Source organism: Vibrio sp. 2096 (assembly GCF_033339595.1).
Lineage (GTDB): Bacteria > Pseudomonadota > Gammaproteobacteria > Enterobacterales > Vibrionaceae > Vibrio > Vibrio alginolyticus.
The window spans coordinates 519,045-559,463 of sequence record NZ_JAWOUX010000003.1 but is presented as its reverse complement, the minus strand read 5'-3'; the positions used below and the strand labels follow the sequence as shown (position 1 = coordinate 559,463).

Below are 40,419 nucleotides of genomic sequence, written 5' to 3'. Positions count from 1 at the left end.
GAAGAACACGCCAGTAAGTCGAGGACTAAGCGCACATTCATTTTCGATAAGGGATTTGATTTGTTCCGTAAGCATAACCACACCAAGCTAATTTAAGTGAGTAACCAAATTTGGTTATTAGCGTAATCACCAAAATTGGTTAGCGCAAGACACCAAAAATGGTGATTGATAAGCTAAACTGACGGAAACGGAGGAAGCGGTATGTATCAGAACAAACTATTAGATGCCTACAAAAAGGCTCAAAGTTACGTACAAGACAAACAAATTGCAGCGGATATGAATGTGCCGCCGCAGAGAATCAGTGATTTTCGCAAAGGAAAGCGTTATATGACTGATACACAAGCAATTTTTCTTGCAGAGCAATCAGGTTTAGACCCTGAGATTGCATTGTTGGGGTGTCACGCTGATCGCAATGATAATCCGCAGATAAAAGCAGTATGGGAAGGAATTGCAAAAAAGTTTAACGGGCTTGGATTATCAGGAATCTCAATGGCTTGCACTGGATTAGCTGTCGTGATTGCAAGTCCTAAAGAATCACTATATCAGTGCGCATTATGTATAGCTTGGTAAAACGTCGATTAGGCGGCTGAGATTTGATGTAAAGCGTTGATTAGGCGGGGGTTTTTGTATTTGTCGTCAATTAAACCACTGACGACACATTGATCTTCTAAATTTAACATATCGGCAATTTTAAAGGCGACTTCCCAATCCATTGAGTTTTTGCCTTTTCGCCAACAGTACAAACGACTGTGGTTAACGTCTAGTTTTTGAGCCAGTTTGTACTCTGATGTCAATTCGTACTTAGCTTTAACCGCATCCAACAGTTCATTTGTGTAGTTCATTTTGTTCACTCTCCTGTGCTCTCAAACACCATAATAGAGGATCATTTTGTCGATTTCACTATGCATAGTGACTATGAATACATAATCGGTTTGTATATCGTCATCCCAAGTTCAAAAATGATACAAGCTTGCGGAGGCTACAAACATGGAACGTATTGTTACTAATCCTATTCACTTACCTTGCCCTGATATGGCAGGGTGCACCAATCCAGACCCAGCTAAAACGGCGAACTCTATCAACAAGATAGCTCAACTACGTGAGAAGTTCGCCGAGCAATTCCCTAAGAAGAAACAGACGTACATTCCTACACGTTTTCGTCAGGGGGTTGTAGCATGAATCTTAGTATCTGGAAATCGCGCCGCAATCAGCGCCAACTTGTTGCATCACAAGACAACGGAACTCATATCTACTTCGATAGTTTTGAGCTTGAAGCCGTTGAAGCCTCGCTTTGGCTCTACCAAGGAATGACGCTTGTCGCTTGCATCAAAGCACAAAATGACACGTTAGCCGATATTACGACTACCGCTAATCGCATGGCGACACTTGGCGCGCAAAACAATGGCCAACCACTACACGAAATCCGCAAGCAAGATGAAGCGCCCCAAGTGGGCGCGGATTCTTCCCTTTAATCAGGGGGATGCATGGACTTCGACACCAAAGCCATAGAAATCAAAATGGCGGGCAAGACGTTCGCCAATGATGCCATTCATCAAAGTGCCTTTTCACGCCGATTCTTCCCACGCTTACCCGCGATAGTTCGCAACGATGTGCGCCGTAAAGTAGAGGCGCGCACACAGCGTAAAAACGCCACACGTGAAAACGTGATTAAAACCGCCAAAGACGCGGTGAAATTTGGCCTGAAGTGCGCACACCATATCGAGAATCGTTACTCGTTTGTTGACAGTCGAAAGGGTGCGCATAGCGAGCCATTGACGCACAATATCTTGATGCGTGACGACGCGCTGACGAAGTTCGCGGAGAAGTACGCCGACCAATGCGCCGAGATTTTATCAAGCCTAAATGCCGAGGGTTACGCCTCTTTTGTTGAAGCGTTGGCCGCGGTTTATTCTGAGCAAAGAGCGTTACTTAAGACCATTCACATCAAGCCGCCTTACGTGAATTTCAAAGTGAAAGACGTTGAAGTGTTAGAGCAAATGCTAACAGCGGCGGTACTCAAAATGCAGTCGGAAAAGTGGGTCGAACGTCGTTTGCTGCGTCTGCGTGGTGACTACATCGAGTACGCCCAAATCACCATGAGCCGTGTGGGTGACAAAGGCCATCAAAGTAAATACGTGTCAGAGATTTCCTTTAGTAACTGGAAGCGCAAGCAACGCGATTCCGAGAAATACATGAAGTCGATGAGCGTGTACAACGAGGAAACAGGCGAGCACTTTCCATTAGAGGAAGTGGCAAAGCGCACCATTGCTAACCCTGAGAACCGCCGCATTGAAATGATGGTTCGCTCTCGTGGCTTTGAAGAACTGGCCGACGAACTGGAATACACCGCGCTGTTCATTACGTGGACACTGCCGAGCCGTTATCACCGCAATTCTCCAAAGTGGGATGGCTCAAGCGTCAAAGACGGACACGCCGAGTTAATGCGCCAATGGTCACTTGCCCGCGCTAAGTTGGCCAAGTTAGAGATTGAATACTTTGGCTTTCGTGTGGCCGAGCCACACAAAGACGCAACCAGTCATGCGCACTATTTCTTGTTTTGCTCTCACAAAGACAAAGCCAACATCATTCGTATTCTACGCGGTGAGGCGATTGCACCAGACCGTGAGGAATTGGGCGACGACATCACGCCACGCTTTGACGTAAAAGAGGCCGACCCAAGCAAGGGCGGCGCAACGGCGTACATTGCCAAGTACGTCTCGAAGAACATCAACGGTAAGCACATGCCAGACACCGAAGCCGAAGAAAGCGCATTTAAAGTGCGCGCTTGGGCGTCGGTGCATCGTATTCGCCAGTTTCAGCAATTTGGTGGTGAGCCTGTGTCTTTGTGGCGCAGTTTACGCCGTGCGACAGCCGAACAAACCCAAAAAGATGATCAGCTAGAAGAACTGAGACAAGCGGCAGACTCATCAAAATGGGCGCTGTTTTGTCAGTTAGCTAAGGGGGCGAAGTTGGCTTACAAAGAAAACAAAAACGACTACGGCGAACCAATCAAAAAAATCATTGGTTTTGAGTGGTGCGGTCAAGTCATCGAAACCGCTAGCGAGTGCTATTCGCTCGTGCAAACGAAAGACGTAAAGCGTCTTTTAAAAAGTCGCGGAGCGACGTCTTGGAGCACTGAAAATAACTGTAACTCCCCACTCATTACGGAGTTGAAGAAGCTCACCGGATGGAGCTTTGAGGGAGTGAAATGCCTATTAGAGCCGTTGGCGAATGGGGCGACGGTTTCCATCGACCAATATTGTTCAATCAAATTACAAAACAACACATTACGACTGATTTAACCCGTTTGGGATATTGCTTGCGACAACGATTTCAGCAACTAGGTAAGGACAACCCAATGAGCAACATCGACAAAATCACCCAAGAAATGGAAGCCGAAGTGAAGCGCGCTAAAGGCGGCGTGTTTTGGCGTCTCATGTTGGTCTGGATGAAGGAAGTCAATAAACAGATTCAGAACAAACCGAACACCGATGAAGAACTAGCCGAGGCTTAAAAAATGGAAATGCTATCTCTTAAAGAATGTCAGCAAGCAATGGCCGCGCTTGATGCGGCCGACAAGCTCAACGCCAGTGTGGAAAAGGAGTTGAGCCAGTTCAAAAACATGGACACCAACGCGATTATCAAACGCGCAAGCAAGATGCTCATGACGGGTAATTTCTCGCTTGAAGCGTTTGGTTTGAATCCGACGTTGTTCGACCAAATTGAGCAACTTACCAAGCTCAACAACAAGGTGCGTGAAAAGTATCGTGGTTGTGTCAAAGGCAACATGCAGCAATTGGAAACAGTCGAGGCGGCCGCCGATGAGTAAACACCCAAACCCAATTCGCGGGCACGTATCGTGCCCCGTTTGCCAAAGTCCCTCAACCGTGCATCGCGTCGGTGAGGGCAAGCTGATTGCCGAGGGCGAGCCCACCAAAAACGGACGCAATTTAGGACTGCTTTATTACAAGTGTCCGAGCTGTGGCAACAGCCCAATGAGCAAGAGCATTAACGCCTTTGTAGAAACCAACATGGTTGACTCGGTTGAACAACTAGAAGTGAGTGACGCCGTCACAATTGAGGCTGAATCGCCAACGGTTGAACCAGCGCCCGAAATCGTTGCAAGCACTGATACGCCTAGCGTTGAAGTAATTGAACAAGTGGAAGCGCCAAGCGTTGAAACCGAGCAAGTAACCGAACCGGAACCCGTTCCAACGCCCGTTAAAAAGCCGCCGTTTCCGGTTAAAAAAGTCTTAGCGGGGATAGCCTTTGTCGCCTTGTTGATTTGGGCGATTCGTCAACTGATGCCAACCAAACAACCAACCGAACAGGGAGAGCCAATCAATGCAGGATGAAATGGAAAACCAACCAGAGCTAGATGATTGGGGTGACTTTTCCGCGGTTATCAGTGGACTGGAGCAAACCGAAGTCAGTGAGTTAACCGACTTACCAACCGAAGCGGCCAACGAGGACAACTACCAACCCGCGGGTGAAATGTTCGAGGGCGCATTGTCGGTACTGTTCACCATTGCCGAACAAGCGACGTCGATTATTTCCGGTGTCGATTTTGAGTTTGATGAAAAAGGCAAAGCGGCGGTGATTGATGCGGCGTTGCCTGTGTTGGAAAAACACAGTGACAGCGTGTCGTCGCTGTTTGGTGATTACATGCAAGAGGCCGTTCTCGGCTTGGCGGTGTTGTCGCTGGTCTACAGTGCCAAGAAAACCATGGCATACCAAAAAGAGCTGTTAGCGATAGAGGAGGAAAAACAGCGTGAGCAAAAAGAAAAAGACGCCGCTTAAATTCCCCAATCCGGTCAACTCCAACCCGTCACACGATGCCGAGCATGTCATCTATGTGGCGGGCACGGGCGGGGGTAAAACCTCCGCCGTTAAGCACTTAGGTTTAGTGCCAAAAGCCGCGCAAGCGGTTTTTTTTGACCCTTACCGCAACTATGCGGGGGCGAAATTCCGCGGCCAACAATGCCTTGAAACCAGTTCTCGCGTGGCGTTCGTCAAGGCTTTGGTGATGGCACGTAAACGCGGCAAGTCGTTCAAGTTGGCGTATATCCCCAAAGATGGGGCTTGCTCGGAAGAATTGGAGTTCTTCAGTGCCGCGGTATGGGCGGTGGGTAATGGCGACGCTAAACAACTGCATGTGATCATCGAAGAGCTAGCAAGCTGCGTGGAAACGTCCGGTAAACTCAAAGGCAAAGCGGGCGAATTATGGCGAGGTGGGCGTCAATATGGGCTTGTGCTGCATTCGATTTTCCAACGCGGGCAGGAAGTGCCCAAGACCGTGACCGAGCAATCGCCTGTTTGGTGGATTGGTGCGGTGAACTCGATGGCCGATGCACGATGGCTCGCAGATAAAAAGGGCTTGTGCGTCGATACCTTGGCGGGATTGAAGTCAGCCAAGAACAACAAAGCCGCAATTGGCAAGCCGATTGCCGAATATTTGTTGGTTCGGGATGGTATCGGCAACGTCGAAAAAGGCGCATTCAACTGTCTAACCGGAGCACTTCAACGCTAAATCCAACCTATAGGTTAACCACTTAACCTATAGGTTTCTCCAACTTCCAAGCCCGCCCGTTTCCCTGTTTCATGAAATCACTTTTTAACCGTGTACAACCGAAAGGGACAACATGAAACAGCAACACAAAAACCTACTGATGGCACTGATTATCACGTTAATCGTGATTGCCGCTATCAACAACATCAGCGTGCTCAATCCAGTGCGTGAAACTCTTAACGGCGAAAATGGGTGGTTCTAATGGAAGCACTAAAACAACCTTTTAACCCGCGTCCACGTGAGCTTGACCCTGTTGAGGGTGTGAACTGGGGCAACCAAGCCACCTTGCGCTTGGTATCGGGTCCTACTTACCAAAACATTGAACTGGTCACGGACATTCTCGACGCGGCAGACATTGAGCGCATCACGGTGAAAGTGAACGGCCGTGAAATCGTCAACGTGACGGGTCAAGACCTTATCGACTTGCAAGAGCACAAGAAAGAATACGTGCAAGCGGGTCGCTACGTGCTGAACTTCTCGGATTTGTCGATGCGTACCAAACTGGGTATCCGTACAGGTGAGCTAGTCACGCTGCAAGGCGAAATCTGGTTTATGTACATCCAGCTAAAAGCCAAAACGGGTGCCGCGGCACCAATGATTCGCGCTCGTGCTCATACCACGGCGGCGCAAAGCCAACGCATCTACATGCCGCGCATCTATTCCCAAACGTGGTACGCCGCATCAAGTGGTCGCACACCGTTTGACTTTGCCGAGCGTAGCGCGGCGCTGTCTATCAAGCGTTTGCACCTCAAAGACAACACAATTGAACGCGTTCGCGTCCTGCGTGATGAACGTGAAGAGCTCAACGTCAACAAGGCCGATAACGCCTACGACTTAGCCGCGGCAGGTCGTGAGCAGAATGCGGGCTTCTTCTCGATGGACTTCACGCGTTGCGGTTTTGGTAGCGAAGCACGTTTACCAACGGCGGCCATGAAACAACTGGCGTTTGAAGTGGAAAAAACGGCGGCGGGTAGCATTCCGGTACTGATTGAAGCCATCGAACAAGTGGCGGTGCCTACCGCGCAGTAAGGGGGCGTTATGGCGCAAGAGCAAAGCATGTGGGGTTCCATTTGGGATGGCGTCTTAGAAACGGGCGGCGAACTGATGACCGACGTCACCGACTTGGGCAAGGACTGGCTCGGCGTAAAGATTGAGAACGAAGCTCAACGCGTCGAATCCAGCAATCCAGATGAACAGCGAAAGCACAATAACGACTACCAACAACCCACGGGTGAGCCTGTGTACACCTCCGCGTTTGCGGGGGTGACCACCACGCACCTGATGATGGGAATGCTGTTCGTACTGTTGTTATTGGCGATGTTCTACGTCGCTAAGGGGAAGAAGTAATGCCGTTTATTCCATACCTGATTGTAGGTGCGGTGGGCGTATGGGCGGGCATCAAAGTCTCGGGCGGTTTTGACCGCATCGGATGGGTGCTCGGTCTGCTTCTGGTGTGTTATGTCCTGTACAAGAAAGGATTCAAATTATGATTGGTGGGCTTTTAGGCAATTCCGGCTCGATGCCAATTAGCGCCAACGGTGGTCCCGCGGTCAGCGGTGCCGATGGTGAATCAAGTGGCAGCCTCTCGGTGGGCAATATCAATATGGGCGGGGGCAATTCCACCACGTTGATGATTCTTGTAGTGATTGTGATTGCGGCGGTGTTGCTATGGAAAAAGAAGTAATTGAAGTCGTGACGCAATCGAAACGTGCGCTTGGGGAGCTCAAGCCCGCGTTTCGCGCTTGCCCTGATGCGTATATCGAATTGTGCAAAGCGGTCAAGGATGGCCGCGTGAGTTTGTATCGCCTAATCAGCAATGAAAATGATCTCATCATTGCGGGTGAGCGAGACGGGGATAACTACTTTTTGTGGGGCGTCGCGGGTCACGGTCTGCGTTCGGGAATTATCCAGTTATGCAAAGTGGTGAAAGCGGCGGGCATGTCATCCATGACCGCCGACACCGCCTTTGATGGCGTTGCCCGTTTGGTGCGTTCAATTGGCGTGACCGCCAAGCAAGACGGCGACTTTATTCGTTTGGATTTGGGAGTGCAGTAGATGGGTAGTTCTAAATCTAAATCGAGTAATACCAGTAACACCACTAACGTCAGCGGTCAGAATGCCATTAGTGGCGATAACCTTGGTGTGGCGATTTCGGGTGTGAACAACTCGACCATCAACACCACCATGACCGACCACGGCGCAGTCAATGCCGCCATGGAGCTTGGCGAACAAGCCTTTGAGTTTGGCGGGGAAATGCTCAACAGCAATGAGCGTATTTCGCTTGAAGCGATGGACACCACGCACGACATAGCCGAAACCGCCATTGATGAAGTGGCCGATTTCGCGGGCGATTCCTTGGCAACGTACGCCTCAACCAACAGCGAAAACCTCGATATGTTGGCGGGATTGGCGGGCAGCCAAGCGGCACAAAACTCGAAGAATCTGCAAGCCATGATGGACTTGGCGAAATTCAAACAAGACGGCGGGCAAGTCGAAACAAGCAAGATGATGGTCGTTCTGGCAATCGTGCTTGTGTTGGTGCTTGGCTACGTAATGGTGAAGAAACGATGAACACGCAACTAATCGCGGGTCAAGCCATCCCGCTGACGCCAGATGGTAATTGGCTGTATTTGAAAGCGGCGCAAGCTGAAATCGAAATCTATCGTGAATCGTCCGGTGAACGCGTCACGCTTGGCAAGTCGTCGGTGTTTAACGTGGGCGAGGGTAAGCACCTTGGGCGTTTGCTTATCTCAAGTCGCACCGACAACCAGATTGAAATTCAATTTGGTTTTGGAACGTTTACGCCGCCTGTTGAGGGTCAAAGCGTCGTGGTTCAAGCCTTGCCGAACGTGGTAATTGAACAGCAACCCGCGGTAGAAATCGCGCCCAATCAACAACTGGCAGTAAGCCAATTACCTGCTGTACACATTGCAGCAAATCAACAACTGGCAGTGTCTGCGCTGCCTGCTGTTGAACTGGCAGCCAATCAGAAATTGGCGGTGACGTCATTACCATCGGTGGAAGTGTCCGCATTGCCCGCGGTCACGCTCGAAGCCGCGCAAGTGGTCAAAGTGGATGAACAAGTCAGTGGAAACCTCATCACCGAAGCGGTGAGCGTGTTCCCGCACAACATTGCACACAACGCCACGCGCAAAGCCATCACGATTAAGGCGGCGAAAGCCAATAGCGCCTCGGTGTTTATTGATGCGTTTGAACTGGAAGCGGGCGAGCGCATCACCATTGAAAGCACGGCCGACATGACCTTAACAGGTACGGCGGGTGACACCGTCACGACTATGGAGATTTAACGCATGGGACAAGTACGAGAAAATCTACCGAACGGCGACCCGCGCAACAAAATTGAATACTTGGCCGATTGCATCGACGACGCCAAGGCCGCGAGTGCAGAGAGTGCAAGCGACGCACCGCAAAACCTATTGGTAAACCCTGAACTATCACATTCCGGTGTTGATTTGGCGATGGGCTCACCGCATCAACTGCGTTGGCTCACCAATGCCTACACCTACAAAGACCAAGCTGCAAACCAAATGCACCTTGGGCGCAGCTTTGGCCGTCCGGCTCCCGTGGGTTGGGGTGTGGAAGTCGTGCCGATTGATGGCGTGAGCGATTATCACAGCGTGGCGTACTCAAGTCTGGGCGGTGATATTGAGAAGTTCGACTACACGGCCAAAGCGTCCTATTTACTGGCGACAGGCTCAAACAGTCGAGTATTACATTTCAGTGTGTTCAGTGCGCCTTTTGACCGAGAGCTACGAGCGCTCAACGATGAGGGCACCGCGTGGGTGCCAGAAAATCAATCGTATAGCTTGTTTTTCCGTGGTGAAAAGAACACCGCCGTGCGTTTTGGTTTGCTTGAACTTGATGCAAACGGCGATTTCGTCGGGTATGTGGCACAAGCGCAGATTCCTGCCGAAGCAGGGTTTAACCAGTTTTCACAAGCATGGTTGCACGGCATTAAGCTCCAAGCGGGCGGTTTGTACGCTTACTTTGTGGAGTCAGATACCAGTTTGGGCGAGTTCACCTCAAGCCCAGTCAGTGCGGGCGTGTTTTTAAACCCTGATGAACTGGACATCATTCCAGACTTGACGCCAAGCGACACCGCCACACGCCGTTTTCGATTAACGGAGTCGTTTGGCGAATTCAGCAAAGCAGATGTTGAAGCGGGCGTCCACCTCAACGTGAGTAAGTTTTTGATGCCGTTTGGCATGGAAAAGCACCTTATCTTTGCGAGCTTAAAAGGCACACCAGGATATTACACCATGCAGAACTTGCCCGCCGAAGTGGTGAAAACCCGTTATGACCAAGTCAGTGTGCGTGGAGCGGTTGCTGATGCAACCACTGTCATCATGGCGTACTACTCGGAATCGCCTGTGCACTTGAATTACTTCAGCTCAGCCAACTATCAAGCGGTGTAGCTATGCCGCTATTTATCTTTGTCATCATACTCTTAGGGATGGGAGCCTTTACTATGACAACCTCAACCACATCAAGCGTTCGCGGGATTCGCATCCATAACCCGCTTAACATTCGCATTGCCGCCAATGCATGGAAAGGCAAGGTGACGCCGTCACGCGATAAAGCCTTTGAAACCTTTAAAGCGCCCGAATGGGGCTTTCGTGCCGGAGCCATTTTGCTGCGTAACTATCAGCTACGCCACGAACTGCACACGCTGACCGAAATCATTCACCGCTTTGCGCCACCAAACGAAAACCACACGGCCAACTATGCACGCTTTGTCGCGGGTCGTGTGGGCGTCGGTATGGATGAGCGCATTGATTTAGTGAACAACAAGCCGTTGCTGGTCGAAGTGCTTCACGCCATGAGCATCATGGAAGTGGGTCGCCATTACAGCAAGCACACGGTACTGAAAGGTGTCGAGTTAGCTTAAAACGTCGTTGAAAACGTCATTGATAGCGTCATATGACGTTTAACTATATTAAGGAAATAATCATGTTTGAACGTTCAACATTAAAAGGCTTAACGCTTCTTGGTTCTGTTATCGCTGCGGCAACGGGCTACGGCCATTTATTCAGCGTGGAATTGACCGATACGGGCGTGAATTTTGGCGGTGCGGTTGGCTTAGCGATTCCCGCCGTGATTGGCGCTTATGAAGCGTTGCCGGACAAGTGGAAACCAAGCAAAAAAGTAGGGGGCTTGGATGGAGAGCGCCCTAGTTAACGCCTTATCTGGTCTGGGCTTTTCGTCTGAATCGCTTGTGCTGTTTGCTTTGATGGGTATGAACTTGAAATACCAGATTGCAATCAATAAGCAGCTAACCCAAGGGCTGCAAGAAGTGCGAGAAAGTGTTTTGGTTCTAACGGCCACGCGCAACAATGAAAGCTAAGGCTTAAACCTTGCGAACTGGTTCGAAACGTTACTAATGACGATTTACACAGCGAGTAGGGAGCCGATACTTTTGGCGGGTCGATTGACCTCGACAGGCTTCAAATGAATGCCACCAAAGCAGAGGCCTAAAAAAGCCGAACCCTTAGCGATGGGGTTCGGCTTTTTTGTTTGCAATAAGTGGTAAATGCTTAATAATTAACTCACTATAAAATAAAGAAAATGTACTTCACGGAACAAAAATAAATGAGTGATAAATCAGATTTTGTTAGCAGCCTTATGACGATAGTGGCTGACAACTTTTCCGACATTATCGTAATGATTACGATTCTAGTAGCTGTGACTATATTCCTAATAATCTTTAAGCAACCTCTTACTCGGTATTTGGATCGAACCAATAATATTTCTTATGAGAATGGAGTGTTAAAAGTAGAAGCATCCGCGAATAGCACTCAAGAAGACTCAAGTGAAGAAATACCCTCTGCGCCAACAAAGGATCAAAATTATTTTGAAAGCGAAACTCAGAATGACGATGGTTGGTTTAATGCTGCTTTTATGGCGCTTGAGGAAGGCGATGTGAGTAAGGCGGAAGAGATTTTTAGGCGGTGGGAGTGCAATGTTATAGACCTAGACGAAGCATATCGCGACAGAGGTTTGTTCTATTATATGCAATTCGATGTGGCTCATCACTTTGAGGCAATAAATTTGCTAGAGCAGCACTTAAAAAGAGCAGAAACAGATTCTCAAAAAATGCAGACATTACAATGGCTTTCCGAGGCTTTAGTCAAGGAAAAGCTATTTGATAAAGCTCTTAATATCTGGACAACTGCAATCAATGAACTAACTGAAGACTCTTTGTTATTCGATGCTAAACTGCGATTAGCTAAAGTAAGCATAGAGTACGAGCTTTTGGAGCAAGGCAAAAAAATACTTATTTCAATACTTAAATCAGCCTCAAGCAACATTCAATTGACAAAGGTATATCATGCACTTGCTGACGTTGAAGAAAAGCTAGGAAACAAACAAATATCCGCATATTGTCTAGATAAAGCAACAGAGTATTCCCCTCAAGATAATGACGAGCTATTTACTTCTGCCTACAACGCATCACAAGCAGGGGTGGAGGAGTTGGCTATTAGTAACTACATGCGCCTAACTCAACGAAACCCCAATCATGCCGTCGCTTGGAATAACTTAGGAGTTGAAGCTAGAAATTCCGGCTGCCACATAAAGGCCATGACCAGCTACTCCAAGTCTTCAGAGTTGAATGAAACTTTAGCTATGGCCAATCAAGGTTATGCATTGCTAGGGGCTGGTTTTTCTGAGGAGGCAAGAAAAATTGCATTACAAGCAACCAAGTTAGAAAATGTACATCGAAATGTTCACAAGTTAATTGCGGACATTGACTCAAGAGAACATAAAGATGCTGAGAAATGGGATGGTATAGTAAAAAATGCTTCAAGGAAGCAGCTACATTATCGAAAATATATTGAGCATTACTACCAAGAGGACTCTATTTCGATTGTTGGCGGTTGGGTTTCAGAGGACAACCAATATATACAAATCCCAAACGATTCAAACTTTGAAGTAACTTGGGTGGTAGGAGATGGCAATAAGATTAAGCACAAAATTACAGGTCAAATTAAAGGCGCTTCTTTTAGTGGTCGTTATACCAAAAATCATTCTGGAAACAACAGCATGTTAGGCGCCTTTAAGGATATTAATGTGAATTGCCTTGGGTATGTTGAAAAAGATAAACTCTACGTATTCTCAACGTCAGCGGGCGATGAAACGATGCTGACGTTCAAGCGTTCCAATTCTTAAAGGCTTGTAGTGAAGCTCTTCTGTTTCATTTGCCAACTCTAAACTTAGTCGGTATCCATGGAGCTGCATTTCTGCGACCACCGCGAAACGGGTGCGGCGTAGATTGCAGCTCTGTAATCTTAGGCGCTTCGATATGACCATATCGAGCCACCAATTCTTTATATTCATCACGCCAAAGAGCTTGTTCCTTTAATTCTGTAGGGCTGAGTTGACGGCCGTCAGGACAAATCAACACGGCGCGTTTCTCATCAATCCGAAATCCCGACCAACGATTGTCATTTGGCAGGAAGCCGAGGCTTTTAATCAAAAGCAGCTTTTCAGCCATCGGATTTATCAAAATGCGGCCATCTAACCAACGACGAACAGTGACAGGCTTAACGTGAAAAAACTCAGCGCCGTGCTTAATGCTTGTGAAGTTTTGCCAAAACAACGTAGTGAAAGACTCTTTTGTCATGTGATGTGCCTCGAAATTCTTTATATTCTTAAAATTTTTTTTCGTGTGGCAAAGCCGAAAAATTTAACAAATCACGACTTAGGCCAAAACACGTGGGTGGTGATGTTAATGAGGCATTAGAGAGAGAAAAAACAAACTTAGGTGAAATGCGACTGACAAAACAAGGACTTATATTTTGTTGAGTCGAAATTAAATCAAGAAGTATCAGAGCGTAAATCGGTGTAACTAAAACTAAAGTCAGTGCGCATTATGGGCGCTTATGTTGAATGCGATTGCATATGCGTATCCTATAAAATGTCTCTCTTTTGAGGGACAATTCAATGAAGTATCACGAAATGACTAAAAACTATATTTTTCGTGAATTTGAATGTGGTTTAACCGTCGAAGAAGCTGCCAAACTTTGTTTAAAAACTGTGAGAACGGTCAAGGAATGGGACAAGGGGAAATCAATTCCTCCGGAGTGTAAGCGCTTAATGAGGATGAATAAGGGTAGGGAATTGAGCAGTTGTGAAGATTGGGAAAACTTTATCATGAGACATGATCGTCTAGAACTTCCAACTGGGCAGTTGGTCACTGCTCAGCAAGTTCTGATTGGGGTTGCGTTGCTTGAGCTTGGCGCATCAAATGATATTAGGGTTGCCCATCAAATCCTAAAATATTCTAGGGCTTTAAAGAAATTAGTGTAGCAAAAGGCTCCAGTTGGGGCCTTTTTATCTTCACTTATTTAACGAGATTTGCAATATCAGCAAGAGATCCGTCGACTGCCGCTATTGCATCCTCCTTGGCTATAGAAGGAAATAAATTTGCAACCTTAGCTGTTAACTTACGAGCACTATCACCATCCTTCGAAATAATAAAAACTTCTTTGTTCTTATTATGAGAGTCGATAAACATTTTTAATAAAAGTTGGATAGTATGGTCTTCAGATGGTAGAGAATATCCTATAAAAACGAGAATATCAGACTGTCTAAGAAGATCGGCTGACTTTATAAATGTTGTTTTGTAATACTTTGACTCATAGTTTTGCTCTTTAGAAGGTAATATAATATGTGGTGTTTTATTTCGCTCAGAATAATCCAAATAGAAACCATCTGAGTCTTCGTAAAGCTCGAACCCACCATTTATTTTATAAAGAGGAACTTTGTTAGCACACCAATCTTTATTGCTAAACATTTCACGATCTATTATTCCTCTTGTAAAATGTAGATCGTTAGTGTTGGAATAAATTTTTTCAATTATGAAGTCATAATTTGTACTGATAAAACCAATACTATTATTGTGCTTATAAATTTCGTTAAATAACTTCTTTATTTTTTTGTTTTCACCCGTTTTTGTTTTAGGGTTAAACTCGCTTTTTCCTACAGTTTCCTCAAATCTAGACCTAATAAACATCTTCATCTCTTCTTCGAAGGCACTAATGAGTGTAGAGTCTAAATAATTGGGTAAAAGACTAGGATACCTCCTAAATATATCGAGATTAAATTTTATCTCTGTGAAGTACTCGTAGCAATCTTTCACATACTTATCTTTATCTCCTGAGTTTACAGGTTGCTTAATCAATAAATCATCAGCCAATTTAAAGAAATTATTTTTTTCTCTAGCATTCTGAAAATCGTCGACGGAAAATAGTTCTAAGCCGAGAGGGTACTTATTTTTCCAAGCTTTAGAAAATCCAGCACCAGTGAAGAAAACAACGCTCTTAGTTGAGGACATCAACCTTGTTTTCAAGAATTCGTCTATTCCAATACTATCAACTTCTTTAATTGGATCCTTTGTATCTGAGTCTTCATGTATCTTGATATTGTCGAGCATGTCATGGTTAGTCATTTTCGCTACTCTCCATTGAAAACTCAGAGATTTCTGACAGAATCTTCTCCGATTCATCTGTCAATATCTTAGGCAAGGCTCCAAACTCGTCCGCTAGATACTTTGCAGAGATTTTGGCGTCTTTTCTTAGAGAGAAATCGGATACCCTTGAGATTATCGTTTCAAGCTTATCGTCTTTGCTTGTTATAAATATTGAATCTCGTCTAAACTCATTGTCTAAGAGCATTATATCGTGCGTAGATAGTATGAATTGTGTATTAATATCTTTGTGGCTATTTCTCATCATTTTAATCAACTCTAACGAAAGTCTATGATGCAATGAGCCATCAATTTCATCTAATAATAATATTCTTTTCCCATTACTCATTAAGCTGATTAATATTACTAATAGAATTGTATTGAATGTACCTTCTGAATAATAATCTCTTGCTTCAGAAAAAGTTAGGTTTAAAACATTATCATTTAGAGTTTTTGGTGTGATAATTAGATAGTTTTCACCTGATTCCTTTGTTTTAATTTCGATATCACTGATAGGTATATCATATGATTTGAGAAGTAATACTGAGAAATCAAGTAAGTCATTTCTTAGTTTTGAGAGTTTATCTTGATTTTCAGAGTTGACTTTACCATCTCTGAATAGAAGAAAGTTAATAAATTCTGGGCCAATAGCTTTAACTTGCATTGGACTGAACATAAAGATACCACGAAGTATATCGTACGTTTCCTTTAGTTGTTGAACCTTTAGTCCTTTGGCATAGCTTATAAGTGTGGAACCAGAGTCAACAGTAGAGTTAACTAAAGTTTCAGACGATTTAAACTTTGAATTAAATTTAACTCCAGAGTCATTTCTCTCAAAAATCTTTCTACTTTGAGCGCCTTTTTCAAGACTTTTTGCATATAAGCTTTCAGATACAACTTCTTGTTTGAATATTGATAATGAATAACTCAATAGCTCTTTTAAAGACTCACTATATAACAATACTTCGAATGTAGTTGGTTTGTCTTTAGAGTCATAATCCAATATGAACGGCTCTACTTTCAAGTTTCTTGGAGACTGACCAACAAAGTCTGAAAGTCGATTTAAAGACTCTAAAAGGTGTGTCTTGCCTGTACCATTTGCTCCGACAATACATGCTCCAGTATTAACTCTTAGTGCGCTTGTAATATTGACGAGATGCTGTTCAAACTCATTCTTTTGCGTTGCAATGAAGTTGATAGTTTGTTTAGTTGCGATGCCTTTGTAATTTTCTACAGCGTAGGTTAGTAGCATAATAGCCCCAGTTACTGTTAGTTAGTTAACTACAGTATATAGACTACTCGTAAAAAATCACGAAGTATTGAGGTTTTTTTGATGGTAAAAGTGTGTTTTTTGACAAGAATTCTCATAAATGTGGATGTTATCAGTGAAAGGGGCATCACTGGCAAGGTATCGTCACCCTATACGCCTAAAAAAGAGGCAACGTTGTAGAATGAAACTTTGATCATATTGTTTAGGAAGCTCAAACCTATGTACGTATGTGGAATTTACCCCCGTAATACAGATTCGGGGGTTTGGCCTCCCGCCGCACGTCGCGCAATCGTCCTAGCCCGTCCTCACTTGCTCCGCGCGTCCGTCGGAGAGAACCTAGAAAAGAAGAATAAGCATTGCTCGACACTCGCAAAGCTTTGACGTTGTGAGTATGCAGCGTTCCGGTAGGTTAACGCGCCTTTGGTGTGGATAGTCTCTGCAAGGCTGGTCTAGCAGGAAGGAGGGCGGCAGCATCCAAGTAGCTTTGGGCGGCTAACCGCGCCGATTAAGTAATGAGGCTAGGTTTTGCTAAGGTGGGCGGCTTGGTGCCTCGTCGTCGCTCCGCAACTCCTTATCCCTGCGGGGCTGGCACCTTGCCTTTAATTGAAGTAGTCGACCAGTTTCCCTAGGAGGTATCTCGCAAGGTCATACACGAGCACCACAATGACTGCATTCACTATCGAGAGATGATCAAACAGCTCGATGATTTCAACTAACTGTCCATGCGTTACGTATTCATTCATTAGGTTTCGTCTCCACTAAACAAACCGCCAACGGGTTTGAGTTCAATATCTTGCTCCTGCCGTTGTGCATATTGCTCATACGGCGAACACGTGACATAGAAGTTGGATGCGCCGCGAGACAGCTGGACGAGGCAATCGTCCAGATATTCCATCTTGACGCCCAACTTGTTTAGGAATCCGTCATCGAGGTAAGTCACACCGCGTGGTGTGACAACCTCAAAATGCACGTTGACGTGTATCGAGGTGGCTTTGTGCCAACGTTCCACGGCAGAGACATAGATACTCTCTGAGTTCGCCAGTGGGAACCAAGCCGGAACGGTGCCTACGTCATGATAAGACTCATTCCCGCAACCAGAACCCGTACAGCCAGAACCACTAGAACCCATGACAGAACCAGGCGAACCACTTTGACCAGGACGTGCTTGACCTTGCGAAGTCGAAACGCCACTTTGCTGCGAAGTTTGATGAAGCTGCGTTCCTTCCGCAGTTGTCGTCTCAGAATCAGAAACCATACCAATAAGCGCATAAACTAAGTACCCAAATGAAAGCACGACCAGTGCCATAGCTGCTAAGAATTTCGGGTTAAGAAAGATGTTCTTTCCAAGCCCCGACTTGGTGATTTGCCCCGTGACGGTCGAGGCGTAGAGTAGGTGGACATCAAGCGGCACCTTGAGGTTATAAACCACATCGTCTTTGCTTGGTTTGGTGACCGTTCGAGTCGGGTCATGTTCCAAGATGCGCGGTTTGCGGTTGGAAAAGAAGATCCCATCTTTACCCTTATGTTGCTTGGCCAACTCCGCAACACCTTTTAACTCTTTCGGGATTTGAGCAAAGTCAGGCGTGAGCAACACAATGTCCCAGTTGTAGTGCCGGTGCTCCATAAAGGCGTTGTTAAAGTTCTCTGGATAGATGATGCGTCCTTGCTCATCAAAGCGTGTGCGTTGGCAATCGTCTATCTCGCCATTGTCCAAACTGGATGTATCAATCGTTAGCCAACGAGAGTGAAACAGCTCAGAGAATCCTTCCGGTAAGTGAGGCTCAAACTCAGTAAAAGGGCGCTTGTGTATGTTCGCCATTTTGAAACCTGCATTGACCGAGAAGATTTGCTGACACTCATCAATGAGGATGAACGCCCCAATGGGTGCCCAACAGAAAAAGTATTTCCAAAGCTCGAAGCCTTCAGGATTGCGAGAGCTAATGCGAATGAGCCGAGCTGTATCAGGGAACTTCTCACCAAGGCGTTGTTCAATCACTTCAAGTGGCTGCATGCCATGAATGTTGGTAATGCAAATTCGACCTTCACGCAGTGCAGGCAGTAAGTCAAACCACACGGCGCAAGCCGATTTGTAAGAGCCACCGTGACCGTATCGAAATGAAGTAGCCATTCAATCACCAGTTAAAGAAACGCATAACTAAAGACGTAGCGAACGCATCAAAGATGACACGTAGCCCAGAGGTGACGCCGTATTCAGTCAAGATATAACGGACGTCAGAGGGAAGCGCATTAAAGCGGTCTTCGACAAGCGTATAGACGCCATATTCTTCGAGCAGCAGCTGCGCAATCTTGAGTGCGATTTGTATCGAGGCAATCTTGATATCGAGCCATACTGAGATAAGCCACATCGCGCCATATTCAAACGCGTTCTTTATCCATTCAATCGCCACATCAAAGAAGTCGAGAAAGGTTTGCCCAATGTTGGCAATAAACTCTAATGCTGAGTAGATGTATTCCATGTTATTTACTCCGATTACCAAACAGAACCCAAAGGGCGATTAAGGCACAAATGAACAGCACGACAGGGCGCACATAACCCGATACCGCATCAAAACGCTGTAGTCCTGATTCAACGGTTGCGCCTTTGATATTGAAAGACTTGTCGCTTAATGTGCCGTTGTTGAAGTTGGTGCCGATAGTGATTAAGCCTTTGATGTCGTCCACATAGCCTTGAATAGATTCGGCTTTTTCATCTATCGTGGTTTGCAGGTTGGCAAAGTCTTCTGCTGTGAAGATTTCGCCAGTGATAGCGGTGCCCGTAGGTGTACCAAACCCAGAGCCAGTCAATAGACCCTCAATCGCATTTAAGCTGCTATCGAGTTCGCCCACGGAATCACCAAGCCCTTTTAAATCGTTACGAATACCAATAGTGGCGTTGGTATTGTTGTTCACCGCCGTAGTGATATCGCCGTTGGCCTGTTGGATGAGTGCCTTGGTGTTGTTATAAATCTTGTTGTCATTGATTTGCTGCTCTTGAATGGCTTGGGTGTTATCGACCAAAGAGCCTTTCACATCAATAACCGCGTTGGTGATATCAGCGTGTGACTGGTTGATATCGACGTTAAGATCATGAATGCCTTTGTTCACATCCACGTTAAGCCCTTTAATAGCAGAAAGGACTGCCGTGTCTGTCGATTCATCCGTGTCAGGGTCTTCTACATCCGGTTTATCATCAACGACACCGGGATTAACCGTGTTGGTTGAATCGTCGGGTAGGACAGTTGGGTCTTCAATCTCATCGGTTGGGTCATCGGGGTCATGGGTTGGGTCTTCTGGCGTATCCGGTGGAATGATGGGTTCATCAGGCCCATTCACACCCCAGAAAAGTGTGCCACCGTCACACTGACGTCCAGTGTAAGCAAAGCGCAGAGAGCATTGAGAGTCGGGCGTGTACTGTCCATCAGGAACGCCAGTACAAATAATGGTGGATTCGTTTTTGGTCATTTCACATCGAGTCGCACCGTAGTCACCGTAGCACGCGCCTGTCACCAGTTCGCCGTAGACCGCAGGATGCCAATGCAATTTCACCGTATCGCCAATGGACTGTTTGAACTGGCAAGCATCCATACATGAGCCGTCAGGGTTCTCACCATATTCACAGACCGATTTGCAACGTAAGGTTGAAGGGTCAAATTCGCTATTTTCTGGACAACGAACCTCGTCATAAGCAAGACCGAGCCCATTATCACAAACCGTTTGATAGGGATAGCGCGCATTAGAATAGGGTGTCTTCTCAAATGTGCATGAGTCGAAATACCCAGTATCCAAAAAACAAGTATTCACCTTGTAAGGGTCAACCCAATCACCTTGAGAGCCACACCCCCTCATTTGCATATAACTAATACGAGCTTCTAAAGCATACGTATGACTACTAGCACACAGAATAACAAGGGCAATAAAAAAACGGAGATAGTAATTCATTGTATAAAACCAATAAAAAAGGGAGCCGAAGCCCCCTTTATCTATTGATTAGTGAGTATTGATGCCACTCACAAAGCCGTGGAGGAATGCCCCCGCAAAGGCAACACCTAGAACGATAGCGAGAACATCTCCAAGTAAATTACCCGATAAAGGAGGCATAGAGGTGAGCCGTTATTTACGCAAGAAGCCAACAACCATGGTCACACCAAAGCCCAGTGCAGCCATACCAATCAGACCCGCCACAACCAGTGATACGTTAGCTTGACCACCGGATACCGCAGAGTTGATTGCGCCCGTGATATCGACTTCAGCGAACGCCGGAGAGACAGACGCGGCCATCAGTGCAGCGCCAGCTGCGGTCTTTTTGTTTACTACTGCGTGTTTTACGTTAGTTACAACAAGTTCTAGTTTTTTCATAAGATTTACCTTTTACTCATAAGGCGAACAACACGACCCACCCAGTGACCAACGACCATGTTGATCAAGAGCACGCCACTGACATACAGGAACAAGTCACCGTTGAAGAGGACTGGTTCCTTATATTCTTGGTAGTCCACCGCCGAACTCAGCACGTATTCTTGGCAATCCGCAACAGGCGTTTTCGTTGCTTTCAAATTGCCATACTGGTTAACGACGGTGACGCATACAGACATTTTTTAGCCTTGAACGGGTTTCATTGAAGCCTCGAAGTGCTTCTTAATTTCTTGGTCGACTGGAATAAGCTCAGTCACGATAGCGCCCGCTAATGGGTCTTCTGGATTAATCTCCAAGCGCAATTGGTATTCGCGGCGAGGAACAAGAGCACCAGTGCGCTCAAGAAGCAGGGCATATTCATGGTCAATCATCAAAGGTTGATCCCATTGGGGATTCACATCACCCGATTCACCGATAGTGCGGCGTTTGAATTTCTCTGAGTTGATTTCACGTAGAGGACGTGACACGTTCAGTTGAGCACTGTCGCCACGTGCTGAGTTCCAAGTGATATCCATGCCAAGTACAAAAACGGATTTAGCCATTTGTTAAGTCTCCAATATGTGAGTCACCAACTTGCCGTAGGTATCGGGGAAGGTGAATTTCGTTCCATCACGGACAAGGGAACCGACCACGGTTTCAATGTCGCCCTCATGGAACTCGATAAGTGAATTAAGGATTTTCCCGTACTGGCGACGCATCCAGTGCGCAGAGGCCAACAGGTCTAACGCCGCGCGTTTCGTCGGGACAGGTTTGGTATTGAATTTCTTTGCAGTAGAAATTGACGCAGCAAAATCATTGAGCGCGGCATACGCGCCAGCCGGATTCAGCAACACATCAACATTCCATTTTTTCAGCTCAACTTCAGAGCGATACCAGACAAGGCCAGTGTTCGCGAGTTTCTGCTCAAGCGCCTTGTTGTAGATACGCCAGTAAATGCGCGAGGTACGAGAACCAATGGAGTATTGTTCTTTGGTGTAAATCGGTTTGCCATCTTTGCCGATACTGGCAATGGTCATGTCTTCATGAAGTACAGGACCACGGCCACGCTCAGCGGTGCGGAAACAGTCGTCACGCCACGCCTTGTAAGCGTATTCGCAATCAAAAATGCCGTCGTAATCGTCATAGGCCAAGTCAACACGCGCCAGAGTTTGCACACCAAGCACATTGGTCAGCCAGTCATGAAGCGACCACGTAGGACGACGGGCAAATACATGCTTGCATCCCGTTCCGTTGATTTGGAAGTGCACCGTGTCATTGTTACCGCCGATACCAACGAAGCCGCAGAAGTCTTCACCATCTGGCGAAGTCAGTTTCATGGATTCGGTGTAGAACTGGAAACCCAAACCGCGAGGCGCAGACAACGACAAACCAAGCACTTGATTGGTGAAGATACGCAAGCAATCTTCTAAGTAGTTGCGGTAACAGAGTTCAAAGGCTTTGTTGTACGCTTCAATGTCTTCAGACGTCTTAGCGACGGTCGGATTAAACACAGGTGGAGCAGGGAACTTAGGTGCTCGACAGTGACGCTGTAACAGCCCTGATTTGGCAAAGCCTTTGTATTCCTCATGCTTGTGCAATCGACGAACCGCATCATGACAATGGCGTAAGTCTTTAACGGCAAACGTAAAACACAGGTAATCAATATGAACGCTTTGCTCATCGAACTTTTTGAGGATGTTAGTTGCAGTAGTCATCGAACACCCCCAAATTGATACGTTGTTCAACGGTCGTGTTGGTGATGGACACCAACTCATAAGAAGCGAACTGAGACGAAGCCCAAGACTCAAGATGAGACATGGATTTAAGCAAATCCCATTCGTCGCAACCTTTGACCAACACAGACACCGTGTAGTCAGGCAGCAAGTCGTAATAGATGATTTGAGCTTCGTTCATGATTACTGAGCCTCAACCAAAGCTAGGAGCCCAGCTAACATACATAACAGTTGAAGTGGCTTGTTGCGTTCCATGTTGACGGCTCCAGTACGAAATATTTCGTATAGTTAATACGAGATTTTTCATAGTGTAAATACGATAAATCCCGTACATATAAGCTAGAATCAAGAAAAGAAATTGAAAGGCAGGATTGGAAAATGTACACAAACAAGCTCATTGATGCCTATAAAGAGCAGATGAACTACGTGCAATACAAACAAATCGCGCCAGACTTAGGCATAAGTCCTCAAATGCTTACTGATGTGCGTAAAGGAAGAACGTATTTAAAAGAAAATCAGATACTTATGCTTGCCGAAGCTATCGGTGAAGACAAAGAAAAGGCTCTGATTGGCTTAGCGATGGATAAAGCAAAAACGCACGAAGCGCAGACACTATGGCAGAACATAGGAAAAAAGTTTAACGGACTTGGATTATCAAGTATTTCAATGGCTTGTGCTGGATTGGCCTTAGTGATTGCAAGTCCTAAAGAATCACTATATCAGTGCGCATTATGTATATTATGTTAAATTGTATATCGCCGTACGCCAAATGTTGTCTGAGTATGCTCCTATTCCCCTGCAGATTTTAAATTTAAGGGCCTTACTGTGAGCATTAAACATAATGGTTATTTACCATAAAATAGCTAATATCGATCTATCAATCTACGATTGCTTGCTCTTCAATTAGCAACTTATAAAAAATGGCGTCTATTTCTTTAGACGCCATTTTTGTTTACTGGAAATATTAAATTAGCCACCGGCTAATTTGACTGTCATGCCTTTCTTTTCAAGATGTGCCTTGATCTTGTCTCTAGCATCACCTTGAATCTCGATATTGCCATCTTTTACAGAGCCACCACAGCCACAGACTTTTTTGAGTTCTGCCGCTAATAACTTTAAAGGTGCATCATCCAAGTCTAAACCTGTAACAATGCATACGCCTTTACCTTTACGGCCTTTCGTTTGGCGCTGAATCCGAACAACACCATCGCCTTTAGGGCGAGATACTTTTTCTTCTTCCGGTTTAATTCGACCGGTTTCTGTTGAATATACCAGAGTCATTCTATTGTTTCTTTTGTTGTTGAGCTTGCATCGCTTTTTGCTTTGCAACCAAATAAGCTTCGATATGGCGTTGAATAGCGGCTTTACTGCCCTTAATCAGTTTACCATTAAACATACAGTACCAAGAGTTAGGTTGGCCTGTATCATTTTGAATAGTATAGCCGTTAAAGACCTCTGATTTTGCAACACCTGTTTGCTGCACTCTCTGTCCGAGTGAAGCAAACTCTTTGGGATCAATAATCGATGCGGTGTCACACCACCAATCAATGCTTTTCTTTACCGCCGTCAAACTTCCCTGTAAGACGTGGTTCTTGATTTTAACCTTCCAAACACTGCCATCTGATCCGACTGACTGCAGGTTAAAACCTCTATAATTTGAAATCGCCATACCACTGAGTCATCTGTTTAATGCGTTGATATAATCATAATTGCTACTGAGCAATATTCAAATACGGCTTGAATAAACCTTGCTCTAGAAAACAACTTGTATCATAAAACGCGTCTCGATAACGTTAATCACTTTGCACTGTTTATACAATCTTCCAAGAACTCATGAAATTTGTGCCCGTTGTTTTGAAGCATTTTAGGGAACATTGAGATCGGAGTCATTCCTGGAAATGTGTTTACTTCGTTTAAGTAAATCTCATCATCTTCCGTTAGGAAAAAGTCGATACGAGATAAATGACGAAGATTCATTTGTTTAAATACCGTCTCAGACGCGTGTTGGATGGAATCTAATTGTATTTGAGTTAGATTCTTCGCCTCAACTTCTGTGAGCGAGTGACTTGAACTGCTGTACTTTTCATCGTACGAGTAAAAAGCACCATCAGGCGCGATGACCTCGCCTGGCTTAGTGATATGTAGTTGGCCATTCATCTCATATGCAGCAACTTCAAGTTCTCGAGGTTTTACTGCTTTCTCAACCAACACTTGGTCAGAAAACCCAAAAGCATCATTTACTGCATTAGAAAGCTTGTCTTTTTCTGTGACACTGTAACAGCCAACGGAAGAGCCTTGGCGAGCGGCTTTAACAAAAACTTTTCCCCACTTTTCAAAGGCTTTATGAGCTTGAACGTGAGCTTCTTCATCGTTTCGCGTTAAGAATAAGTATGGCGTATTGGGTATGCCGATAGCGTCGTACCAAAGCTTAGATGTGATTTTATTGAAACTATTGCTACTCGCTTCTGGCCCGCAGCCAAGATAAGGAATACCTGCGATTTCAAACAGAGATTGAATGTCGCCTGTTTCGCCAGGAAAACCATGTATACAAGGCACGATGAAATCAATGGTTTGATTAGATTCACTTGAGCACAACTGCTTGGTATTGAGATCCAAGTAAACCAACTCACCTTGGTTGGTCATCCAACCTTCGTTTTTTATTTCTACGCGTGTAACGTGAACGTCTTCAATAAGATTTAGTTGTTGTTCGACAAAGTTTGCAGACAATAATGAAATCTCGTGCTCAGAAGAGCCACCGCCGCATAGTAAAAGAATATTTTTAATCATGAATCCATCTTTCCGTGACCTACAAAAGATACTATTTATTATGATAAACCTTTGAAGTGTGACGTACAGTAATTTTAATGTGAGGAATGTTGTTCGAATAGGATTTGAGCAAATAAATAAGGGAGCTATTCGCTCCCTTATTTGATGTGTTAATTTAATTTGTTAAGCGTTGGGTAAGCTGAGTTTTTGATTGCATCAATGCTTTTAACAAATGGTCTTAACTGCTGAAATTGAGCTGGCAAAGTCGAAATCGCTTGCTTGGCTTCTGCGCTTGTTGCGTAGTCTCCGTATAAAACTGAGAACCACTTAGTACCGTTTACAACTTTGTAGTTTTCCCAAATTGGCTGACCGTTCTGTGGCAGCTTATTTGCAAACTGATCGACTTTAGCTTGGCTACCCACAGCTGCGACTTGAATGGTATAGCCGAATCGTTGAATGCCAGCTTGCTTTTTACTTGGTGGTACGATCTTAACTGGCTTCGCCTGCTCTTTTGGCGTTAGCTTGACTACTTTCTTCTCTTCAGGCTTTGCCGTCATTTTCACAACAGTTGGTTGTACGTCTTTTTCTACTACAGCGTTTTCAGACGCCATAATTGGTTTAGAGATACGATCTGATTTGTAGTCCTCTCGGTAACTTTCTGAGGTCACATCCGTGATGTAAGTTTCAGATGCACAAGCAGAAAGCAGAACTGACAAGCCGATGATTGCGATTTTTTTCATGAAGTAACAAATGCTCTGGATAAATATTACGATAAATCATGCCGATAGCAGGGCCGTTTATCAAGCATCAAATACAATAATCTGTGATTTTGATGTGATGAATAACACAAACTCCATAAGCATCGTACACATTTTCTGCAATGTCTGGCCTGAAGATGTTTTATCAGAAAATTATTCGTTTATGATTGATATGAAACCGAGAAGCCAACGTGACTTACAAACGGCCAGGAGTCAGCATGAATAAACTACATAAACTCTTTAAACCCAACTCTGTGGCCGTTATTGGGGCATCTCAAAAAGCATTGCGAGCAGGACATGTTGTGATGCGCAACCTTCTACAAAGTGGATTTGGTGGCGCGATTATGCCAGTAACGCCGCGATATAAAGCCGTATCTGGCGTGATCGCTTACCCTGATGTAGCTTCCCTGCCCTATACGCCAGATATTGCAATTTTGTGTACGAACGTTTCACGTAACGAGCAGTTGCTTAAAGAGCTAGATGAGAGAGGCACACCGTTTGCGATTGTTATCTCTGATGACCCTAAGCCTTTAGATATTTCATCATTGAACATTCGAGTTTTAGGCCCAAACAGCTTAGGTATCATCCTTCCTTGGCACAATTTTAACTGCACGTTTTCCCCTGTCGCAGCTAAACCCGGAAAAATTGCTTTCATCTCACAATCCGCGGCGGTTTGTACCACTGTTTTAGACTGGGCAAATGATAAGAACATTGGTTTTTCTTCGTTCATTTCGATTGGGCGCGGACAGGATATCGATTTTGCAGATTTGCTCGACTATTTGAGTATGGATGGAAACACAGAAGCTATTCTGCTTTATGTTGATAATATCCAAGACGCTCGCCGATTTATGTCTGCTGCGCGCGCCGCTTCACGTAACCGACGTATATTGGTGCTAAAAGCGGGCCGCTCTAAAGAGATGAATACTTTTGAGCAGCAAGACGGAGATACACTTGACGTAATTTACGATTCTGCTATTCGCAGAACTGGTATGTTACGAGTCAGCAATACGCATGAGCTTTTTGCCGCGGTTGAAACACTCACGCATTCTGTGCCACTTCGTGGAGAGCGTTTAGCGATCATCACCAATGGCGGCGGCCCTGCTGTTATGTCCGTTGATACTTTGATTGAACGTGGTGGCCAACTCGCAACGCTTGATGACGCTTCCATTGAGCAATTACAAGCAGTACTTCCATCCAACTGGCGTGCTCGAAATCCAATTGATCTGTCTGGTGACGCAACCCAAAAACGCTATATTGATACCATTAACGCACTGATGAATAACGACTGTGCAGATGCGATATTGATTATGCATAGTCCTTCTGCTGTTTCTGATCCTCTTGAAACTGCTCAAGCCGTTATTAATGCCATCAAATCTCACCCTCGGCATAAGCATTTTAATATCTTGACCAACTGGTCAGGAGAACAAACGTCGAGAGAAGCGCGACTGGCCTTTACTCAAGCAGGCATTCCAACCTATAGAACACCTGAAAGTGCGGTTGTAGCATACATGCACTTGGTCGAATACAGACGAAACCAGAAACAACTAATGGAAACGCCAACGACGGCAGAGCCATTACATTCTGGAAGTGTGAGTTCAGCAAAAGAATGGGTAAACGAACGACTACTGGATAAAAACACAGTCACCTTAGATACGCATCAAACCAGCCCATTATTTAAGCTGTTCGGGTTTAACGTTTTGCCGACGTGGATTGCATCTGACGACATTGAAGCCGTTCATATGGCAGAAAATATTGGATATCCTGTTGCGGTTAAATTGCGTTCTCCAGACATTCCTCATAAATCGGATGTTCACGGTGTCGCTCTAAATTTAAGAAACAGTCGAGAAGTTTCCAACGCAGCGCTATCCATTTTAGATACCGTAAAGCTCAGCTACCCTTCCGCCAATGTACATGGGCTGTTGGTACAAGGGATGGCAAAGCTCGGCAGCGCTGAAGAGCTACGGATTAGTATTGCAGTAGATAAAGTCTTTGGACCAGTGATCTTGCTTGGTCAAGGCGGCTCTGAGTGGAATATCGCTCAAGATGCCGTCGCTGCACTTCCTCCTTTGAACATGACGCTTGCGCGCTACCTTGTCGTTGTTGCCCTAAAGTCTGGAAAGATTCGCCTGCAGAAACACAAAGATGCGCTCGATATTACTGAGTTGTCGAAGTTCTTGGTTCGTATCTCCCAAATGGCAGTTGAGTTACCAGAAATACAAAAACTGGATATCCATCCAGTACTAGTGTCCGGAAGCGATTTAACTATCCTTGATGCAGATGTCACACTGTGTAAATACGAAGGAGACGCCCAAAAACGGCTAGCGATTCGCCCTTTCCCGGCAGAGTTTGTCGAAACGGTGACGCTTCGAGATGGCCAACCTATCCTGCTTCGCCCTATCTTGCCAGAGGATGAGCCGCTGCATGCTCAATTCATTAATAGCGTATCGAAAGAAGATCTCTATAAGCGTTTCTTTTCTGAAGTTGGAGAGTTCAACCATGAGGCTTTGGCAAACTTTACTCAAATCGACTACGACCGCGAAATGGCGTTTGTTGCGGTAGCGTTTAATACTGACGGACCGTCTATCATAGGGGTAGCCCGCGCATTGATTACACCAGACAATAGTGACGCTGAGTTTGCTATTTTGGTTCGTTCAGATTTGAAAGGAAAAGGTTTAGGCAAAGTGCTGATGCAGAAAATAATCAGCTATTGCAAAGTTAAAGGCACAAAGCAAATGTCTGGAATGACCATGCCAACAAACAGAGGAATGTTGATGTTGGCTCAGAACTTGGGGTTTGAGATCGATGTCCAGTTTGCAGACGGTACGGCAGATATGGTGCTCCCTTTAAATTGAAAAGCGCAGCATTAGCGATGACTTTTACTTCTTACATTCGATAATCAATGGGAATCTAAGAAGTAAAAGTTACGTTGTTACTTTAGTTTCCAATTCTTTTTTAAGTACTGAATACACCAGGATTTTGCCTCACCCATAGTGTTCCGGCGCCATGCCAAAATAATATCCATCGGCTGTTCTTCAGTGCCTTCGATTCGTTTCAATACACCACTATCAATAAGAGGTTGTGCAATTTGGCTTGGTAATGTACCAATGCCTAAACCTGCAGTTAGCGCTTCTACTTTTGCCGTAAAGTTGGTGACAGTCAAGCGAGGCTGTTTTTGAATGATATTAATTGAGAGCGCGGGTTGCTCACGTGCGGTATCTGCAATAGCAATAATCCGATACTTTTCTCGCGCTGCTTCATCAAACTTACCACTACGCTTGTGAACATAGTGATCAGCGGAAGCTACCCAATACATACTCATTTTACCAATTTTTTCTGACTTAACTTCTTGAGGAAGCGTATCCAGTGATGGGCAAATCAGTAAATCAGCTCTCCCCGTATTCAAAGACTCCCAGCTACCAGCCAGAATCTCCTCTTGCAGCCTGACTCGAGTTGAGCTGACCTCGGCCAGCGCATCAACCATCGGGAAAAAATTGGATATAGGAATAATGCCATCAAAGGCAATGGTAATATCCAGTTCCCAGCCATTCGCCAATAACGTTGCATCGTTCACTAACTTTTCACTGGCTTGTAAAATGGCTCTTCCTCTTTCAAGAATAAGCTTACCTGCTTCAGTAAAATGGGCTTTGTGACCAGAGCGATCGAAGATAATAATGTCTAAATCTTGCTCGAGTTTCTGGATTTGATAGCTCAGCGATGACGGGGCTCTGTCTAACTCATTCGCAGCAGCAGCAAAACTCCCTCTTCGATCAATAGCATCTAGAATATGGAGTGCTTCTAATGTAATTGGACTCTGCACACGGCCTCTCTTAATGTGATATTCATCACATTCGTTGTATTTGGATGAACTTATCAAGAACTAACGACAAATAATATAACATATTGATAACTAAAGACTAGGAATGCTCATAGCCTAAGAAGAAGATTCAATACAAATCAATAAATGACAATGGTAATGATAGTAATTACCATTTAGATCCATTAATATCCGCGTGTTGTTACCTATTATGGATCTAAGGTATTGAAGCCAATGTATAAAAAATCAATTTTGTCAGCCTCCATTTTAGTTGCCCTTTCCCATACTGCTTATGCGGAAGAAGCTTCTAAGTTTGAAGAAGTCGTTGTGTCGGCCACCCGTACCAACCAAACCATAAACACTGTTGCTGCTTCTGTTGCTGTTGTATCAGAGAAAGACATCGAAGAAAACATGGTAAAGGACTTGAATGATCTATTCGAGTATACGCCAGGTGTTACTGTTAATGGCACTCAACGCCAAGGCGTCCAAAGTATTAACATTCGCGGGATGGAAGGTAAACGAGTTAAAATCTTAGTAGACGGTGCATCTCAACCAGGTGTATTCAGCGGTGGACCATATTCGTTTATCAATTCTAGTGCCGTTACTGTCGACCCCGATATGCTAAAGAGTGTCGAAATTGTTAAAGGAGCAGCTTCTAGCCTACATGGTAGTGATGCAATTGGCGGTGTTGTCGCATTCGAAACAAAAGATCCGAAGGATTTCCTCAAAGATGGTAAAGACTTTGGTGGTCAAGCTAAACTCTCTTATTCATCGGAAGATAACTCTTTTAGTGAGCATGTAGCTTTAGCAAAGCGTTTCGGTAATACAGAAGCACTTATAGCCTTTACACGCCGTGATGGTGCAGAGCTACAAAATTTCTCTAAGGCGCCTTACGATAACTATTCTGTGGACAACCAAGATTATTACAAAAACGATCTATTGGTAAAACTTCAATCTCAATTGAATGACGCTCATCGCTTGGAGTTCTTGGGAGAAGTTATTTACAACGAGACTGACTCAGAGATCGCACATAAAAGTTACAAAAACTTCAACGCTGAAGACACAACCAAGCAAAATCGCATTGGGCTCAAGCACATTTGGTTTGCAGATGCAGCTATCTCGGATACGATCACGTCCAAGCTTACATGGATTGGTAAAGAAGAAAACGGCGTCTCTAATCGCTTTATCGAAGCCAGCCCTGGTTACCCACCTTACGTACCGCCTAGTGGTGACAACCAACAGAAAAAAGATTACGAATATACTGAAGACAAATTTGAATTCGAAACTCAGTTAGATAAAGAGATTCAAAATCACTATATTGTTTACGGAATATCGTACAAACATAGTGACATCAGTAATACCAATCGCGAGTTTAATTCCGATCCTGGCACGCCAGATACTGTTTACGTTTACACACCGGATGCAAAAGAAGAAAGCTTTGGTTTATTCTTGCAAGATGAAATTTCGCTTCTTAATGACAAGCTAATTCTGACTCCAGGTGTGCGTTACGATTACTTCTCTACTAATCCTTCAAATACTTCTGAAGAGTCATTCGAGAAGTTTAGCGACTCTGCATTAACTGGTCGTTTAGGAGCAACTTACTCTATATCGCAACCAGGCACGATCTTCGCGCAAGTGAGCCAAGGGTTCCGAGCGCCATCGTTCGACGAGCTTTACTACACCTACGATAATCCGGCTCATGGCTATACCAACCGCCCTAACCCAAATTTGGGATCTGAAAAGAGTTTGTCTTATGAGCTTGGTTACCGTCATAACACTGCAGCGTCGGCAACTGAAGTAGCGTTCTACTACAGTGATTACAGTGACTTTATTGAGCAAACGTCATCAAACAATGGTGGTTTAACTGAATTCACAAATATCAATATTAGTGAAGCAAACATTAAAGGGGTTGAGCTCTCTAACCGTCTTGATTGGCATGCTATTGCCGGTCTTCCATCAGGCGTAACAACTCGCTTTGTTGCAGCATACACAGAAGGTGAAGATGGTGATGGTAATCCTTTGAACAGTGTAAACCCATGGAATGCCGTGGCTGCTGTAAATTACGATTCACCAAATGCACTTTGGGGGACAAGCCTAAAAGTAAACTACACGGCTAAGAAATCGAACAGTGATATCAACTCAGATGGTGATAAAGGCGGAATCAAAGACCAAGTTGCTTTGCCGTCTGCGACAGTCGTTGACTTAACGGCGTACTACAAACCAATGAAAGATATAACCATTCGTGCTGGTGTTATGAATCTAACGAATGAAGAATACCATCTTTGGAACGATGTTCGCGGTAAGACTGAGTTAAGTCGAGACAAAACGCAAGCTGAGCGTAATTACAACATTAGTGTTAAATACGAGTTCTAAACCTTAAAAACACAAAAGCCAGCGTAATGCTGGCTTTTTTTATGGCTTTCATTTCAAAAATGTAAAGAAAAGTATGAAAAATGAAAGTTTACTGTTTTGCCATCTCTTTTTTCACCATTACTGCTGCTACAATGATGAAAGTGATGATCAGACCGAGTTCCATGAACTACCCCAATAGCTATGAGAAAATTTATAACCCAAATTAAGAGTCGGGCATAGTTTAACAGCTCTATATATACTTGCTACCTTTTAACCAGTAATTTACGATTTTTTCCGATTTGGATCAAAAAAGACGCAATCACGCGCCTTTTTGTTACTATTATGTAAATTAAAGATTAGGCGTCTGGATAACCTTGAGGGTTAGTAGACTGCCAGCGCCATGTATCGCCAGTCATTTCTTCTAGAGTGCGAGTTGCTTTCCAACCTAACTCATTCATCGCTTTTGATGGATCCGCCCAACACTCTGCAATATCACCTGGACGACGCTCAACAAGTTGGTATGGGACATCTTTACCACTTGCGGCTTCAAATGCTTTCACCATGTCCAGTACACTGTAGCCGTTACCAGTACCGAGGTTATAGATATGAAGGCCAGCTTTGCTACCTACTTTTTCTAATGCAGCAACGTGACCATCGGATAAGTCCATTACATGAATATAATCACGTACGCCTGTGCCATCTTTGGTCGGATAATCACTACCAAACACAGAAAGGAACTCTCTTCGCCCTACCGCAACTTGAGAAACAAACGGCATTAAGTTGTTTGGAATACCTTGAGGATCTTCACCTAGCTCGCCTGTTGGATGTGAACCTACCGGGTTAAAGTAACGAAGAAGTGTAATGCTCCAGTCAGGGTTCGCATTTTGGAAGTCGGTTAAACACTCTTCCACCATTAACTTGCTGCGACCATATGGGTTAGTTGCGCTAGTTGGAAAGTCCTCTGTGATGGGTACAGATGCAGGATCACCGTATACAGTCGCTGATGAACTAAATACCAACGATTTAACTCCGGCTTCGCGCATTGCATCAACCAATACTAAAGTGCCATTAACGTTGTTGTCGTAATACTCTAGAGGTTTTGCTACAGACTCACCGACGGCCTTTAAACCTGCAAAATGGATAACAGCTTCAATATTGTGCGACTTTAGTGCTTCTACCATCGCCAATTTATCTCTGATATCGGCTTTAATGAAGGTTGGCTTTACACCACATACCTTTTCAATTCGATCTAATACCGTAGATTTACTGTTGTACAGGTTGTCTAGAATCACTGGCGTCATGCCAGCTTCGATCATTTGAATACACGTATGACTACCGATATAGCCCATACCACCCGTAACGAGTACTTTCATTTTATTATTCCTTCTGACGCGAATTGAGTTAGTTTAAAGCTTTGACGTTACGATTTAAACTGTCTCTTGTAATTCGCATCCCATTAATATTGCTTGGCCTTTTCCGGCTTTCTTTGCTTGATACATTGCCGTATCCGCACTTTTTAAAACTCGAGTAGCATCGCGCTCATTTACGCCGACTAATTTTACGCCGATACTAACGCCAACTTTGAGTAAGTGACCTTTGTACTCAATTGGAGCACATATGCTCTCGAGCAACTGTTCTGCTATTCGGGTGACCACTTTTTGATTGGCGGGATTAACCAACATGACAAATTCATCACCAGAAAGTCTTGCGATTAAATCACTATGTCTCGTCGCAGATGTTAGACGCTCGGAAACTTTTTTCAAAACTTCATCACCTGCATCATGACCGTAGGTATCGTTAACTTCTTTAAATCCATCCAGATCGAGGTACAAAACTGCAAATTCGTCACGCAAGTATCCAGAGCGTTGTACTAGTTGTTCCAACTCTAAATGGAACTTAGATCGATTGGCTAACCCCGTTAAAGCATCGTGATGAGCTAAATGCTCCAATCGTTCCATCTCTTTTGCGCCGGAAAGGTCGGTAAGAACAATAACCAGATCATAGAAACCATAGTCTTCACACTTAACGATACGATTGACTCGAGCAAACATCGGTACAAACTGACCAATATGGTTCTTCTCGATAACTTCACCTTGCCAAACGCCATAATTTTCTATCGACTCGATGATACTAGGCATCATTTCCTGTAACTTGCGCCACTTTAGCGTTTGGATGAATGACTTCCCAATAAGCTGATCCACCTCTAAGCCGACTAACTTAGTGACGGCAGGGTTTGCCATCGTAATGACACCGCGATGATTAAGAACAATGAGACCATCTTGGCTGCTTTCAAAAACGCGTCCCGCAACACGTTGCCGGTTTATGGCTTCTTCAATTTCGGTGATATCTTGAATCGAAAACAGTAAGTATTCATGTGTCGAGAGGCGACGACTGGTTAGGCTCAACTGCTGTTCGTTATCTGCATTTTTGAGGTGAATATCATCGCACTCTAGGCCTCGACTCAGGATCTGACTCAGCTCATTCGGTGTTTTGGTTTTAATTAGATCACGAATATTGGCATATTTAAGTTCATCTAATTTTTTTTGAAATATTTGCTGGGTCGCCGTATTACAATGAATAACACGTCCGGAATTGTCTGTAATAACTAATGCATGCTGAACAGATTCGATAACCTCTTCTGAAAATGCGCGCTTTTGTTCTAGTGTGTCTAGCGAATGTTGCCGCTGCTTCTCACGTACTGTTAACCTATTCATCATTTGATTGAAAGAGCTCGCGAGGTCTCCAATTTCATCCTTGGCGTAATAGCGAGCTTGATGTTCCGTGTTTCGTCCGTGTGTCACATTCTCTATTACGCGGTTGAGTTCCATCACGGGCTTGAGAACAAGCCTCTCGATACTTATGTAAAAAACAGTGCCACCAGCGATCAGAAACAGAAGAAGTAAAGCGCCATCTTGAAGTATAGATTGTATGGCTTCTACAATTGGGCGATGAGAAAGCGTAACTCTCATGCTACCAATGACATAGCCATCATGGATAATCGGCTCTAGAACATAAAGAAATTTGGTTGATAAGGCATAGCCTAGAGCGTGCAACCTACTTCTTTCGGTTTGACTTGGAACGGGTGCTAGTGCCCCACTTATCTCCATAACAGCGAATGGTTGGTCATCTTGGTCGTAAAGTTTGACCCGCGTTACATTTGGCTGGTTTAAAAAGTTGGCGAGAATAGTTTGAGCTTTTTGCTTGTCCTTTGTTGTCAGCGCATCTTTAATTGAGAAAGAAACATTGTTAATCAGCTTTCTTGTCTGCTCGACCAGTTCATGCTTAGACGATTGGTATACAGTATACGAGGTGTAACCTTTTGAGATAACAAAGATAGCCGTTAAAAAGACCAGAAGAGGCCAAATAAGCTTCGCTCGTAATGACATATATATTCCTGTCGCAGACAACCACAAAAATGACAGAAGAACCATTATGCAATCTATCACCCATGAAGGGCGACAAGATTAACACGATGCTAATGCAAAATAACCTTAAATTCTCAAAAATTGGATGGAAAAGAAACGAAATACCTCAAAATTCGGATCAACTCAAATAACGGCAACATCTTTATGGACTAACGTGATCTTTTTCGTCACCTATCTGCTCAAAAAGCCTCGTTTTCATGATAGAAGAATGAAGTGAGTCACTGAACCTAGATGCATTTTCCTGCATCGTAAACCCATTGCTTGTGTAGAAATAAAACGTATGACATTGAATAAACAGCAACTTACATTGAACTGTGATATGGGCGAGAGCTTTGGCTCTTGGAGTATGGGCGCAGATGAAGACGTGATGCCCCATGTTGATATGGCGAACATCGCGTGTGGTTTTCATGCCTCCGACCCTAATGTCATGCACGACACTATCACCCTAGCGAATGACAACGATGTTGATATTGGCGCACACCCAGGTTACGCCGACCTACAAGGCTTTGGCAGACGAAGCATAAGCATGACGGGTGATGAAATTACGAACATGGTTATATATCAGGTTGGTGCTTTACAAGCATTATGCCGGGCGCAATACACAGACATCAGTTACATAAAGCCTCATGGTGCTCTATACAACGACATGATGAAAAGTGATGCGATATTTAGAGCGGTAGTAAAGGCGGCAGCACTGTTCAAAGTACCGTTAATGATCCTAGCTTCACAGGAAAACGAAAAATACTTAGAAATCGCAGACGATTATGATGTTCCCTTGCTATTTGAAGCATTTGCAGATCGTTTATACCAAGATGACGGCTTACTGACTCCTAGAACACAGCCCAATGCCGTGTTAAAAAGCGAGCACGCGATACTTGAGCAAGTCCGGACCTTAGCTGACTCTGGGCGTGTCAAAACCGCTTCAGGCGGTTACATATTATTGGAAGCCGACACAATTTGTGTTCATGGTGACAATGAAGAGTCGATCGCGCTGATCCAAAAGATCCGCCAAAGCCTATACGCTGGAGGAAATTAATGCATAAAGAGAAATTTAATATCTCTTTGATCTCCGAGTGCAGTATTTTCATTAAGTTTGATGAGAGTATTTCTGAAAATGCAGTCGGAGAGCTTGCTCGCAGCATAAGAGAAACTTTCGCTTCAATTGTTATGAACGTTGTCCCCTCCTATCAAACTATTCTCATTGATTACTTACCTTTTCGAATCAACGAAAAAAACTTAGTCAATGAGCTGCAACAAATCGTGAGCCAGTTTGATACTCAATCACTTAAGCTTTCCCAGCCGAATCACATTACTATCCCTGTATATTACTCTGAAGAAACCGCGTTAGATCTATCTCGTTTTCAAAAGCGAGGTCTGTCATTAGACGATCTTATTACCCTGCATACGAAAACCGAGTACGCGGTTTCTGCAATTGGCTTTGCTCCAGGCTTTGCATTTCTCTCTGACGTTGATACTCAATTGCACATGGCAAGGCTTGCCACACCAAGAACTCAAGTGCCGGCCGGAAGTGTAGGAATCGCAGACTCTAAAACGGCCGTCTATCCATCAGATAGTCCTGGCGGATGGAACATTATTGGTAAAAGCCCGCTTGCGCTCTTCTCCGACTATCCTCCTTTTATACCGTTTGAAGTGGGTGACAAGGTCACCTTTAATGCTATTTCAAAACAAGAGTTTATCGATTTAGGAGGCGTACTATGAGTTACGGTGGATTACTGGTGGAAAAGCCAGGACCGCTCTCTTTAGTTCAAGACTTTGGTCGTTTTGGCTTAGCGCATGTCGGTGTGACTCAAGGTGGGCCGGTCGACGACTATGCTTACAGCTGGGCCAACCATTTGCTTGGTAACGTAGTCAATTGCGTTGCGATTGAAATTACTTTGGGTAACGCTTGTTTTATTGCCTTGCATAACTGCCACCTTGCTATATGTGGCGGTGATTTAAATGCAAAAATAGATGGTGAACCTATTTCAAATTGGTCTGACTTTACGTTGAAAAAAGGACAGAAGCTTCAGTTCGGAGTCGCAAGGAATGGACTTCGCTCCTACCTAGCGGTTAAAGGTGGATTCAATGTTGCTCAGCACTTAGGAAGCGCATCGACCGTCTCGCGAGAATCTCTAGGTGGTTATGATTCAAATGGTGGCGCTTTGAAAGCTGGCGATATTCTTCCCTTTGTCCCTCATAACTTACCGAAACGTAAACCAAGGCAAATGACGTTTCGTTTTAAGCCAGATTACAACTTACCTATTAAGTTGAGAGTGATTGAAGGCTATCAGAACGAGGACTTTGATGAAGAGGCTCGCCAAGCATTTTATAACAAAGCATTCATCATCTCCCCCAATTCGAATCGCATGGGCTACCGTCTTGAGGGCAATAACATTCGTCCACCTTACGAAGGCGTCCTATCAGAGGGAATTGCATTAGGTTCAATTCAAGTACCTAGCGATGGTAACCCTATTGTGCTGCTCAACGATCACCAGACTATTGGCGGGTATCCTAAATTTGGCTGCGTAGCTCGTATTGACTTACCTAGACTGGCACAGGCGAAACCCGGACAAAAAGTCAATTTTGTGAAAGGAGATAGACTAGGCTTGCAAGAAGTATGGTGCCAATGGGCTCAGTTTTTTGGGTATTAATACAACCACTGAGCCCAAACACAGCCGATTATGCAGGCATACCATAACGCACTGCTAAAGCTTGTGGATAGCCTCGCTCTTGAGTGAGTTTAATCGCGTACTGCTCGACCTCTTGTTCAGACCACTTTACAGCGACCGGATGCTGTGTTTCCACATTTTGGTTAGGATCGATGTCAAACCAGAATTGAAGCATTTTTTGCGCTGCGAGTAGTGTCGATGACGCTTTTACCACCTCTATTCTCGCGTAGTGGTTATCTTCAAAAGTCACATCTGCCGCTCTGAGTACTGGATCTGTTCCGGGAATTTGCTGAGCGCCAAATAATGCTTTTCCTCCTTTTACAGCAGAGTGATAGTCGGGAATAAACTGCGCCATGTGTTTGATGGCGTTGTTCGTTCGCTCTTCTAACACTTCTTCTCTCCAGCCGTTACGGATCTTCGAGAGTAAAGGCATAGGCAGTTCAGGTTGAGCAGATGAGTTCGTGCTCTCCACTAAACCATCTTCAAACAGCGTGATTCCTTTTGTCATACCATGAAGTTGAAAGTAACCATCGCCATAAGGCGTCAATTGAGCCATTCCTTTATCGGTTCCACGCGGGCCATGAAAAATAACTTCTGGCCATTGTTGTTGACAGTCTGCCCACCTCGTAACGTAAGCGGCTTTAAACTCCACCAACCTGTCTCGCTTGGCACCAACTGTGTTGTCAATTGAGCCTGTTTCAAAGCCACACGCGTTAACCAAGTAGTCGCATGTCATCAGGTAATCGATACCTTCACGTTCATAGCCAAGTTGCCAGTGTTCCCCCATCCAATCGGCTTGCTTGAACGTTGCTTGTGTGAAGACTGAAGCATTAGGAAGCGTATCTAGTGTTAAGTTGGCAATTGCAGCGAGGCGAAAAACACTCCAACCATATTCTTGAACTGCGACAACAGGATACTTTAGCGCTTCAAGATCAGCATGTTGAGCAAAAGGAATACACCACTCATCGAAGTTTGTAGGATGACTTGGTTGAGTACGTTGCGCGAGAGCTTCTAGCTCCGCTTTTGAATACAGTTTGTAGTATTCGCTTGGTTCGCCGAGCACTTTATTACTCTGATCTTTATCAACGAGCGTCTGATAAGCACTTTTCACAACCTCTAATCGCGGAATTAGTGTGGATGGGTCTCCACCATCGGAATGAGGAACCGCGATGATTGTCGGACGAATATTCAGTGAAAGCGGATACAGGCGAACAGTATCAATAGATTGTGCTAACAAGTCTAAGCATTGTTGCTGGGAAATCTCTCGATATAAATTACCACCAGCATGCAAATGACAAATGGGTGGACCATTTACTAGTGATACGCCCTTCTCTATTACGGAAACTTTAAAACCCAGCTCCGCAAAATGAATTGCTGCTGTTGCACCTGCTACACCGCCACCAACAACAGCGATATGCTTATCTTTATAACTTGGAAACTCAGACTTCATTGCTTCACTAAAAATTTTATAAGGAAAATTCTTTACTAACGATGGATTCTACTCGTGTTTGGACTTGATTAAAATCACAAAAAGTTCATGGGTTTGCGAAATATCCAACAGCGCCTGTAAAGTGCATTAAAGTAGAAAAAATTTGCGAAAAAGTACTTGACGACATGGTTAAGAAGACACTTTTTTGTGTCTATGTGAATAAGAATTTCACTGTAAGACCCATGGCGCAAAGCCTGCAGAAACACCCCACTTTTTACACCATTTAGTTATCCCAAAAGTTATCCACTGTTTTTGTGGATAACTAAAATAAAAGTGTCATGGAGTGTTCCAAATTTGATAACACTCGCTGCGATTAAGTGTTTACTGGCGTTAACAATCTTTTCAACAAACTCATCACTACAAGTGCCAACGTAACAAATGTTGCAAGCGGTAAAGCTATCCACAATTCGGGGTGAATTTGTGCATTGAGATCGAACCCATATGTCATGACTGCGGCCACACAAATTTCCGCAGCGAATACCGCAACACCACTAGCAATCAACGCCATAATTCCGTACTCGGCCCACAGGGTTGTGTTGATCCGTTTCTTACTTGAACCTAATGTGCGATACAAACGAATCTCTTGTTGACGTTGGGACAAGCTTAACCTCAGTAGCGTAAAGATGAGCAGCAGACCAGCAACAACGCCTAAAAGAGCAAGGATGGTGATTGCTGATACGATTTGCTGAATCAAA

At 44.7% G+C, this 40,419-nt stretch carries 51 protein-coding genes (1 of these 51 cut by a window edge); 29 read left to right on the top strand and 22 right to left on the bottom strand.

All coding sequences use genetic code 11. The features are described from left to right. Window positions 1-201: 201 nt before the first annotated feature. On the top strand, window positions 202-570 hold the full coding sequence (locus R7Q41_RS08750; RefSeq protein ID WP_258487676.1) for a DUF3693 domain-containing protein: 369 nt from the start codon (window positions 202-204) through the stop codon (window positions 568-570). Between the two features lie 8 nt (window positions 571-578). Here the strand turns inward: R7Q41_RS08750 and R7Q41_RS08745 are convergent, their stop codons facing one another. Further along, the gene (locus R7Q41_RS08745) at window positions 579-842 is read right to left on the bottom strand and encodes a helix-turn-helix domain-containing protein (protein WP_029825094.1); all 264 of its coding nucleotides are present in this window, start codon (window positions 840-842) and stop codon (window positions 579-581) included. 145 nt (window positions 843-987) lie between these two features. Here R7Q41_RS08745 and R7Q41_RS08740 point away from each other — a divergent pair, with 145 nt between their 5' ends. The 21 genes from R7Q41_RS08740 (at window position 988) to R7Q41_RS08640 (ending at window position 12,757) form a co-directional block, all read left to right on the top strand. After that, window positions 988-1,179, top strand: a complete 192-nt coding sequence (locus R7Q41_RS08740) for a hypothetical protein (RefSeq protein WP_029825092.1) — start codon at window positions 988-990, stop codon at window positions 1,177-1,179. Further along, window positions 1,176-1,472, top strand: coding sequence for a hypothetical protein (locus R7Q41_RS08735; RefSeq protein ID WP_005479376.1), 297 nt, complete (start codon window positions 1,176-1,178; stop codon window positions 1,470-1,472). The genes R7Q41_RS08740 and R7Q41_RS08735 overlap by 4 nt, the downstream gene beginning before the upstream one ends. 12 nt (window positions 1,473-1,484) lie before the next feature. Further along, window positions 1,485-3,302, top strand: coding sequence for a replication endonuclease (locus R7Q41_RS08730; protein WP_171345690.1), 1,818 nt, complete (start codon window positions 1,485-1,487; stop codon window positions 3,300-3,302). 17 nt (window positions 3,303-3,319) lie between these two features. Continuing rightward, window positions 3,320-3,514, top strand: coding sequence for a hypothetical protein (locus tag R7Q41_RS08725; RefSeq protein WP_172563183.1), 195 nt, complete (start codon window positions 3,320-3,322; stop codon window positions 3,512-3,514). A gap of 3 nt (window positions 3,515-3,517) precedes the next feature. Further along, entirely contained in the window at window positions 3,518-3,829 is a 312-nt protein-coding gene (locus R7Q41_RS08720) for a hypothetical protein (protein ID WP_005457413.1), read from the top strand. Beyond that, window positions 3,822-4,355 carry a hypothetical protein gene (locus R7Q41_RS08715; protein WP_318144471.1) on the top strand — a complete coding sequence of 178 codons (534 nt, stop codon included), beginning with the start codon at window positions 3,822-3,824 and terminating at the stop codon, window positions 4,353-4,355. The genes R7Q41_RS08720 and R7Q41_RS08715 overlap by 8 nt, the downstream gene beginning before the upstream one ends. Then, window positions 4,345-4,800 carry a hypothetical protein gene (locus R7Q41_RS08710; RefSeq protein WP_029826997.1) on the top strand — a complete coding sequence of 152 codons (456 nt, stop codon included), beginning with the start codon at window positions 4,345-4,347 and terminating at the stop codon, window positions 4,798-4,800. Before R7Q41_RS08715 ends, R7Q41_RS08710 begins: the two co-directional genes overlap by 11 nt. Beyond that, complete coding sequence (locus R7Q41_RS08705) at window positions 4,772-5,530, top strand: hypothetical protein (RefSeq protein ID WP_031380913.1); 759 nt, start codon at window positions 4,772-4,774, stop codon at window positions 5,528-5,530. The genes R7Q41_RS08710 and R7Q41_RS08705 overlap by 29 nt, the downstream gene beginning before the upstream one ends. 112 nt (window positions 5,531-5,642) lie before the next feature. After that, complete coding sequence (locus R7Q41_RS08700) at window positions 5,643-5,771, top strand: hypothetical protein (RefSeq protein WP_005457441.1); 129 nt, start codon at window positions 5,643-5,645, stop codon at window positions 5,769-5,771. Beyond that, complete coding sequence (locus tag R7Q41_RS08695) at window positions 5,771-6,598, top strand: major capsid protein P2 (protein ID WP_025627792.1); 828 nt, start codon at window positions 5,771-5,773, stop codon at window positions 6,596-6,598. Before R7Q41_RS08700 ends, R7Q41_RS08695 begins: the two co-directional genes overlap by 1 nt. Window positions 6,599-6,607: 9 nt before the next feature. Next, entirely contained in the window at window positions 6,608-6,916 is a 309-nt protein-coding gene (locus R7Q41_RS08690) for a hypothetical protein (RefSeq protein ID WP_025627790.1), read from the top strand. Beyond that, window positions 6,916-7,059 (top strand): hypothetical protein, encoded by a 144-nt coding sequence (locus R7Q41_RS08685; protein ID WP_074000083.1) that lies wholly within the window; start codon window positions 6,916-6,918, stop codon window positions 7,057-7,059. The genes R7Q41_RS08690 and R7Q41_RS08685 overlap by 1 nt, the downstream gene beginning before the upstream one ends. Next, window positions 7,056-7,253, top strand: coding sequence for a hypothetical protein (locus R7Q41_RS08680; RefSeq protein ID WP_005457419.1), 198 nt, complete (start codon window positions 7,056-7,058; stop codon window positions 7,251-7,253). Before R7Q41_RS08685 ends, R7Q41_RS08680 begins: the two co-directional genes overlap by 4 nt. Next, window positions 7,238-7,624, top strand: a complete 387-nt coding sequence (locus tag R7Q41_RS08675) for a hypothetical protein (RefSeq protein ID WP_025627788.1) — start codon at window positions 7,238-7,240, stop codon at window positions 7,622-7,624. The genes R7Q41_RS08680 and R7Q41_RS08675 overlap by 16 nt, the downstream gene beginning before the upstream one ends. Beyond that, window positions 7,625-8,140 (top strand): hypothetical protein, encoded by a 516-nt coding sequence (locus R7Q41_RS08670; RefSeq protein ID WP_005457437.1) that lies wholly within the window; start codon window positions 7,625-7,627, stop codon window positions 8,138-8,140. After that, entirely contained in the window at window positions 8,137-8,877 is a 741-nt protein-coding gene (locus tag R7Q41_RS08665) for a hypothetical protein (protein ID WP_025766627.1), read from the top strand. The genes R7Q41_RS08670 and R7Q41_RS08665 overlap by 4 nt, the downstream gene beginning before the upstream one ends. Window positions 8,878-8,880: 3 nt before the next feature. Beyond that, window positions 8,881-10,005, top strand: a complete 1,125-nt coding sequence (locus tag R7Q41_RS08660) for a TasA family protein (protein ID WP_318144470.1) — start codon at window positions 8,881-8,883, stop codon at window positions 10,003-10,005. Window positions 10,006-10,007: 2 nt separating this feature from the next. Continuing rightward, complete coding sequence (locus R7Q41_RS08655) at window positions 10,008-10,478, top strand: hypothetical protein (RefSeq protein WP_063518152.1); 471 nt, start codon at window positions 10,008-10,010, stop codon at window positions 10,476-10,478. Between the two features lie 62 nt (window positions 10,479-10,540). Further along, a complete protein-coding gene (locus R7Q41_RS08650; RefSeq protein ID WP_140305314.1) occupies window positions 10,541-10,768 on the top strand; it encodes a hypothetical protein in 228 nt (75 codons plus the stop codon). Further along, window positions 10,749-10,934 (top strand): hypothetical protein, encoded by a 186-nt coding sequence (locus R7Q41_RS08645; protein WP_025543506.1) that lies wholly within the window; start codon window positions 10,749-10,751, stop codon window positions 10,932-10,934. The genes R7Q41_RS08650 and R7Q41_RS08645 overlap by 20 nt, the downstream gene beginning before the upstream one ends. A 245-nt stretch (window positions 10,935-11,179) precedes the next feature. Then, on the top strand, window positions 11,180-12,757 hold the full coding sequence (locus R7Q41_RS08640) for a hypothetical protein (RefSeq protein ID WP_318144469.1): 1,578 nt from the start codon (window positions 11,180-11,182) through the stop codon (window positions 12,755-12,757). 25 nt (window positions 12,758-12,782) lie between these two features. Here the strand turns inward: R7Q41_RS08640 and R7Q41_RS08635 are convergent, their stop codons facing one another. Beyond that, window positions 12,783-13,211 (bottom strand): phage protein, encoded by a 429-nt coding sequence (locus R7Q41_RS08635; protein WP_069514293.1) that lies wholly within the window; start codon window positions 13,209-13,211, stop codon window positions 12,783-12,785. Between the two features lie 320 nt (window positions 13,212-13,531). On the opposite strand from R7Q41_RS08635, the gene R7Q41_RS08630 reads away from it, so the two are divergent. Continuing rightward, window positions 13,532-13,897 carry a phage protein gene (locus tag R7Q41_RS08630; RefSeq protein ID WP_140117298.1) on the top strand — a complete coding sequence of 122 codons (366 nt, stop codon included), beginning with the start codon at window positions 13,532-13,534 and terminating at the stop codon, window positions 13,895-13,897. A gap of 34 nt (window positions 13,898-13,931) precedes the next feature. Here R7Q41_RS08630 and R7Q41_RS08625 read toward each other — a convergent pair whose 3' ends face one another. From R7Q41_RS08625 to R7Q41_RS08575, 11 genes are all read right to left on the bottom strand, one after another. Then, the gene (locus R7Q41_RS08625; protein WP_318144468.1) at window positions 13,932-15,038 is read right to left on the bottom strand and encodes an SIR2 family protein; all 1,107 of its coding nucleotides are present in this window, start codon (window positions 15,036-15,038) and stop codon (window positions 13,932-13,934) included. Beyond that, a complete protein-coding gene (locus R7Q41_RS08620; protein WP_140117296.1) occupies window positions 15,031-16,308 on the bottom strand; it encodes an AAA family ATPase in 1,278 nt (425 codons plus the stop codon). Before R7Q41_RS08620 ends, R7Q41_RS08625 begins: the two co-directional genes overlap by 8 nt. 617 nt (window positions 16,309-16,925) lie before the next feature. Beyond that, a complete protein-coding gene (locus R7Q41_RS08615; RefSeq protein WP_020840617.1) occupies window positions 16,926-17,069 on the bottom strand; it encodes a hypothetical protein in 144 nt (47 codons plus the stop codon). Further along, a complete protein-coding gene (locus tag R7Q41_RS08610; RefSeq protein WP_031419350.1) occupies window positions 17,069-18,454 on the bottom strand; it encodes a zonular occludens toxin domain-containing protein in 1,386 nt (461 codons plus the stop codon). Before R7Q41_RS08610 ends, R7Q41_RS08615 begins: the two co-directional genes overlap by 1 nt. A gap of 4 nt (window positions 18,455-18,458) precedes the next feature. Then, entirely contained in the window at window positions 18,459-18,803 is a 345-nt protein-coding gene (locus tag R7Q41_RS08605) for a DUF2523 family protein (RefSeq protein ID WP_005477634.1), read from the bottom strand. A 1-nt stretch (window position 18,804) separates the two neighbouring features. Next, window positions 18,805-20,265 carry a hypothetical protein gene (locus R7Q41_RS08600; RefSeq protein ID WP_318144467.1) on the bottom strand — a complete coding sequence of 487 codons (1,461 nt, stop codon included), beginning with the start codon at window positions 20,263-20,265 and terminating at the stop codon, window positions 18,805-18,807. A gap of 171 nt (window positions 20,266-20,436) precedes the next feature. After that, entirely contained in the window at window positions 20,437-20,682 is a 246-nt protein-coding gene (locus tag R7Q41_RS08595) for a hypothetical protein (RefSeq protein ID WP_213911943.1), read from the bottom strand. A gap of 5 nt (window positions 20,683-20,687) precedes the next feature. Continuing rightward, window positions 20,688-20,918 carry a hypothetical protein gene (locus R7Q41_RS08590; protein ID WP_318144466.1) on the bottom strand — a complete coding sequence of 77 codons (231 nt, stop codon included), beginning with the start codon at window positions 20,916-20,918 and terminating at the stop codon, window positions 20,688-20,690. Window positions 20,919-20,921: 3 nt separating this feature from the next. Continuing rightward, window positions 20,922-21,281, bottom strand: a complete 360-nt coding sequence (locus R7Q41_RS08585; RefSeq protein WP_005477647.1) for a DUF1293 family protein — start codon at window positions 21,279-21,281, stop codon at window positions 20,922-20,924. A 3-nt stretch (window positions 21,282-21,284) separates the two neighbouring features. Then, window positions 21,285-22,433, bottom strand: a complete 1,149-nt coding sequence (locus tag R7Q41_RS08580) for a replication initiation factor domain-containing protein (RefSeq protein WP_258487223.1) — start codon at window positions 22,431-22,433, stop codon at window positions 21,285-21,287. Continuing rightward, window positions 22,417-22,632: a hypothetical protein gene (locus tag R7Q41_RS08575; protein ID WP_029826510.1), complete on the bottom strand. Its 216-nt coding sequence runs from the start codon at window positions 22,630-22,632 to the stop codon at window positions 22,417-22,419. The genes R7Q41_RS08580 and R7Q41_RS08575 overlap by 17 nt, the downstream gene beginning before the upstream one ends. 197 nt (window positions 22,633-22,829) lie before the next feature. On the opposite strand from R7Q41_RS08575, the gene R7Q41_RS08570 reads away from it, so the two are divergent. Beyond that, on the top strand, window positions 22,830-23,198 hold the full coding sequence (locus R7Q41_RS08570; RefSeq protein ID WP_080540066.1) for a DUF3693 domain-containing protein: 369 nt from the start codon (window positions 22,830-22,832) through the stop codon (window positions 23,196-23,198). 222 nt (window positions 23,199-23,420) lie between these two features. On the opposite strand, the gene yciH is transcribed toward R7Q41_RS08570, so the two are convergent. The 4 genes from yciH to R7Q41_RS08550 form a co-directional block, all read right to left on the bottom strand. Beyond that, on the bottom strand, window positions 23,421-23,732 hold the full coding sequence (gene yciH / locus R7Q41_RS08565) for a stress response translation initiation inhibitor YciH (RefSeq protein WP_005376292.1): 312 nt from the start codon (window positions 23,730-23,732) through the stop codon (window positions 23,421-23,423). Window position 23,733: 1 nt separating this feature from the next. Next, on the bottom strand, window positions 23,734-24,120 hold the full coding sequence (locus tag R7Q41_RS08560; RefSeq protein ID WP_005376294.1) for a DUF3319 domain-containing protein: 387 nt from the start codon (window positions 24,118-24,120) through the stop codon (window positions 23,734-23,736). A gap of 128 nt (window positions 24,121-24,248) precedes the next feature. Then, entirely contained in the window at window positions 24,249-25,238 is a 990-nt protein-coding gene (locus tag R7Q41_RS08555; protein ID WP_033907069.1) for a D-alanine--D-alanine ligase, read from the bottom strand. Between the two features lie 149 nt (window positions 25,239-25,387). Continuing rightward, entirely contained in the window at window positions 25,388-25,957 is a 570-nt protein-coding gene (locus R7Q41_RS08550) for an SPOR domain-containing protein (protein ID WP_005390018.1), read from the bottom strand. Between the two features lie 236 nt (window positions 25,958-26,193). Here R7Q41_RS08550 and R7Q41_RS08545 point away from each other — a divergent pair, with 236 nt between their 5' ends. Further along, the gene (locus tag R7Q41_RS08545; RefSeq protein ID WP_213891335.1) at window positions 26,194-28,827 is read left to right on the top strand and encodes a bifunctional acetate--CoA ligase family protein/GNAT family N-acetyltransferase; all 2,634 of its coding nucleotides are present in this window, start codon (window positions 26,194-26,196) and stop codon (window positions 28,825-28,827) included. Between the two features lie 77 nt (window positions 28,828-28,904). On the opposite strand, the gene R7Q41_RS08540 is transcribed toward R7Q41_RS08545, so the two are convergent. Then, window positions 28,905-29,792, bottom strand: coding sequence for a LysR family transcriptional regulator (locus R7Q41_RS08540; protein WP_017634152.1), 888 nt, complete (start codon window positions 29,790-29,792; stop codon window positions 28,905-28,907). A gap of 231 nt (window positions 29,793-30,023) precedes the next feature. Between R7Q41_RS08540 and R7Q41_RS08535 the strand changes: the two genes are divergently transcribed. Beyond that, on the top strand, window positions 30,024-32,162 hold the full coding sequence (locus R7Q41_RS08535) for a TonB-dependent hemoglobin/transferrin/lactoferrin family receptor (RefSeq protein WP_005376305.1): 2,139 nt from the start codon (window positions 30,024-30,026) through the stop codon (window positions 32,160-32,162). Window positions 32,163-32,497: 335 nt separating this feature from the next. On the opposite strand, the gene galE is transcribed toward R7Q41_RS08535, so the two are convergent. Both galE and R7Q41_RS08525 read right to left on the bottom strand, forming a co-directional pair. Next, window positions 32,498-33,514: a UDP-glucose 4-epimerase GalE gene (gene galE, locus R7Q41_RS08530; protein ID WP_005376309.1), complete on the bottom strand. Its 1,017-nt coding sequence runs from the start codon at window positions 33,512-33,514 to the stop codon at window positions 32,498-32,500. 54 nt (window positions 33,515-33,568) lie between these two features. Beyond that, window positions 33,569-35,527, bottom strand: coding sequence for a diguanylate cyclase domain-containing protein (locus R7Q41_RS08525; RefSeq protein ID WP_086047409.1), 1,959 nt, complete (start codon window positions 35,525-35,527; stop codon window positions 33,569-33,571). 319 nt (window positions 35,528-35,846) lie between these two features. Between R7Q41_RS08525 and R7Q41_RS08520 the strand changes: the two genes are divergently transcribed. The 3 genes from R7Q41_RS08520 to R7Q41_RS08510 are packed head-to-tail and all read left to right on the top strand — an operon-like array spanning window position 35,847 to window position 38,217. Continuing rightward, window positions 35,847-36,602, top strand: coding sequence for a 5-oxoprolinase subunit PxpA (locus tag R7Q41_RS08520; protein WP_005386314.1), 756 nt, complete (start codon window positions 35,847-35,849; stop codon window positions 36,600-36,602). Beyond that, window positions 36,602-37,285: a 5-oxoprolinase subunit B family protein gene (locus R7Q41_RS08515; RefSeq protein ID WP_213903787.1), complete on the top strand. Its 684-nt coding sequence runs from the start codon at window positions 36,602-36,604 to the stop codon at window positions 37,283-37,285. The genes R7Q41_RS08520 and R7Q41_RS08515 overlap by 1 nt, the downstream gene beginning before the upstream one ends. Then, complete coding sequence (locus tag R7Q41_RS08510) at window positions 37,282-38,217, top strand: biotin-dependent carboxyltransferase family protein (protein WP_170893224.1); 936 nt, start codon at window positions 37,282-37,284, stop codon at window positions 38,215-38,217. The genes R7Q41_RS08515 and R7Q41_RS08510 overlap by 4 nt, the downstream gene beginning before the upstream one ends. A 28-nt stretch (window positions 38,218-38,245) precedes the next feature. Here the strand turns inward: R7Q41_RS08510 and R7Q41_RS08505 are convergent, their stop codons facing one another. Together R7Q41_RS08505 and R7Q41_RS08500 are read right to left on the bottom strand one after the other, a co-directional pair. After that, window positions 38,246-39,685, bottom strand: coding sequence for an FAD-dependent oxidoreductase (locus R7Q41_RS08505; RefSeq protein WP_213903788.1), 1,440 nt, complete (start codon window positions 39,683-39,685; stop codon window positions 38,246-38,248). Window positions 39,686-40,037: 352 nt separating this feature from the next. Next, on the bottom strand, window positions 40,038-40,419 hold the 3' portion of the coding sequence (locus R7Q41_RS08500; protein ID WP_213903789.1) for an ABC transporter permease. 2,075 nt of this gene lie beyond the right edge of the window; the window shows 382 of its 2,457 coding nt (coding positions 2,076-2,457); its start codon lies off the right edge, out of view — the gene reads right to left on this strand; it ends in the stop codon at window positions 40,038-40,040.

Bases quoted from the DNA above. Each gene is read 5' to 3' on its own strand.
- R7Q41_RS08595 (WP_213911943.1), bottom strand. From the start codon at position 20,682: ATGAAAAAACTAGAACTTGTTGTAACTAACGTAAAACACGCAGTAGTA.
- R7Q41_RS08625 (WP_318144468.1), bottom strand. From the start codon at position 15,038: ATGACTAACCATGACATGCTCGACAATATCAAGATACATGAAGACTCA.
- R7Q41_RS08585 (WP_005477647.1), bottom strand. From the start codon at position 21,281: ATGGCTAAATCCGTTTTTGTACTTGGCATGGATATCACTTGGAACTCA.
- R7Q41_RS08605 (WP_005477634.1), bottom strand. From the start codon at position 18,803: ATGGAATACATCTACTCAGCATTAGAGTTTATTGCCAACATTGGGCAA.
- R7Q41_RS08650 (WP_140305314.1), top strand. From the start codon at position 10,541: ATGTTTGAACGTTCAACATTAAAAGGCTTAACGCTTCTTGGTTCTGTT.
- R7Q41_RS08695 (WP_025627792.1), top strand. From the start codon at position 5,771: ATGGAAGCACTAAAACAACCTTTTAACCCGCGTCCACGTGAGCTTGAC.
- R7Q41_RS08710 (WP_029826997.1), top strand. From the start codon at position 4,345: ATGCAGGATGAAATGGAAAACCAACCAGAGCTAGATGATTGGGGTGAC.
- R7Q41_RS08750 (WP_258487676.1), top strand. From the start codon at position 202: ATGTATCAGAACAAACTATTAGATGCCTACAAAAAGGCTCAAAGTTAC.
- R7Q41_RS08505 (WP_213903788.1), bottom strand. From the start codon at position 39,685: ATGAAGTCTGAGTTTCCAAGTTATAAAGATAAGCATATCGCTGTTGTT.
- R7Q41_RS08690 (WP_025627790.1), top strand. From the start codon at position 6,608: ATGGCGCAAGAGCAAAGCATGTGGGGTTCCATTTGGGATGGCGTCTTA.
- R7Q41_RS08555 (WP_033907069.1), bottom strand. From the start codon at position 25,238: ATGATTAAAAATATTCTTTTACTATGCGGCGGTGGCTCTTCTGAGCAC.
- R7Q41_RS08720 (WP_005457413.1), top strand. From the start codon at position 3,518: ATGGAAATGCTATCTCTTAAAGAATGTCAGCAAGCAATGGCCGCGCTT.
- R7Q41_RS08640 (WP_318144469.1), top strand. From the start codon at position 11,180: ATGAGTGATAAATCAGATTTTGTTAGCAGCCTTATGACGATAGTGGCT.
- R7Q41_RS08715 (WP_318144471.1), top strand. From the start codon at position 3,822: ATGAGTAAACACCCAAACCCAATTCGCGGGCACGTATCGTGCCCCGTT.
- yciH (WP_005376292.1), bottom strand. From the start codon at position 23,732: ATGACTCTGGTATATTCAACAGAAACCGGTCGAATTAAACCGGAAGAA.
- R7Q41_RS08515 (WP_213903787.1), top strand. From the start codon at position 36,602: ATGCATAAAGAGAAATTTAATATCTCTTTGATCTCCGAGTGCAGTATT.
- R7Q41_RS08670 (WP_005457437.1), top strand. From the start codon at position 7,625: ATGGGTAGTTCTAAATCTAAATCGAGTAATACCAGTAACACCACTAAC.
- R7Q41_RS08570 (WP_080540066.1), top strand. From the start codon at position 22,830: ATGTACACAAACAAGCTCATTGATGCCTATAAAGAGCAGATGAACTAC.
- R7Q41_RS08600 (WP_318144467.1), bottom strand. From the start codon at position 20,265: ATGAATTACTATCTCCGTTTTTTTATTGCCCTTGTTATTCTGTGTGCT.
- R7Q41_RS08545 (WP_213891335.1), top strand. From the start codon at position 26,194: ATGAATAAACTACATAAACTCTTTAAACCCAACTCTGTGGCCGTTATT.
- R7Q41_RS08525 (WP_086047409.1), bottom strand. From the start codon at position 35,527: ATGTCATTACGAGCGAAGCTTATTTGGCCTCTTCTGGTCTTTTTAACG.
- R7Q41_RS08740 (WP_029825092.1), top strand. From the start codon at position 988: ATGGAACGTATTGTTACTAATCCTATTCACTTACCTTGCCCTGATATG.
- R7Q41_RS08675 (WP_025627788.1), top strand. From the start codon at position 7,238: ATGGAAAAAGAAGTAATTGAAGTCGTGACGCAATCGAAACGTGCGCTT.
- R7Q41_RS08635 (WP_069514293.1), bottom strand. From the start codon at position 13,211: ATGACAAAAGAGTCTTTCACTACGTTGTTTTGGCAAAACTTCACAAGC.
- R7Q41_RS08680 (WP_005457419.1), top strand. From the start codon at position 7,056: ATGATTGGTGGGCTTTTAGGCAATTCCGGCTCGATGCCAATTAGCGCC.
- galE (WP_005376309.1), bottom strand. From the start codon at position 33,514: ATGAAAGTACTCGTTACGGGTGGTATGGGCTATATCGGTAGTCATACG.
- R7Q41_RS08520 (WP_005386314.1), top strand. From the start codon at position 35,847: ATGACATTGAATAAACAGCAACTTACATTGAACTGTGATATGGGCGAG.
- R7Q41_RS08630 (WP_140117298.1), top strand. From the start codon at position 13,532: ATGAAGTATCACGAAATGACTAAAAACTATATTTTTCGTGAATTTGAA.
- R7Q41_RS08745 (WP_029825094.1), bottom strand. From the start codon at position 842: ATGAACTACACAAATGAACTGTTGGATGCGGTTAAAGCTAAGTACGAA.
- R7Q41_RS08560 (WP_005376294.1), bottom strand. From the start codon at position 24,120: ATGGCGATTTCAAATTATAGAGGTTTTAACCTGCAGTCAGTCGGATCA.
- R7Q41_RS08730 (WP_171345690.1), top strand. From the start codon at position 1,485: ATGGACTTCGACACCAAAGCCATAGAAATCAAAATGGCGGGCAAGACG.
- R7Q41_RS08665 (WP_025766627.1), top strand. From the start codon at position 8,137: ATGAACACGCAACTAATCGCGGGTCAAGCCATCCCGCTGACGCCAGAT.
- R7Q41_RS08575 (WP_029826510.1), bottom strand. From the start codon at position 22,632: ATGAACGAAGCTCAAATCATCTATTACGACTTGCTGCCTGACTACACG.
- R7Q41_RS08510 (WP_170893224.1), top strand. From the start codon at position 37,282: ATGAGTTACGGTGGATTACTGGTGGAAAAGCCAGGACCGCTCTCTTTA.
- R7Q41_RS08550 (WP_005390018.1), bottom strand. From the start codon at position 25,957: ATGAAAAAAATCGCAATCATCGGCTTGTCAGTTCTGCTTTCTGCTTGT.
- R7Q41_RS08590 (WP_318144466.1), bottom strand. From the start codon at position 20,918: ATGTCTGTATGCGTCACCGTCGTTAACCAGTATGGCAATTTGAAAGCA.
- R7Q41_RS08610 (WP_031419350.1), bottom strand. From the start codon at position 18,454: ATGGCTACTTCATTTCGATACGGTCACGGTGGCTCTTACAAATCGGCT.
- R7Q41_RS08685 (WP_074000083.1), top strand. From the start codon at position 6,916: ATGCCGTTTATTCCATACCTGATTGTAGGTGCGGTGGGCGTATGGGCG.
- R7Q41_RS08700 (WP_005457441.1), top strand. From the start codon at position 5,643: ATGAAACAGCAACACAAAAACCTACTGATGGCACTGATTATCACGTTA.
- R7Q41_RS08620 (WP_140117296.1), bottom strand. From the start codon at position 16,308: ATGCTACTAACCTACGCTGTAGAAAATTACAAAGGCATCGCAACTAAA.
- R7Q41_RS08655 (WP_063518152.1), top strand. From the start codon at position 10,008: ATGCCGCTATTTATCTTTGTCATCATACTCTTAGGGATGGGAGCCTTT.
- R7Q41_RS08645 (WP_025543506.1), top strand. From the start codon at position 10,749: ATGGAGAGCGCCCTAGTTAACGCCTTATCTGGTCTGGGCTTTTCGTCT.
- R7Q41_RS08615 (WP_020840617.1), bottom strand. From the start codon at position 17,069: ATGAATGAATACGTAACGCATGGACAGTTAGTTGAAATCATCGAGCTG.
- R7Q41_RS08580 (WP_258487223.1), bottom strand. From the start codon at position 22,433: ATGACTACTGCAACTAACATCCTCAAAAAGTTCGATGAGCAAAGCGTT.
- R7Q41_RS08735 (WP_005479376.1), top strand. From the start codon at position 1,176: ATGAATCTTAGTATCTGGAAATCGCGCCGCAATCAGCGCCAACTTGTT.
- R7Q41_RS08535 (WP_005376305.1), top strand. From the start codon at position 30,024: ATGTATAAAAAATCAATTTTGTCAGCCTCCATTTTAGTTGCCCTTTCC.
- R7Q41_RS08660 (WP_318144470.1), top strand. From the start codon at position 8,881: ATGGGACAAGTACGAGAAAATCTACCGAACGGCGACCCGCGCAACAAA.